This window comes from Albimonas sp., from assembly GCF_055129145.1.
The window spans coordinates 1-55,506 of record NZ_JBSRTQ010000002.1 but is presented as its reverse complement, the minus strand read 5'-3'; the positions used below and the strand labels follow the sequence as shown (position 1 = coordinate 55,506).

54 protein-coding genes and 3 tRNA genes (1 of these 57 only partly in view) are annotated in these 55,506 nt (G+C 70.5%); 30 read left to right on the top strand and 27 right to left on the bottom strand.

What is annotated here, in order from left to right; genetic code table 11:
* From ACTB72_RS00775 to ACTB72_RS00735, 9 genes are all read left to right on the top strand, one after another.
* Positions 1-300 carry the final stretch of a hypothetical protein gene (locus ACTB72_RS00775; RefSeq protein ID WP_463035063.1) on the top strand. 420 nt of this gene lie to the left of the window's left edge, so 300 of the gene's 720 nt are visible here — the last part of the coding sequence; the start codon falls outside the window, past its left edge; its stop codon occupies positions 298-300.
* Positions 297-899: a MotE family protein gene (locus tag ACTB72_RS00770; RefSeq protein ID WP_463035062.1), complete on the top strand. Its 603-nt coding sequence runs from the start codon at positions 297-299 to the stop codon at positions 897-899. Before ACTB72_RS00775 ends, ACTB72_RS00770 begins: the two co-directional genes overlap by 4 nt.
* A gap of 210 nt (positions 900-1,109) precedes the next feature.
* Positions 1,110-1,973 (top strand): flagellar motor stator protein MotA, encoded by an 864-nt coding sequence (motA, locus tag ACTB72_RS00765; protein WP_463035061.1) that lies wholly within the window; start codon positions 1,110-1,112, stop codon positions 1,971-1,973.
* Positions 1,970-4,540 carry a hypothetical protein gene (locus ACTB72_RS00760; RefSeq protein ID WP_463035060.1) on the top strand — a complete coding sequence of 857 codons (2,571 nt, stop codon included), beginning with the start codon at positions 1,970-1,972 and terminating at the stop codon, positions 4,538-4,540. Before motA ends, ACTB72_RS00760 begins: the two co-directional genes overlap by 4 nt.
* Positions 4,541-4,583: 43 nt before the next feature.
* On the top strand, positions 4,584-5,303 hold the full coding sequence (locus ACTB72_RS00755) for a flagellar hook-basal body complex protein (RefSeq protein WP_463035059.1): 720 nt from the start codon (positions 4,584-4,586) through the stop codon (positions 5,301-5,303).
* A gap of 103 nt (positions 5,304-5,406) precedes the next feature.
* Positions 5,407-6,192, top strand: coding sequence for a flagellar basal-body rod protein FlgG (flgG, locus tag ACTB72_RS00750; protein WP_463035058.1), 786 nt, complete (start codon positions 5,407-5,409; stop codon positions 6,190-6,192).
* A 4-nt stretch (positions 6,193-6,196) separates the two neighbouring features.
* Positions 6,197-6,769, top strand: coding sequence for a flagellar basal body P-ring formation chaperone FlgA (gene flgA, locus ACTB72_RS00745; RefSeq protein ID WP_463035057.1), 573 nt, complete (start codon positions 6,197-6,199; stop codon positions 6,767-6,769).
* Positions 6,766-7,512, top strand: coding sequence for a flagellar basal body L-ring protein FlgH (gene flgH, locus ACTB72_RS00740; protein WP_463035056.1), 747 nt, complete (start codon positions 6,766-6,768; stop codon positions 7,510-7,512). Before flgA ends, flgH begins: the two co-directional genes overlap by 4 nt.
* Before the next feature lie 19 nt (positions 7,513-7,531).
* On the top strand, positions 7,532-8,095 hold the full coding sequence (locus tag ACTB72_RS00735) for a flagellar basal body-associated FliL family protein (protein ID WP_463035055.1): 564 nt from the start codon (positions 7,532-7,534) through the stop codon (positions 8,093-8,095).
* Between the two features lie 130 nt (positions 8,096-8,225).
* Here the strand turns inward: ACTB72_RS00735 and ACTB72_RS00730 are convergent, their stop codons facing one another.
* From ACTB72_RS00730 to ACTB72_RS00700, 7 genes are all read right to left on the bottom strand, one after another.
* Positions 8,226-10,136, bottom strand: coding sequence for a TRAP transporter permease (locus ACTB72_RS00730; RefSeq protein ID WP_463035054.1), 1,911 nt, complete (start codon positions 10,134-10,136; stop codon positions 8,226-8,228).
* Positions 10,137-10,241: 105 nt separating this feature from the next.
* A complete protein-coding gene (locus tag ACTB72_RS00725; protein WP_463035053.1) occupies positions 10,242-11,186 on the bottom strand; it encodes a TAXI family TRAP transporter solute-binding subunit in 945 nt (314 codons plus the stop codon).
* Positions 11,187-11,274: 88 nt separating this feature from the next.
* Positions 11,275-12,456: an ABC transporter substrate-binding protein gene (locus tag ACTB72_RS00720; RefSeq protein ID WP_463035052.1), complete on the bottom strand. Its 1,182-nt coding sequence runs from the start codon at positions 12,454-12,456 to the stop codon at positions 11,275-11,277.
* A gap of 56 nt (positions 12,457-12,512) precedes the next feature.
* Complete coding sequence (locus ACTB72_RS00715; protein WP_463035051.1) at positions 12,513-13,223, bottom strand: ABC transporter ATP-binding protein; 711 nt, start codon at positions 13,221-13,223, stop codon at positions 12,513-12,515.
* Positions 13,213-13,992, bottom strand: a complete 780-nt coding sequence (locus ACTB72_RS00710) for an ABC transporter ATP-binding protein (RefSeq protein WP_463035050.1) — start codon at positions 13,990-13,992, stop codon at positions 13,213-13,215. The genes ACTB72_RS00715 and ACTB72_RS00710 overlap by 11 nt, the downstream gene beginning before the upstream one ends.
* A complete protein-coding gene (locus ACTB72_RS00705; protein ID WP_463035049.1) occupies positions 13,989-14,900 on the bottom strand; it encodes a branched-chain amino acid ABC transporter permease in 912 nt (303 codons plus the stop codon). Before ACTB72_RS00705 ends, ACTB72_RS00710 begins: the two co-directional genes overlap by 4 nt.
* Positions 14,900-15,817, bottom strand: coding sequence for a branched-chain amino acid ABC transporter permease (locus ACTB72_RS00700; protein ID WP_463035048.1), 918 nt, complete (start codon positions 15,815-15,817; stop codon positions 14,900-14,902). Before ACTB72_RS00700 ends, ACTB72_RS00705 begins: the two co-directional genes overlap by 1 nt.
* Before the next feature lie 411 nt (positions 15,818-16,228).
* On the opposite strand from ACTB72_RS00700, the gene ACTB72_RS00695 reads away from it, so the two are divergent.
* From ACTB72_RS00695 to ACTB72_RS00670, 6 genes are read left to right on the top strand one after another with little or no spacing between them, the layout of a single operon-like run.
* Positions 16,229-17,434 (top strand): FAD-dependent oxidoreductase, encoded by a 1,206-nt coding sequence (locus ACTB72_RS00695; protein ID WP_463035047.1) that lies wholly within the window; start codon positions 16,229-16,231, stop codon positions 17,432-17,434.
* A gap of 30 nt (positions 17,435-17,464) precedes the next feature.
* Positions 17,465-18,211, top strand: a complete 747-nt coding sequence (locus tag ACTB72_RS00690) for a maleate cis-trans isomerase family protein (protein WP_463035046.1) — start codon at positions 17,465-17,467, stop codon at positions 18,209-18,211.
* A 56-nt stretch (positions 18,212-18,267) separates the two neighbouring features.
* A complete protein-coding gene (locus tag ACTB72_RS00685; protein WP_463035045.1) occupies positions 18,268-19,185 on the top strand; it encodes a polysaccharide deacetylase family protein in 918 nt (305 codons plus the stop codon).
* Entirely contained in the window at positions 19,182-19,871 is a 690-nt protein-coding gene (locus tag ACTB72_RS00680) for a GntR family transcriptional regulator (protein WP_463035044.1), read from the top strand. Before ACTB72_RS00685 ends, ACTB72_RS00680 begins: the two co-directional genes overlap by 4 nt.
* Positions 19,868-20,692 (top strand): SDR family NAD(P)-dependent oxidoreductase, encoded by an 825-nt coding sequence (locus ACTB72_RS00675; RefSeq protein ID WP_463035043.1) that lies wholly within the window; start codon positions 19,868-19,870, stop codon positions 20,690-20,692. The genes ACTB72_RS00680 and ACTB72_RS00675 overlap by 4 nt, the downstream gene beginning before the upstream one ends.
* Positions 20,692-21,567 (top strand): MBL fold metallo-hydrolase, encoded by an 876-nt coding sequence (locus ACTB72_RS00670; RefSeq protein WP_463035042.1) that lies wholly within the window; start codon positions 20,692-20,694, stop codon positions 21,565-21,567. The genes ACTB72_RS00675 and ACTB72_RS00670 overlap by 1 nt, the downstream gene beginning before the upstream one ends.
* 5 nt (positions 21,568-21,572) lie before the next feature.
* On the opposite strand, the gene ACTB72_RS00665 is transcribed toward ACTB72_RS00670, so the two are convergent.
* Positions 21,573-22,376 carry a GntR family transcriptional regulator gene (locus ACTB72_RS00665; RefSeq protein WP_463035041.1) on the bottom strand — a complete coding sequence of 268 codons (804 nt, stop codon included), beginning with the start codon at positions 22,374-22,376 and terminating at the stop codon, positions 21,573-21,575.
* A gap of 206 nt (positions 22,377-22,582) precedes the next feature.
* On the opposite strand from ACTB72_RS00665, the gene ACTB72_RS00660 reads away from it, so the two are divergent.
* The 5 genes from ACTB72_RS00660 (at position 22,583) to ACTB72_RS00640 (ending at position 26,848) form a co-directional block, all read left to right on the top strand.
* Positions 22,583-23,329 (top strand): maleate cis-trans isomerase family protein, encoded by a 747-nt coding sequence (locus ACTB72_RS00660; RefSeq protein WP_463035040.1) that lies wholly within the window; start codon positions 22,583-22,585, stop codon positions 23,327-23,329.
* A gap of 27 nt (positions 23,330-23,356) precedes the next feature.
* The gene (locus tag ACTB72_RS00655; protein ID WP_463035039.1) at positions 23,357-24,220 is read left to right on the top strand and encodes an isocitrate lyase/PEP mutase family protein; all 864 of its coding nucleotides are present in this window, start codon (positions 23,357-23,359) and stop codon (positions 24,218-24,220) included.
* A gap of 12 nt (positions 24,221-24,232) precedes the next feature.
* The gene (locus tag ACTB72_RS00650; RefSeq protein ID WP_463035038.1) at positions 24,233-24,886 is read left to right on the top strand and encodes an isochorismatase family protein; all 654 of its coding nucleotides are present in this window, start codon (positions 24,233-24,235) and stop codon (positions 24,884-24,886) included.
* Complete coding sequence (locus ACTB72_RS00645; RefSeq protein WP_463035037.1) at positions 24,883-25,617, top strand: SDR family NAD(P)-dependent oxidoreductase; 735 nt, start codon at positions 24,883-24,885, stop codon at positions 25,615-25,617. The genes ACTB72_RS00650 and ACTB72_RS00645 overlap by 4 nt, the downstream gene beginning before the upstream one ends.
* Before the next feature lie 97 nt (positions 25,618-25,714).
* Positions 25,715-26,848, top strand: coding sequence for an AbrB family transcriptional regulator (locus tag ACTB72_RS00640; protein WP_463035036.1), 1,134 nt, complete (start codon positions 25,715-25,717; stop codon positions 26,846-26,848).
* 2 nt (positions 26,849-26,850) lie between these two features.
* Here the strand turns inward: ACTB72_RS00640 and ACTB72_RS00635 are convergent, their stop codons facing one another.
* From ACTB72_RS00635 to ACTB72_RS00585, 11 genes are read right to left on the bottom strand one after another with little or no spacing between them, the layout of a single operon-like run.
* Positions 26,851-28,251, bottom strand: a complete 1,401-nt coding sequence (locus tag ACTB72_RS00635; protein ID WP_463035035.1) for an FAD-dependent oxidoreductase — start codon at positions 28,249-28,251, stop codon at positions 26,851-26,853.
* Positions 28,248-28,856, bottom strand: coding sequence for a cysteine hydrolase family protein (locus ACTB72_RS00630; protein ID WP_463035034.1), 609 nt, complete (start codon positions 28,854-28,856; stop codon positions 28,248-28,250). Before ACTB72_RS00630 ends, ACTB72_RS00635 begins: the two co-directional genes overlap by 4 nt.
* Positions 28,853-30,913 (bottom strand): hydantoinase/oxoprolinase family protein, encoded by a 2,061-nt coding sequence (locus tag ACTB72_RS00625; protein ID WP_463035033.1) that lies wholly within the window; start codon positions 30,911-30,913, stop codon positions 28,853-28,855. The genes ACTB72_RS00630 and ACTB72_RS00625 overlap by 4 nt, the downstream gene beginning before the upstream one ends.
* Positions 30,910-32,670 (bottom strand): hydantoinase B/oxoprolinase family protein, encoded by a 1,761-nt coding sequence (locus tag ACTB72_RS00620; protein ID WP_463035032.1) that lies wholly within the window; start codon positions 32,668-32,670, stop codon positions 30,910-30,912. The genes ACTB72_RS00625 and ACTB72_RS00620 overlap by 4 nt, the downstream gene beginning before the upstream one ends.
* Entirely contained in the window at positions 32,667-33,560 is an 894-nt protein-coding gene (locus ACTB72_RS00615; RefSeq protein ID WP_463035031.1) for an isocitrate lyase/PEP mutase family protein, read from the bottom strand. Before ACTB72_RS00615 ends, ACTB72_RS00620 begins: the two co-directional genes overlap by 4 nt.
* Before the next feature lie 50 nt (positions 33,561-33,610).
* Positions 33,611-34,312: an ABC transporter ATP-binding protein gene (locus ACTB72_RS00610; protein ID WP_463035030.1), complete on the bottom strand. Its 702-nt coding sequence runs from the start codon at positions 34,310-34,312 to the stop codon at positions 33,611-33,613.
* Positions 34,305-35,060 carry an ABC transporter ATP-binding protein gene (locus tag ACTB72_RS00605; protein WP_463035029.1) on the bottom strand — a complete coding sequence of 252 codons (756 nt, stop codon included), beginning with the start codon at positions 35,058-35,060 and terminating at the stop codon, positions 34,305-34,307. Before ACTB72_RS00605 ends, ACTB72_RS00610 begins: the two co-directional genes overlap by 8 nt.
* Positions 35,060-36,019 (bottom strand): branched-chain amino acid ABC transporter permease, encoded by a 960-nt coding sequence (locus ACTB72_RS00600; protein ID WP_463035028.1) that lies wholly within the window; start codon positions 36,017-36,019, stop codon positions 35,060-35,062. Before ACTB72_RS00600 ends, ACTB72_RS00605 begins: the two co-directional genes overlap by 1 nt.
* Positions 36,016-36,888 carry a branched-chain amino acid ABC transporter permease gene (locus ACTB72_RS00595; RefSeq protein WP_463035027.1) on the bottom strand — a complete coding sequence of 291 codons (873 nt, stop codon included), beginning with the start codon at positions 36,886-36,888 and terminating at the stop codon, positions 36,016-36,018. Before ACTB72_RS00595 ends, ACTB72_RS00600 begins: the two co-directional genes overlap by 4 nt.
* Before the next feature lie 57 nt (positions 36,889-36,945).
* Positions 36,946-38,166, bottom strand: a complete 1,221-nt coding sequence (locus ACTB72_RS00590) for an ABC transporter substrate-binding protein (RefSeq protein WP_463035026.1) — start codon at positions 38,164-38,166, stop codon at positions 36,946-36,948.
* On the bottom strand, positions 38,163-39,017 hold the full coding sequence (locus tag ACTB72_RS00585) for a GntR family transcriptional regulator (protein ID WP_463035025.1): 855 nt from the start codon (positions 39,015-39,017) through the stop codon (positions 38,163-38,165). Before ACTB72_RS00585 ends, ACTB72_RS00590 begins: the two co-directional genes overlap by 4 nt.
* A 114-nt stretch (positions 39,018-39,131) precedes the next feature.
* On the opposite strand from ACTB72_RS00585, the gene ACTB72_RS00580 reads away from it, so the two are divergent.
* The 3 genes from ACTB72_RS00580 to ACTB72_RS00570 are packed head-to-tail and all read left to right on the top strand — an operon-like array spanning position 39,132 to position 42,420.
* Positions 39,132-41,132 carry an oxidoreductase gene (locus tag ACTB72_RS00580; RefSeq protein ID WP_463035024.1) on the top strand — a complete coding sequence of 667 codons (2,001 nt, stop codon included), beginning with the start codon at positions 39,132-39,134 and terminating at the stop codon, positions 41,130-41,132.
* Positions 41,129-42,130 (top strand): NAD-dependent epimerase/dehydratase family protein, encoded by a 1,002-nt coding sequence (locus tag ACTB72_RS00575; protein ID WP_463035023.1) that lies wholly within the window; start codon positions 41,129-41,131, stop codon positions 42,128-42,130. Before ACTB72_RS00580 ends, ACTB72_RS00575 begins: the two co-directional genes overlap by 4 nt.
* Positions 42,127-42,420, top strand: a complete 294-nt coding sequence (locus tag ACTB72_RS00570; RefSeq protein ID WP_463035022.1) for an Ohr family peroxiredoxin — start codon at positions 42,127-42,129, stop codon at positions 42,418-42,420. Before ACTB72_RS00575 ends, ACTB72_RS00570 begins: the two co-directional genes overlap by 4 nt.
* 8 nt (positions 42,421-42,428) lie before the next feature.
* Here ACTB72_RS00570 and ACTB72_RS00565 read toward each other — a convergent pair whose 3' ends face one another.
* Positions 42,429-43,166 carry an SDR family NAD(P)-dependent oxidoreductase gene (locus ACTB72_RS00565; RefSeq protein ID WP_463035021.1) on the bottom strand — a complete coding sequence of 246 codons (738 nt, stop codon included), beginning with the start codon at positions 43,164-43,166 and terminating at the stop codon, positions 42,429-42,431.
* A gap of 72 nt (positions 43,167-43,238) precedes the next feature.
* On the opposite strand from ACTB72_RS00565, the gene leuC reads away from it, so the two are divergent.
* The 4 genes from leuC to ACTB72_RS00545 all read left to right on the top strand — a co-directional run bounded on the left by leuC (position 43,239) and on the right by ACTB72_RS00545 (position 46,919).
* Entirely contained in the window at positions 43,239-44,648 is a 1,410-nt protein-coding gene (gene leuC / locus ACTB72_RS00560; protein WP_463035020.1) for a 3-isopropylmalate dehydratase large subunit, read from the top strand.
* A complete protein-coding gene (gene leuD, locus ACTB72_RS00555; RefSeq protein WP_463035019.1) occupies positions 44,648-45,268 on the top strand; it encodes a 3-isopropylmalate dehydratase small subunit in 621 nt (206 codons plus the stop codon). The genes leuC and leuD overlap by 1 nt, the downstream gene beginning before the upstream one ends.
* Positions 45,269-45,686: 418 nt before the next feature.
* Positions 45,687-45,760: transfer RNA gene (locus tag ACTB72_RS00550), tRNA-Gln, on the top strand.
* Between the two features lie 583 nt (positions 45,761-46,343).
* The gene (locus ACTB72_RS00545; protein ID WP_463035018.1) at positions 46,344-46,919 is read left to right on the top strand and encodes an NADPH-dependent FMN reductase; all 576 of its coding nucleotides are present in this window, start codon (positions 46,344-46,346) and stop codon (positions 46,917-46,919) included.
* Positions 46,920-47,054: 135 nt separating this feature from the next.
* On the opposite strand, the gene ACTB72_RS00540 is transcribed toward ACTB72_RS00545, so the two are convergent.
* Positions 47,055-47,129 (bottom strand) — tRNA-Gln (locus ACTB72_RS00540).
* A 192-nt stretch (positions 47,130-47,321) separates the two neighbouring features.
* Here ACTB72_RS00540 and ACTB72_RS00535 point away from each other — a divergent pair.
* Positions 47,322-47,398: transfer RNA gene (locus ACTB72_RS00535), tRNA-Pro, on the top strand.
* Between the two features lie 201 nt (positions 47,399-47,599).
* Here ACTB72_RS00535 and ACTB72_RS00530 read toward each other — a convergent pair.
* A complete protein-coding gene (locus ACTB72_RS00530; RefSeq protein ID WP_463035017.1) occupies positions 47,600-48,256 on the bottom strand; it encodes a glutathione S-transferase in 657 nt (218 codons plus the stop codon).
* A 125-nt stretch (positions 48,257-48,381) separates the two neighbouring features.
* On the opposite strand from ACTB72_RS00530, the gene ACTB72_RS00525 reads away from it, so the two are divergent.
* A complete protein-coding gene (locus tag ACTB72_RS00525) occupies positions 48,382-49,596 on the top strand; it encodes a polyhydroxyalkanoate depolymerase (RefSeq protein WP_463035016.1) in 1,215 nt (404 codons plus the stop codon).
* Between the two features lie 113 nt (positions 49,597-49,709).
* A complete protein-coding gene (locus ACTB72_RS00520; protein ID WP_463035015.1) occupies positions 49,710-50,228 on the top strand; it encodes a hypothetical protein in 519 nt (172 codons plus the stop codon).
* A 52-nt stretch (positions 50,229-50,280) separates the two neighbouring features.
* On the opposite strand, the gene ACTB72_RS00515 is transcribed toward ACTB72_RS00520, so the two are convergent.
* The 5 genes from ACTB72_RS00515 to truA form a co-directional block, all read right to left on the bottom strand.
* Positions 50,281-51,384 (bottom strand): alkene reductase, encoded by a 1,104-nt coding sequence (locus ACTB72_RS00515; protein WP_463035014.1) that lies wholly within the window; start codon positions 51,382-51,384, stop codon positions 50,281-50,283.
* A gap of 91 nt (positions 51,385-51,475) precedes the next feature.
* Positions 51,476-52,066, bottom strand: coding sequence for a TetR/AcrR family transcriptional regulator (locus ACTB72_RS00510; RefSeq protein ID WP_463035013.1), 591 nt, complete (start codon positions 52,064-52,066; stop codon positions 51,476-51,478).
* Between the two features lie 96 nt (positions 52,067-52,162).
* Positions 52,163-52,978 carry a ferredoxin--NADP reductase gene (locus tag ACTB72_RS00505; protein ID WP_463035012.1) on the bottom strand — a complete coding sequence of 272 codons (816 nt, stop codon included), beginning with the start codon at positions 52,976-52,978 and terminating at the stop codon, positions 52,163-52,165.
* Between the two features lie 255 nt (positions 52,979-53,233).
* Positions 53,234-54,118 (bottom strand): RNA polymerase factor sigma-32, encoded by an 885-nt coding sequence (locus tag ACTB72_RS00500; protein ID WP_463035011.1) that lies wholly within the window; start codon positions 54,116-54,118, stop codon positions 53,234-53,236.
* Between the two features lie 503 nt (positions 54,119-54,621).
* Positions 54,622-55,392: a tRNA pseudouridine(38-40) synthase TruA gene (truA, locus tag ACTB72_RS00495; RefSeq protein WP_463035010.1), complete on the bottom strand. Its 771-nt coding sequence runs from the start codon at positions 55,390-55,392 to the stop codon at positions 54,622-54,624.
* Positions 55,393-55,506 lie beyond the last annotated feature (114 nt).

The window sequence follows — 55,506 nt, the reverse complement described above, 5'->3', positions numbered from 1 at the left end:
GACCGCGACAGGAAAGAGGCGCTCGCCCCCCCGATCGAGGAGGACGACGACGCGCCCTCCGAGGTCGCGGAAGCCTCGATGCCCACCACCACGCGCCGGCTGTTCAAGATCGAAGCGATCCCGGCCGAAGAACGCGCGGCCGCTCAGGCGCCTGACGCGGGCCCCGACGCCGAGCCGGAACCGGAAGCCGCGCAATCGGCCCCCGCACCCTCGGCCAAGGTCGCGCCCCGCGACGGCTTCGACGCCGCCGCGGCGCTGCGCAAGGCGCTTGACGCCCTGGCGCGCGAGACCAGCGAATGACCGCCCCCAGGCCGAAGCCGCGGCGTTGGCGTCCGCCCGGCGCGCTGATCCTGATCGGCGGCTGTTTCGCCGCCTCCGCCCTGCTGCGCCTCACCGATCCTTCGGGATCGCTGGCTCTCGCCGCGTCCTCCGTGGCCGGAGGCGAAAATCCGTCGCAGACCGCCGCGGGCGATCCCCGCTGCGAGATGATCGACGATCCGACCGGCCTGCTGGCCACCCTGCGTGAGCGGGAGGGGCAGCTTGACGAACGGGCCGCCGACATCGCCGACCGGGAGCGGCTGCTCGACGTGGCCGAGGCGAAGTTCAAGGAACAGCTCGAAGCGCTGCGCACGGCGGAGGAGAAGCTCGCCGCCACCCTGGCCGTCGCCGACGAGGCGGCCGAGGCCGATATCGAGAAACTGGTGAGCGTCTATGAGAACATGAAGGCCAAGGACGCCTCCAAGATCTTCGAGAGCATGGACGTCACCTTCGCGGCCGGCTTCCTCGCGCGGATGCGCCAGGAGGCCGCGGCGCGCATTCTCGGCGGCATGTCGGCGGAGCGCGCCTACGCGGTGTCCGCGGTGATCGCCGGCCGCAACGCCAGCGTCCCGCGCGAGTGACCGCCAGGTCCGGGGCCGCGCCGGGCGCTCGCCCGGCGGGCCCCGTCGCTACTCGACCGTCGCGCCTCCGCCGCCACGCCCGGCCTGTCGAATGCCACGGATCTCGTTCCCCCGCCTCAGCCTTTTCTTAACCGGATCCGCCCAGGGTCTCGAGGCGTCCGGAGCGGCGCGACGGGGGCGCACGATCGGCGCGAGCAGCGGGGAGAAGACATGGTCGGGTTCGTGGGAATCGCCGTCACATTCGTCATGGTGTTCGGCGGATATGTTTTCGCCGGCGGCAAGATGGGCATCATCCTGCACTCCTTGCCATTCGAGATGATGATGATCTGCGGCGCCGCCTTGGGCGCCTTCCTGCTCTCGAACGACTTCGCGTCGGTCAAGCACACGATCGGCGACGTCGGCAAGGTGTTCAAGGGCGCGAAATGGAAGCCGCAGGACTACCGCGACCTGCTGTGCCTGCTGTTCGAACTGATCCGGGTCGGGCGCAACAACCCGATGGACCTGGAGCAGCATGTCGAAAGCCCGATGGAATCGACGATCTTCGCCCGCTACCCGCGGATCCAGTCGGACGGCGGCGCCGTCGACCTGATCTGCGACACGCTGAGGGCCGGGTCGATGAACTATGATGATCCTCACCAGGTCGAGGAGGTGCTGGAGAAGCAGCTCGAGACCCGCAAGCACCACGCCATGCACTCCTCGCACGCCCTGCAGAACATCGCCGACGCCCTGCCTGCGCTGGGCATCGTCGCGGCCGTGCTGGGCGTGATCAAGACCATGGCCTCCATCGATCAGCCGCCCGCGATTCTCGGCGGCATGATCGGCGGCGCGCTGGTCGGCACCTTCCTCGGCGTGTTCCTCGCCTACGGCTTCGTCGGCCCGATGGCGGCGCGCGTGAAAGGCGTGCTGGAGCAGGATCACCAGTTCTACCTGCTGATCCGCGAAGTGCTGGTCGCCGCGCTTCACAATCATTCGCCCGACATCTGCGTCGAAGTCGGGCGCCAGAACACGCCGCGCGGCCTGCGCCCGTCCTTCACCGATCTCAGCGAAGCCCTGCGGGAGGCGAAGGCGGCATGATCCCCACCGGATTGCGACAGGGCGATGGCGCGCTTCGACGCGCGGGCGGCGACGTCGCCGTCGCGCGGCGCGGCGGCGTGGGGTTCGCGGCCCTCGCATTCGCCGCGGTCGCGCTGGTCCCGTCCGCCGCCGACGCGCAGGAGCGGTCCCGGCTGCGGGCGGGCGAACATGCCGGCTTCAGCCGCATCGCGCTCGATGTCCAGCAGCTCGGCGAATGGGACGCGACCCGCAACGGCCGGATCCTGACCGTGCTGTTCAAGGATCGCGAGCTGCTGTTCGACACCAGCCAGATCTTCCCGGGCCGCCGCGTGTCCCGCGTCACCAGCGCGCGCAGCGAGCGCGCGCGCGACGGCACGCGGCTGATGCTGTCGCTGTCCTGCTCCTGCGACGCGGAGACCTACGAATTTCAGCCCGGGATGCTGGTCATCGACATCCGCCCCAGATCGGACGATCAGACCGCCGATCAGCTGGACGGCGCCGGCGCCGGCGACGACCAGGGCGGCGCCCCGCAGGACCAGAACGGCGGCGATGGCGGCGGCGGGGCCGACGGCGGGTCCGGCGGCTCATCCGCGTCCGGGCCGGGCCGCACTCGCCGCGCGACCTCGGAACTCGACATCCGCCGGGACGAGCTCGCCCCCGCGACGTCGTCGATTCTGATGGACGACGAGGTCAAGCCTTCGGTTGCGCCGACCGGTCCCGCCGGCGACGCTCCGCAAGCCGCGACGTCCGAGCCTGACGCCGTCAGCGTCTCCGACGCCCAGCGACGGCTGCTTCAGCAGCTGTCGCGGGCGGCCGACCAGGGCCTGGTCGCGTTCCGCAGCCCGGAAGCGCGCGACGACGCCGACACCCAGGTCCAGGCGCCCCCGGAACCCGACCCCGCGCCGTCGGAACCCGCCGCGCCCGCCATGGCCTCCGATGACGCCCGGCCCCAGGACCAGGAAGCGGCCCCGAAGACCGACATCCAGCTCGACGCGCGCACCGCCTTCGACGCCGCTGGCCGGAAGCCCGGCGCGCCGGCGCCGGCGCCCTGCGCCGCCGAGCCCTATCTCGCCCCCGCCCCCTGGTCGCCGGGCGATGCGCCCTATGCCGAAATGGCGGAGCTGCGCGGCAAGCTGACCGCGGAGTTCGACCGCGCCGATCCCCGCGTGGCGCTGAGCCTCGCCCGCCTGCAGATCGGTCTGGGTTTCGGCGTGGAGGCCCGGCAGCTGCTGGAGGAATTCGCGCCCCCGATCGCGGAGGCGGCGGTGCTCGAAGACCTCGCCCGCATGGCCGACGGCGACCCGATCGCGCCCGAGGGGCCGATCGCCACCTCGGCGGGCTGCGGCGGCCGGGCGGGCATGTGGCGGCTCGCCGCCGGCCTGGCGCCCGACCCCGCGCAGGTCGAAGACCCGGTCTGGACCCAATCCGTGCTGGACGCGTTCGCCGAACTGCCGCTGGTCATGCGCCGGCGCGCAGGACCGGGGGTGGTGGAGACGCTGATCCGCGCCGGCGCGCTGGACGTGGCCGACCAGGCCCGGCTGCAGCTTGATCGCGCGCCGGGCGACCATGGCGACGCGTGGCGCATGGCGCTGGGACGGCTGGCGCTGGCCAAGGGCGACGCCGACGCCGGGGACGCGCTGCTCGCCGCCGTCGTCGACAACGGCGGGCCGATGGCGCCCGAGGCCATGCTCGACCTCGCCGACAGCATCCTCGCGCGCCGCGACCGCCTGCCCGACCAACTGGTCGAGGACATCGCGCTGGCGGCCTTCGAGCATCAGGGCGATCTTCTCGGCCGGCGCCTGCTGGTCGCCGAAATCCTCGGCCGCGCCGGGCGCGACCAGCTCGGCGTCGCGCTCGACGTGATCGAGACCGAACTGCTGGCCGGCGGCGCCCGCGCCGGGGATCTGGAAGCCGCGATGCGCGCGATCCTGGAGCGGGCGCGGGCCGAGGATGTCGGAGCGCTCGACTACGCCTCGGCCATCCTCGCCCATCGCGAGCTGATCGGCGACGACCCCCTCTTCGATCCGGCGCGGGTCAAGGTGGCGCGCGAACTGACCGGCATCGGCCTGTCGAACGCGGCCCTGGAGCTGCTGGGCCCGGCGCTCGCCCGCCGCGGGCCCGAGGCCCGGATGGCCGCCGCCGCCGCCGACATCGCGGTCGGCGACGCTCAGAAGGCGCTCGAGCGGCTGCAGGGCCTGGACGGCGGCGACCCCGCCAAGCTGCGCGCCCGGGCGCTGGCGGCGCTGAACCGCAACGACGAAGCCTACGCCTCGGTGGTCGATCACCTGCCGGCGGAGGGCGAGGAACGGGCCGAACTCGCCTGGCGCGGGTCGGCCTGGGAGGATGCGGAAGCGCTGCCTGACGGCGACCCGCGCAACCTCTTCGCCCGCTGGATGGCCACCCGCGACCAGCCGCCGGACGCGACCCCGACGCAGGCCGACGCGGACGCCGGCGAGGAACGGGGCCGGGTCGGGGGCCGCCCCCGCCCCGACCTCGCCGCCCCGCCTTCCCTCGCCGGCGCGCGCGAGGCGATCGAACGCTCCGACCGCGTCCGCAGCATGCTGCGGCAGGCGCTGGGCGGCGGCTGACCAGAAGATGACGCGCCCGGATCATCCAGAAGGGATCTGACCGATGGACAACCCGATCTACCTCGCGCTCAGCCGCCAGAGCGGCCTGCTGAAAGAAATTCAGGCCGTCGCGAACAACATCGCCAACATGAACACCACCGGCTTCCGGCGGGAAGGCGTGGTGTTCGCCGAAATGATCGAGCCGCTGCCGCTGGAAGGCGGCTCGATCTCGATGACCGAGGCGCGGGTGCGCAGCACCGATTTCTCGCCGGGCAGCCTGCGCCAGACCGGCGGCGCGCTCGACTTCGCCATCCAGGGCGACGGGTTCTTCATGGTGCAGACCCCGAACGGCCAGCGCCTGACCCGCAACGGCGCCTTCTTCCTCGACGCGGCCGGCGCGCTGGTCACCAGCGACGGCTACCCCGCGCTCGACGCCGGGGGCGCGCCGGTCTTCGCCCCGCCTGGCGCCGGCGACCTGGTGGTCGCACGCGACGGCTCGATCTCGGCCGGCGGCCAGGCCGTCGGCGCGCTCGGCCTGGTGACCGTCGCCGATCCCCGGTTCCTGACCCGCGAGGCCGGGACCCTGTTCTCCACCGACCAGGCCCTGCAACCGGCGGATGGCGAGATCTTCCAGGGCTTCGTCGAAGACGCCAACGTCAACCCGGTGGAGGAGCTGACCCGGATGATCGAGGTGCAGCGCGCCTACGAGCTCGGCCAGAAGCTGCTCGACCGCGAGGATGAGCGCATCCGCGGCGCGGTCCGCCAGCTCGGCGGCGCCAGTTGAGCCGAACCGCCGCCGCCCGCCCCGCCATCCCGGCCGCCGGCCGGCCCAAGGTATCCAGCGCGCCGCCCCATCCTGGCGCGCACCGTTCAGAAGGAGACGGAAGATGCGAGCTCTGAAGATAGCCGCCACCGGCATGCAGGCGCAGCAGATGCGGGTCGAGGTGATCTCCAACAACCTCGCCAACATGAGCACCACTGCCTACAATCCCAGAAGGGCGGAGTTCTCGGACCTGCAATACGAGCAGATTCAACGCGCCGGCGCGGTCAACGCGACCGACGGCACGGTGCTGCCGGCGGGCGTGCAGCTCGGCCTCGGCGTGCGGCCGGCGGCGATATCCATGGACGTGTCCCAGGGCTCGCTGAGCCAGACCGGCGGCGACCTCGACCTCGCCATCGACGGCGGCGGCTACCTCGAGGTGATCCTGCCCTCCGGCGTGTCCGCCTATACCCGCGACGGCGGGCTCAAACGCAACGGCGACGGGCTGATCGTCACCTCCGACGGCTATCCCGTCGCGCCCGAGATCACCATTCCCGTCGACGCCCGCGCCATCTCGATCAACGCGCAGGGCGAGGTCTACGCCTATTTCGCCGATCAGGTGGCCCCGCAGCTCCTGGACCGGTTCGACCTGGTCAGCTTCGTCAACCAGAAGGGACTCGAGGCGATCGGCGGCAATCTCTACCTGGAGACGGAGGCCTCCGGCGCGGCCGACAGCGGCGAGGCCGGGGTCGATGGCCGCGGCACCTTCCGGCAGGGCTTCCTCGAGGACAGCGCCGTCGACCCGGTGAACGAGATCACCCAGCTGATCGAGGCGCAGCGCGGTTACGAGTTGAACGCCAAGGTGATCACCGCCGCGGACCAGATGATGTCCGCGACCGCGCAGATCCGGTGATCCCATGCGCCTGCTGCTCGTCCCACCGTTTCCCCTCGGATCGCGCCGCGACGCCCGGCGCTTCGCTGCGGCGCTGATCCTCGCGCTCGTCGCGCTCGCGGCGGCGCTGGCGCCCGGCGCGGCCACGGCCCAGTCGCCGCGCTCGGCCCAGGCCTGGACCCCGCCGGGCTGGTCGCCCGGCGGCCCGCAGCCCGGCCTCGCCACGACCGAGCCGGTGGTGGTCGCCGCCCGCGCCATCCCCAGCGGCGCCGTGCTGGAACCGGGCGATCTGCTCATGGCCAGCACCGCCTGGGGCCCGGGCCTGCCCTCCATCGACCAGGCGGTGGGCCTGGAAACCCGCGTCGCCCTCTACGCCGGCCGACCGGTGCGGTCCGAAGACATCGGCCCGCCCACGCTCGTGGAACGCAACGGCCTGGTCCTGCTGCGTTATCGCCGCGGGGCCCTGCTGATCACGGCGGAGGGACGGGCGCTCGACCGGGGGTCGGAGGGCGACTGGATCCGCGCCACAAATCTGGTCTCCCGCCAGACGGTCACCGGCCGCGTCTCGGCCGACGGCATCGTCGAGGTGGCGCCATGACCGCGCGCCTTCCGACGCTCGCCCTCGCGCTGGTCGCGCTCGCCTCCGGCTGCTCCGACCGCCTGGACAATATCGGCCGCGCGCCCGATTTCACCGCCCCGGGCGAGGCGCAGCACCCGGCCCCGCCGGTGACGGCGCGCCGGGTGGCGCTGGCCACCCCGCCGCCGGCCCCGACCCCGCAGCCCTACGCCGTGGCGTCGCTGTGGCGGTCGGGACCGGAATCCCTGTTCGGCGACCGCCGCGCCCGCCAACAGGGAGATATCCTGACCGTGGTGATCGAAATCGACGACCAGGCCCAGATCAGCAACGCCACCGACCGGAACCGCAGCAATACCGAGGACCTTTCGGTCAGCGCCCTGTTCGGCCTGCCCACGCTGATCGACAACGCCTTCGGCATCCCGCTGAACCCGGCGGCCGGAGTCGGGTCGACCTCGGCGTCCTCCGGCGACGGCTCCGTGCAGCGGTCCGAGAAGATCACGCTCCGCATCGCCGCGACCGTGGTCGACGTGCTGCCCAACGGCCACATGGTCGTCGCCGGCAACCAGGAGGTGCGGGTGAACTACGAACTGCGCGACCTGCAGATCGCCGGCATCGTCCGGCCCAACGACATCTCGCGCAAGAACGAGATCACCTACGACAAGATGGCCGAGGCCCGCATCGCCTATGGCGGGCGCGGCCAGATCACCGACGTGCAGCAACCGCGCTACGGCCAGCAGGTGCTGGACGTGCTGTTGCCGTTCTGACCCGGGAAAGGAGGCGATCTTGAAACTGCTGATCCCCCTGGTTCTGGCGCTGATCGGGCTCGGCGGCGGCCTCGCCGCCGGCCATTTCCTGCGCCCGGCGCCCCCGCCCGAGCCGATGGCGAGCGCGGACGCCGTCGGCGGCGAAACCGGCGCCGCGCCGGAGAACGGTCGTGGCGAAGACGCCAGGATCAAGCCCGCCCCCGCCGGCATCTCCGACGCCCATCCCGACGGCCCCCCGCCGGCCTATGACCCGGATCTGAAACGCGACTACGCCAAGCTCGACCGCCAGTTCGTGGTGCCCATCGTGGTGTCGGAGCAGGTGAACGCGCTGATCATCCTGACCCTGTCGCTGGAGGTCGATCCAGGCATGACGTCGGAGGCGATGGCCCGCGAGCCCAAGCTGCGCGACCGGTTTCTGCAGGTGCTGTTCCGCCACGCCCAGTCCGGCGGCTTCGACGGGGTGTTCACCGCCGGGCCGGTGATGCGCGATCTTCGCGGCGCGCTGCTGGAACAGGCGGTCAGCATTCTCGGCCCGATCGTGCATGACGTGCTGGTGACCGACATCGTGCGCCAGGACCTCTGATCCCGCCCCCGCGGGCGGGGTCCGAGACGGCGAAACCCGCGCGACGCCGACCCGCCGCGCGGGCGGACCGGCGACACGCGCGGATCGGTCGTCGCGCGGCTTCGCTCTCGGCGTCGCCCGCCCGCCGGGATCAGCCCCGCGCCACGCCTGACGCAACGACCCGCCGCGTCGCCAGCAGAGATGCGCCCAGCAACGCGATCCCGACCACTGACACCGCGTATTCCAGCGCCATCGGGCCGAATTCGTGCAACGGCGCGATCATCGCGAAGCCGAGCCCCGCCCAGACCGTCCGCATCGCCGGACCCAGGGGCCGCAGCGCATGGCCGACGATGCCGCCGGTGACCAGAACCAGCGCCGCGAGCGCGCTGACGAAGACATAGGCGATCTCCCAGATCGACCCGTCCAGCAGCAGCGCCGGCTTGTAGACGAAAAGGAACGGCAACAGATAGGCGACCCAGCCGAACCGGAAGCTCTGCAGCCCGGTCTTGAGCTGCGACGCCCCGGCGAGGCTCGCCGCCGCGAAAGCCGCCAGCGCGATCGGCGGGGTGATCATCGACAGCATGCCATAATAGAACACGAACATATGGGCCGCGAGCGGCGGCACCCCCAGCTGCACCAAAGCCGGCGCCGCCAGCGAGGCCAGCAGCAGATAGACCCCGGTCGTCGGCAGCCCGAGCCCCAGCACGATCCCCACCAGCCCGGTGATCACCAGGAGCCCGAACAGGCTCTGATCCCCGAAATCCAGCAGGTAATAGGACAGCGCGAACCCCAGACCGGTGATCGACAACAGCCCGATGATCATCCCCGCCGCCGCGGTGATCAGCAGCACGTCGCAGGTGGTCCGCCCGGTCTGCACCACCGCCCGCCCGGCCTCGCGCAGGGTCAGCCCCGCCCCGCCGAGCGCGCGGGACGCGACGCCCAGCGCCACCAGCTCGAACACCGTCCAGACCGCCGCCGCCTCGGCCCGCATCCGGGCCTCGAAGATCAGGATCAGCAGCGTCGCGAAGGCCGCCACCGGGATCCAGCCGCGCCGGAACACCACCGCCAGACGATGCCGGTCGAAGTCGGACAGGGAGGCGATGCGGTCGCGCCGCGCCAGAAAGTCGATCTGCACGAAGATCGAGATGTAGTAGAGCGCCGCCGGCAGCAGCGCCGCCAGCACGATATCGCGGTAAGGCATCTGCAGAAGCTCGGCCATCAGGAAGGCCGCGGCGCCCATGATCGGCGGCATCAGCTGACCGCCGGTGGAGGCGACGGCCTCGATCGCGCCGGCCTGCTCGGGCCGGAATCCCGCCCGCTTCATCAGCGGAATGGTCATCACCCCGGTCGACATCACGTTGGATACCGCCGAGCCCGACACCGAGCCCATCAGCGCCGAGGCCGCCACCGCCACTTTCGCGGTGTTGCCCGGCCCGTTCCCCGCCACCCGCAGGGCCAGCTGGGTGAAGAAGTCCCCGCCCCCGACCGCGATCAGCATGCCGCCGAACAGCACGAAGACCACGACCACGAAGGCCGCGATCTGCAGCGCCTGCCCCCAGGTGCCGGTGGAATCGACGCCCAGATAGCGCAGCACCTCGTTGAGCGGGATCGGCCGCCCGACCAGCGCGCCGGGCACGACATCGCCGAAGAGCGCATAGAGGAACAGGACCGCGAAGATGATCACCAGAGTCCAGCCGACCACGCGGCGCAGACCTTCCATCACCAGGCCGGTCACCGCCACGCCGAGGATCAGCGCCTCGGTCTCGTGCAGATGCGCGGCCTCGGTCAGGGTCGGAAAGCGGAAGAACATGTAGACGCCGAGCGCGACGGAGCCGAGCCCCAGCGCCGCGTCGAGGCCTGCTCGCGCGCCGCCCTTGTCGGAGATCCCGCGCAGATAGACCACGCCCATCGCGGCGCCCAGCATCGCGGCGGCCACCTGCTCGGGGTAGATCAGCAGGCCGATCCGCGGCGGGACCGACAGCACCCACAGGATCGCCAGCAGCGGCGTGATCACGCAAAGCGCGGCGGCGAAGGCGTCGAGCGCCCGGTTGACGGCGGACATCGGCAAGATCGGTCAGGTCCCGGATCGGAGGCGAGGGAGAAAGCGTGCGGGAAACATCCCGGCCGCGACGCGCGTGCGACGCGGCCGAAGGTCAGCGGACGGGGCTCACTCGCCCTGCCAGACGCCCTTGGACTTGTAGTAGGCCACGGCGGCGGGGTGGTAGGGCAGGGTCCCGACCTCGGCCAGGCCCGCGGGATCGAACTCCTCCCACAGCGGACCGTTGGCCTTCAGCTCGGCCTCGCCTTCGTAAAGCGCGCTCACCACCTTGGTCACCACGTCGTCGGCCACGTCCTTGTTCGCGAAAAGCGTGTAGGCGTAATAGAACACCACCGTGTCGTCATTCGCCCCCGGAACCGCCTTGCGGCCTTTCCAGTAGCGCAGGTGGGTGCCGGGCATCGCCGCGGCCAGCACCGCCTCGTCGCCCTCCTTGAAGTTGAGGAAGACGACCCCGCCGACCGAGGCCTCGATGTCGAAGGTGGGTTTGGAGCCGATGGCCGCGATGGTCACGTCCGTGGTCCCGTCCTTCACCCCCTGGAACATCGCGGGGAAGTTGGCGGTCGGCACGCTTTCGACGTCGTCATAGGTCAGCCCGGCGGTCGAGAGCGACGCCGCGATCACGTAGTCCCCCAGCGAGCCCGCCGGGAACCGCGGCACCCGCTTGCCCTTCAGCCCGGCGATGTCGTCGATCCCGAGGCTGGAGGGGACCAGCAGCCCCGCATTGAACGGAACCAGCGTGGCGACCATCACGATGTTGGGGTTGGGCTGGCCCTCGGACATGCCCGTGCCCGAAATCGCGAAGGCGGTCTGCGGATAGTTGGCGATGCCGAAATCGAGCCGGCCCGAGTCCACGAGCGGCAGATATTGCGAGGTGTTGGCCAGCGCCTGCGGCCGCACCATCAGGTCCGACCCGTTGGAGATGACCGAGGCCAGCGCGGTGGAGATCTGCGCCGTCGCCCCGCCATTGGTGGTGCCGAGGCCGATGGTCTGCGCCTGCGCCCCGCCCGCGAAGGCGGCGGCGATGACGGCGGCGAATGCCAGTGGTTTGATCATGGTCCCTGTCCTTTCGTTTTTCGCCCGCGCGTCCCGTCGGCGCAGGCTTGCGGCGCCGCCCCCGGGGCGGGGGCGGCGCGTCAGGCGATCATTCGCAGCTGTCGGCCGGGGCCTCGGCGAACTTGGTCCACTTGCCGTCCTTGATCTCGATCACGTAGCCCGGAAGCTCCGCGTCATGGCCGGCGAAGCAGATGTCGTCGCCGACCACGCCGGAGAAGCGCACGCCCTCCATCGCCGCGGCGATCGCGGCGCGCTCCTCTTCCAGCCTGGCGGGATCGCCGGTGACGCCGGCGGTCTCCATGATCTGCTTGAGCAGGTAGACGCCATCATAGGCCTGGGCGTCGGAATGGTGGGCGCCCTTCTTGTGGATGCCGCGTTTGTCGAGCTCTTCCAGCAGCTTGGAGTCGAAGGCGGCGGAGGCTTCGGTGCGGCCCTTCCAGAAGCCGGCCACCATCATCGCGCCCTCGCCCTCGGGCCCGAAGAGGTCGACCACCACCGGATCGGAGAAGATCTGGGAGCCGATGATCCGGCCCCCATAGCCCTGACGACGCAGCTCCTTGATGATCTTGGAGGCGCTGTCGGGCAGCGCCGCGACCGCCACCAGATCCGGGTTGGTCTGCAGGATCTGCGCGGCCTGGGCGGACATGTCGAAGGATTTGTACTGGACCGCGATCGGCTCCATCACCTCGATCCCCGCTTTCTCCATCAGCGGCGGGTAAAGCTTGGTGCCGGCGGTGTTGGCGACCACGTCGTCGGACACGTAGATCACCGCGGCGGTCTTCGCCGGCAGGCCCGCGTCCTTGATCGCCTTGAGCAGGCGGGAGAACTGCTTCGACTCGTCCTCGGTCAGCCGCCAGCCATAGGGGCTGTCGTCGACGAGCCCCGGGGCGGAGGCGGCGGTGGGGATCATCAGCACTTCGGCCCGGTCGGCCACGGTCAGCGCCACCCGGGTCTCTCCGGACGAGAACGGCCCGAGGATCGCCAGCACGCCGTCGTCCTGGATCAGCTTTCGCGCGCCGACGGCCGCCTGCTTGGGGTCGGAGCCGGTGTCGAAGCGGATCAGCTCGATAGGGTGGCCGTTGATGCCGCCGGCCGCGTTGATCTCCTCCACCGCGATGTCGAAGGCGGCGAGCGCAGGTTCGCCCGGGCCTTTCAGAAAGCCGGAGGTGACGCCGATATTGCCGATCTTGATGCTGTCGGCGGCGAGCACGGGGGCGGCGAACGCCGCGATCGCGGCGGCGGCTGCCAGCAGGGCGGGTCTCATTGTCATCGGGCGCTCCTCTTTCGTTTGGGCTGCGCGGGGGACGGGGCGGGGGGTGGGTCGGGTCATGCGGCCCCGCCGAGATAGGCCTCGGCCATCGAGGCGTCGGCGGCGAGGCGGTCGGCCGGGCCCTCGCGGGTCACCTGGCCGAGTTCGAGCACATAGCCGCGGGTCGCGGTTTCCAGCGCCATGTGGGTGTTCTGCTCGACCAGCAGGATCGAGAGACCGTCGCCGTTGATCTCCTTGATCAGGCTGAACAGCCGCTCGACGAAGAGCGGCGAGAGGCCGAGCGAGGGTTCGTCGAGCATGATCAGGCTGGGCCGCGCCACCAGCGCGCGCCCGACCGCCAGCATCTGCTGCTCGCCCCCCGACAGCACCGAGGCGCGCATGTCGCGCCGCGTGGCGAGATTGGGGAAGCGGTCGTAGATCGCCTCGACATCCGGGCCGAGCCGGTCGTCGCCGCGCAGATAACCGCCCATCAGCAGGTTCTCATGCACGGTCATCGACACGAAGATCTGCCGCCCTTCGGGCACCAGCGCCATGCCGGCCCGGACCCGGGCGGCCGGCCCCTGCGCGCTCAGGTCCTGACCGTTGTAAAGAATCCGCCCGGCGGCCGGCTTCACCGCGCCCTGCAGCGCGCGCAGGAGCGAGGTCTTGCCCGCCCCGTTGGCGCCGAGCACGGTGACGATCTCGCCGGGTTCCACCCGCAGATTGACGCCGCGCACCGCGCGGGTGCGGCCGTAGGCGACTTCGAGCCCGGTGATTTCAAGCGACATCGGCGGGCTCCCCCGAATGGCGGGCGCCGAGATAGGCCTCGAGCACCAGGGCGTCCTCGTGGACCTTCGCGGTCGGCCCGTCATAGATCTTGCGACCGAAATTCAGCACCACGGCCCGGTCGCAAAGGGACCGCACCAGGCTCATGTCATGCTCGACCACCAGCAGGGTGATCCCGGTCTCGGCGATGCGGGCGAGGAAATCGCGCAACGCCGCGGTTTCCGTTCCGTTCAGCCCGGCCGCGGGTTCGTCGAGCAGCAGCAGGCGGGGGCGGGCGGCCAGCGCCCGGACCAGCTCCAGTTGCTTGCGGATGCCGTAGGGGAGGGTGGAGACGGTCTCCCCCATCCATGCCTCGAGCCCCATGTCGGCGATCAGCGCCTCCGCCTCCCGCCACGCGGCGGAACGGCCGAAGAGGGTCAGGGGGGACAGCATCGCCCCCAACCCGGACTGGCGATGCTGCTGGCCCAGCATCACATTCTCGACCACCGACAGATGCGGCATCAGACGGATGTTCTGGAAGCTGCGCGCCATGCCCATGGCGATGCGCTTGCGCGAGGGCGCGCCGTCGATGACCTGGCCCCCGAGCGTCACCGTCCCCTCATCCTGCGGGAACACCCCGGTCAGCAGGTTGAAGAGCGTGGTCTTGCCGGCGCCGTTCGGCCCGATCAGGGCAAGCCGCGCGCCCTGCTCCGCCTCGAACCCGACATCGGTGATCACCTGCACGCCGCCGAAGCTTTTCGACAGGCCCTGAACCTGGAGCAGCGCGCTCATTCCCCGGCCTCCGGCGCCCGACGGCGGCGGGGGAGGGCGAAGGTGGTGCGGGTCACCAGCCCCTCGGGCCGGAACACCATCATCGCGATGACCGCGGCGCCCAGAACCACGAAGCGCCAGCTCTCGTCGGGGGGCGCGATGTCGCCGGTCACGCCGAAGGCCGACCACGCCGCCTCCTTCAGCGCGGGGAGGGCGGAGCGCATCGCCTCCGGCAGCAGCGTGAAGAACGCGGCCCCGACCAGCGGCCCCCAGGCGGTCTGCGCCCCGCCGAGCAGCACGTAGAGCAGCACATAGATCGACAGCGAGGCGTTGAAGCCCTGGATCTCCACATAGGAGAACGAATGCGCGTAGAGCCCGCCCGAAAGCCCGGCCAGCGCCGCCCCCAGCGCGAAGGCCACCACCCGCACGCCGCGCACGTTCACGCCCATCAGGTCGGCGACCACGTCGTCGTCGTGGACCGAGCGGACCGCCAGCCCGAAGCGCGTCGCCATCAGGTAGAACACCATGAGGGCCACGACCGCGGCGACGATCGCCGGGGTCCGCCAGTCCACATAGGCCGGCACCGGCAGGCCCATGGCGCCGCCCAGCATCTCGGAATTCAGGATCAGGCCGGCGACGACCTCGGCGAAGGCGAAAGTGCCCAGCACCAGGTAGACCCCCTTCAGCCGCAGGATCGGGATGGCGATGGCCATGCCGATGACCCCGGCGACGACCGTGCCCGCCGCGATGGTGGCGACCGGCGACCAGTCCTGTTCGAAACAGAGCCACGCCGCCGCATAGGCGCCCAGCGCCTGAAACCCCGCGCCGCCGAGGTTCAGCTGCCCCGTCGCGACCGCCAGATAGATCCCGTAGGCGAACACCACGTTGATCGCGAGAATGGTGACGATCCCGGTCCAGTAGCCGCTCATCAGAGCTTCCCCTTGCCGATGGCGTTATGCCCGAAAAGGCCCTGCGGGCGGATCAGCAGGGTCAGCAGCAGCGCGCCCCAGACCGTCGCCTGCACCGTGTCGGCGCCGAAGAAATGGATGGTCAGCATCTCGATCAGCCCGATCAGGATGCCCCCCGCCACCGCGCCCCAGAGCGAGCCGAGCCCGCCCAGCACCATGCCGGCGATGGCCTTGGAGCCGATGTCCTCGCCCATCTGGGGGGAGACCTCGCCGTAATTCACCGCGAAGAGCGCGCCGGCGAGCCCGCAGAGCATGCCGGTCAGCATGAACACCACCGGGACGACGCGCCTGGTGTCGACGCCGAGGATGCCGGCGGCATCCGGGTTCTCGGCAATGGCGCGCAGGCCGCGGCCGATGCGCGACGCCTTCATCATCCAGGCGAGGCCGAGCACGATGAGGGCGACGACGCCGAGCGACACCAGCTGCGGCAGCCGGAAGAACAGCCCGCCGACGGTCAGCGTCAGGTCCGCCGACGGCCCCGGAAACCGCTGCGCGTCCGAGCCGTAGCCGATGCGCACCAGGTTCTCGAGCACCAGCAGGAAGCCCAGCGAGGAAACGAGGGGGATGGCATGCTCGGTCGAATCCCCGAAGCGGGTGCGCAGGTAGCGGAAGGTGAACCGCTCGACCACCAGGGAGGCCGCGACGGCGACCGCGACGCCCAAGCCCAGCGCCAGCGGCCAGGCGAGCGGGGCGGAGAGGCCGAAGGGCAGGCCCCAGGCCGCGAAGCTCCACCCCATCATCGCGGCGAGCATGAAAAGCGTGGGGATGGTGAAGTTGAGGAAATTCAGGATGCCGATGGTCAGCGTGAAGGCGACCGCGACGGTCACGTAGACCGAGCCGAGCATCAGGCCGTTGACGATCTGCTGGATCAGAAGCACCGGGTCGCCTCCCGTGCAGCGGCCGACTTTGTGCACAAAACCGGGGTCGCGCCCGAAGCCTTGTCGACAAAACCGCCGCAGCGCACGCGGATGGCGCCCCGCGTCGTTCTGTCCGAAGCCCCACTCCAGGACGAGGCAAGACGCAACGTCATGCCCCAGAAAGCCATCTTTCGCGCCACCGGCTCACCCATCCGACGTCCCTTTTTTGCGCGCAAACGTCGCTGCGCCCGTCAATTAAGCTGGAGAACCCAACCGATTCACCTTGGCGCCCCATCCGGCCTACAGGGCCAACGAAGCTTCCGCATGACTTATCGCGAAAAATCCCGTTGATATGTCCGGACATGTTGTGCACATTGAGAGCGAGCCAAATCGCTGTCAAGCGAAACATCTTCGAACAAGGAAGGCCGGGGCATGAACCAGGATGAAGCACGGGTTCTGGTGGTGGGCGCGGGGCCCGTGGGACTGGTCGCGGCGATGAGCCTCGCGGCCGAGGGCATCCCGGTCACCGTTTTCGAATCGAGCCGGGAACTGCCGAAAGACCTGCGCGCGTCCACGTTTCACCCGCCGACGCTCGACATGCTGGACCGTTTCGGCGTGTCGGACCGGCTGGTCGAACAGGGGCTGGTCTGCCCGAAATGGCAGTTCCGCGACCGTCAGGAAGGCGTGGTCGCGACCTTCGACCTCGGCCTGCTGGCCGGCGCCACCCGCCACCCCTACCGCCTGCAATGCGAGCAGTGGAAACTGACCGAGATGCTCCGCGACCTGATCGCGGAGACGGGGATGGCCGAGCTGATCTACGAGGCCTCGGCCGCCGATGTCACTCAGGACGACGACGGCGTGACCCTGACCGTGACCCGCGGCGACGGGACCGCCGAAACCCACAAGGGCGCCTACCTGATCGCCTGCGACGGCGCCCATTCGGTGATCCGCAAGACGCTGGGCATCGCGTTCGAGGGCATGACCATCCCCGAGATCTTCCTGTCGATGTCGACCCATTTCGACTTCGCCGCCGCGATCCCCGACCTCGCCCCCATCGCCTATGTCACCGACCCCGAGGAATGGGCGGTGCTGCTGCGCACGCCGAGCCTCTGGCGCGTGCTGCTGCCCACCGACCCGGGCCAGACCGAGGCCGAGATCAAGGACCCCGACGCCATGCAGGCGCGGCTCCAGGCGCTCTGCCCCAACCCGGCCGGCTACGACATCGCCCATGCCACCGCCTACCGGGTGCATCAGCGGGTCGCGAAGCGCTATGTCGCGGGCCGGGTGTTCCTCGCCGGCGACAGCGCGCATCTCAACAACCCGCTGGGCGGGATGGGCATGAACGGCGGCGTGCATGACGCGGTGAATTGCGTGGAGAAGCTGGCCGCCATCTGGCGCGGCGAGGCCGACCTGTCGCTGATGGCCCGCTACGAGCGCCAGCGCCGCCAGGTCTGCATCGACACCGTGCAGGCCCAGACCATCCGCAACCGCAAGATGCTGGCGGAAACCGACCCCGCCGCCCGCGCCGCCTTCCACGCCGACATGCGCGCCACGGTGGAGGACCCCGCCCGGCACCGCGATTTCGTCATGCGGTCTTCCATGATCCAGTCGCTGCTCGACCTCGACGCGGTGGCGTAAGCCCTTTCCCAAGAAGCAGGACCCTGAAAAATGACCGACTCCCTCGGCTACCGGATGAAATTCGGCGTGATCGCGCCCAGCACCAACACCTCCGTCCAGCCGGAATTCGACTCCATGCGCCCGGTGGGCGTGACCAACCACTTCTCGCGCATCCTCGTCGAGAACCTGCCGGTGAACTCCGACGCGGATTTCGACGATCTGGTGATGCGCATCCGCGCCGCCACCATGGACGCCATCGACGCGGTCAAGACCTGCGAGCCCGACGCGATGATCATGGGCATGTCGGCCGAGACCTTCTGGGACGGCAAGGACCGCGCCGACAAGCTGCAGGCCGAGATCGTCGAGCGCGCCGGCATGAAGGTCGCCATGGGCTCGGACGCCTGCATGAACGCGCTGAAATGCTTCGGAGATATCAAGCGGATCGCGGTCATCACCCCCTACATGCCGGTCGGCGACCGCCAGGTGGAGCGTTACTTCACCGAATGCGGTTTCGAGGTGGTGCAGGTGAAGGGGCTGAAAAGCGGCTCCCCGGTGCTGATCGCGCATGAGACCGAGAAGACGCTGCGCGACGCGATCAACGAGGTCAACGACCCCTCGGTCGAGGCGATCGTCCAGGCCGGCACCAACCTCGCCATGGCCCGGGTCGGGGGGATGGCCGAGTTCTGGCTCGACAAGCCGGTGATCGCGATCAACACCGCCACCTACTGGCACGCGCTGCGCATGAACGGGATCGAGGACAAGATCCAGGGTTTCGGAACGCTGCTGTCCCACCACTGACGCCTTCGCGCCGCCCCTCCCCGGGGGCGGCGCGCCCCGCTGCAGGAGCCGCCCCCGTGCACTACGATTTCGTTCCCATGCCCCACCGCAAACCGCTCCGCTGGCCGGACGGCAAGCGCCTCGCGATCATCCTGACCACCAATTTCGAATACTGGGACCGGGCGCGCGAGGACCCCAAACCGTTCTACCCGGGCGGTCCGGGGATCGTGGGGGGGGAGCTGGCGGGCAATGTCTACGACAACCCCAACTGGACCTGGCGCGAATACGGCCAGCGGGTCGGCGTGTGGCGGATGTTCGACGTGTTCGACGCGGAAGGCGTGCCCTCGTCCTGCACCATGAACGCGAAGATGGCGCTGGAGCGGAAGGCCGTGGTCGACGCCGCGGTCGAGAAGGGGTGGGAGCTCGTCCCCCACAACTACGTGCAGACCGACCTGCTGACCGATTTCGCCCATGACCCGGCGGCGGAGCGGGAAGTGATCCGCAAGACGCTGGCCATCTACAAGGACACGGTGGGCAAGCCCGCCAGGGGGTGGCTCTCATCCTCGTTGCGCGCCACCCTGAACACGGTGGACATCCTCGCCGACGAGGGCCTGATCTTCACCACCGACCTGCTGAACGACGATCAGCCCTATCTGGTGCGCACCAAGTCCGGCAAACCCATGGTCTCGGTGCCCTATACGTCCGAGGTCAACGATTTCACCATCTTCATGCGCCAGGGCCAGACCGCCGACGGCGGCTTCGCGGTGTTCAAGGAGCAGTTCGACTGGCTCTACGCCGAATCCGAATTTTCGGGCCGCCACATGAATCTCGGCCTGCATCCGCATGTGATCGGCCAGCCGTTCCGCATCCGGGCGCTGCGCGATTTCATCCGCTACGCCAAGCAGTTCGAAGGGGTCTGGTTCGCGACGCGCGAGGAGATCGCCGAATGGTATCTGGAAAACCACGAAAGCCACATCCCCACGGCGGCCGCATGACCCTGCAGAGCCCGCCTCCCGAGCTCGCCGGACCGAAACCGGCGGAGCGCGCCTATGAGACCATCCGCGACGCCATCCTGTCGGGCGCCCTGCCCGCGGGCGAGCATCTGCGCGAAGAGCATCTGGCCCAGCTCACCGGCACCTCGCGCACGCCGGTCCGCGAGGCGTTGCAGCGCCTGACGGCGGAGGGGCTGGCGCTCGCCGAGAACCGCCACCGCTTCGTCGCCGATTTCTCGTTCCACGAGGTCGAGGTGATCTTCGACCTACGCGCGAGGATGGAGAGCTACGCCGCCCGCCTCGCCGCCGCGCGGATCACCGAAGCCGAGCTGAACCGTCTGCGCGCCCTGGTCGACGAGATCGACGCGCTGGGCGATGGCGAGACGCCCGAGGCGGTGGACCGCTTCTTCACCCTCAACTCGGCGTTCCACGACGGCATCGTCACCGCGACCCGCTCGACCCAGCTGCGGTCCCTGACCGCGCGGGCCTTCGCGGCGCCGCTGGTGACCATCAAGCGCTTCGTGTGCGATCAGCGGATCAACGTGCGGCGTTCGAATTCCCAGCACCGCGACATCCTCTCGGCCCTGGGTCGGCGCGATGCGGAATGGGCGGAGGCCGCGATGAAGGGGCATATCATTTCCACCAAGCCCGAACCGCCGACGCGGCGCATGCCGGAGGCCCTCGCATGACCGGCGCGCTGACGGGCCGTTGCGTCCTGGTCACCGGCGCCTCGCGCGGGCTGGGACGGGAGATGGCGCTGGAGCTGGCGGCGCAGGGCGCGCGGCTGGTGGCGACCGGCGCCGGCCCCTCGGCCGCGCTGGACGAGACCGCCGCGATGATCGAGGCCGCGGGGGGCGAGGTCCTGGCCCTCGCCGCCGACGTCGCCGACTATGCTTCATGCGAGGCGGCGGTCGCCGCGGCCGCGGCGCGGTTCGGGCAGGTGGATGCGCTGATCAACAACGCCGGCATCGGGATGCGGCGGATTTCGGAGACGTTCAACACCGCGCCGACGAAATTCTGGGAGACGGATCCGGCCGACTGGGCCGCGATCATGGCCGCCAACCTCAACGGCGCCTTCAACATGGCGCGGGCCGCGGTTCCCGCCATGGTGGCGCGGGGGTCCGGCAAAGTGATCAACATTTCCACGTCGGATCAGACCATGGTGCGGCGGGGCTATGCGCCCTACGGGCCGTCGAAGGCGGGGCTGGAGGCGGCGAGCCGGGTCTGGGCGCAGGACCTCGCCGGCACGGGCGTCACGGTGAACGTGTTCCTGCCCGGCGGGGCGGCCGACACCGACCTGCTGCCGCCGTCCGCCAACAAGAAGGGCGCCGATGGCGGCCTGCTGCCCGCGTCGGTGATGCGTCGGGGGATCGGCTGGCTCTGCGGGCCGGGGTCGGATGCGACCACCGGCGCGCGCTTCATCGCCCGGCTCTGGGACCCCACGCTGCCCGACGCGGAGGCCGCCGCCGCCGCCCGCTCCCCCCATATCGAAAAACCGGCGATCATGTGATGCTGAAACTGGCCCGCGCCACCGTGGAGCGGGTCGTGGAGCTCGACCCCTTCGCCCTGCCGCTGGGGTTCCTGTTTCCGGGCAGGGAGATCGAGGCGATCCGCGACGCGGAAAGCTGGCTCGCGCCCCACCATGTCGACTTCGCGGCCGGCAACGTCCTGCTCGGCGTCCAAAGCCATCTGCTGCGGGTCGGCGGGCTGACCCTCCTGATCGACGCCTGCGTGGGCGAGCATAAGCACCGCCCCCGCCGCGCCGACTGGCATGACCGGGCCGCCACCGGCTACCTCGCCCGGCTGGCCGCGGCCGGGGTGCGGGCGGAGGATGTGGACATCGTGCTCTGCACCCACCTCCACGCCGACCATATCGGCTGGAACACGCGGGCGGAAAACGGGAAATGGGTTCCGACCTTCCCGAAGGCCCGCTATCTCGCCAGCCGCGGCGAGCTGGACCACTGGGCCGCCGCCGAGGCCGCCGAGCCGGGCGTCCACAACCATGGCGCCTGGGCCGACAGCATCGCCCCGATCCTCGACGCAGGGCGGATGGAGGCGATGGACGACGGCGCCGCCCTCGGCCCCGGCCTCGCGCTGATCCCGCTGCCGGGGCATTCGCCGGGGCAGGTCGGGCTGACGCTGACCCACAAGGGCGGCCGGGCGATCTTCTGCGGGGATGCGCTGCATTCGCCGGTGCAGCTGCGCCGGCCGGACTGGTGCTCGGCCTTCTGCGCCGACCCCGCGCAGGCCGTCGCCACGCGGCTCGCGCTGCTGGAGGACGCCCAGGCCGACGGCGCGCTGATCCTGCCCGCCCATCTGCGCGGGCCGCTCGCCTTCCGGGCCGAACCCGCGGGCGACGCCGGCTGGCTGCCCGCATGGATCTGACCGGCTTACCCTTGCGCGTCAGGCATCAGCTTGCTGCGGTGGATATGCATCACATAGGTCATCTGCCCGGCCGGATGCCAGTTGAACGACGCGATCAGCGCCCCGGCCGAGGTCATGTAGCGGCGCAGCAGCTGCAACGACCACGCGCCGGGCTGCAGGCCCAGCATCCGCTGGAACGGCTCGGGCATCGGCTCGGCCCGGATCTCCTGCACGCATTCCTCGATCTGCTCTTCGGAATGGCTTTCCAGCAGCGCGAAAAGCGGCCCCTGATGTCCGGAGAATTGCGGGACGAGGGCGCGGAACCGCTCGGGCACATAGCTCTGGATATAGCACAGCGGCTTGCCGCCGGGCTCGGTCCAGCGCATGCCGTCGATGCGGATCCAGACCTCTCCGGGCAGGCCGCCGACCTGCTCGGCGAGATAGGCGTCGAGGGTCACGTCCTCCACGCCCAGCACCACGAAATAGGTCTCGACCGCGACCTGGAACAGCTCCGACAGGCTGTCGAAACTCTGCTGGAACCGGACCTGAGGGCGGGCGGCGATGACGCGGGTGCCGACCCCCTGCCGACGCTCGACATAGCCGTTTTCGGTCAGGTGACGCAGGGCTTCGCGCACCGTGAACCGCGAGGTGTCGAATTCGGAGGCGAGCTCGATCTCGGTCGGCATCAGGGAGCCCACCGGGTAGACCCCGTCGCGCACCCGGTTCTCCAGCACCTTCTGGATGCGGGCGTAGCGCGGCCCGGCGCCGGTTCCGGCCTCTGCGGATCGGGCGGCATCCCCGGCAGGGGCGGCGGCATCGGTCTGCGACATCGCTTCGAGGTCTCCTTCTGGCGGCGCGAGGCGGTGGTGGCGGGCGCTAGCCGCCCCTCCCCTCGCGCAAAGCGGTCCGACGCGCAAGCGCGGGCGTGCCGAACAGGGGCGAACCGACGCGGATAGGCAAATAGGTATGGACAAATGTGGATACATTATGCGATCCGGGCTGGACATCACCGGAACATAGACGCTTCGGACCCCGCATGACGCCCCTGACCCAACCGGATTACGCCGTTCGCGCCCGCCTGGGCCTGATCGTGCCGCCGACCAACACGGTGAACGAGATCGAGTGGCGGGCCATGGTCCCGGCCGGGGTGAGCTTTCATACCCACCGGATGCGGCTGCATGCCGACGTCGCGTCCGCGGCCGGGCTCGCCGGCCTGCACGCGGATCTGGACGCGGCCTTCGCCATGCTTACGCCCGCGGGCTGCGCGGCGGTGGCCTATGCCTGCACGGCGGGGTCGATGATCTCGCCCCCCGCCGCCCTGCCCGAAGCGCTGGCGGCGCGCAACGGGGTGCCAGCCGTCACCACTTCCGCCGCCATCGTGGCGGGGCTGCACGCGCTGGGGGCGCGCCGGATCTCCGTCGCCACGCCCTATGCCGACGTGCTGAACGCCCATGAGGTGCATTTCCTCGAGGGGGAGGGCTTCGAGGTCGCGCGCCTCATCGGCCTCGGCATCGGCGCCGCCGGACCGCATGAGTATATCCGCATCGCCAAGACCTCGCTCGACGCGGTCGCGGCCCATGCCCGCGCCGCTTTCGTCCCCGGCTCCGACGCGTTGCTGATCACCTGCACCGATTTCCCAACCCTGCCGCTGGTCGAGAGACTGGAGGCCGAGCTCGGCGTGCCCGTCGTCACCTCCAACCAGGCGACGCTCTGGGCGAGCCTGCGGGCGGCGGGGGTGGCGGACCGGCTGGCAGGCTGCGGGCGCCTGCTCGCCGACCACTGAATTTCAACGATAAAAGGAGGAACGACCATGGCCGACCCCAAACTCCGCGCCGCGCTGAAATCCGGCGACTTCATTCTTGCGCCGGGCGTGTTCGACGCGATCTCCGCCCTGCTGGCCGACAAGGCGGGGTTCCCCGCGCTCTACGTCACCGGCTACGGCACCGTGGCCTCCTATCTGGGCCTGCCCGACGCGGGGCTCGCCAGCTACCGCGACATGCTGGAGCGGATCGCGACCATGGTCGCGCGCACCGCCACCCCGGTGATCGCCGACGCCGACACCGGCTATGGCGGGCTGCTCAACGTCCGTCACACCGTGCAGGGCTACGAGGCCGCCGGGGTCACCGCGATGCAGATGGAGGACCAGGAGTTCCCCAAGCGCTGCGGCCACACGCTGGGCCGCCGGGTGATCCCGATGGCCGACATGGTGCGCAAGATCGAAGTCGCCGCCGACAGCCGCAAGTCCGACGACTTTTTGATTGTGGCACGCACCGACAGCCGGACTTCGCTGGGACTGGACGAGGCCATCGCGCGCGGAAAGGCCTACGCCGCCGCGGGGGCTGACGTCGTGTTCGTGGAATCGCCGGAGACCGAGGACGAGATGAAGCGGGTCTGCGACGAGATCGACGCGCCGCTTTTCGCCAACATGGTCAATGGCGGCCGCACGCCCTTGCTCTCCGCAGACCGGCTGAAGGCGCTGGGCTATTCCATCGCCATTCACCCCGCGGTGGGTTTTCTGGCGATGGGCGCGGCCCTGCGCGACGCCTATGCCGACCTGAAGACCCATGGCGAGACCACCCCGGCCGTCGACCTCTACGATTTCTCCAGGTTCAACGAGCTGGTCGGGTTCCAGGACGTCTGGGATTTCGAAAAGCGCTTCCCAGAGACCGCCTGACCGGAGCCCGAGATGACCCAGGACCTCTCCGCCAACTACGCGCTCTATGACAACAAGGTCGGCTACGGCAAACGGCCGGCCCTGGTGCTGGTCGATTTCGCAAAGGCTTACTACGAGCCGGACTGCGACCTCTACGCCGGGGTCGACGACGCGCTCGCCTCCGCGCTCAGGGTGCGGGCGGCGGCGAAGGCGGCCGGCGTGCCGGTGGTGCTGACCCAGGTGGTCTATCATGAGAGCGGCGTGAACGGCGGGCGGTTCTGGCAGAAGGCCAAGCCCCTGCGGGCGTTCGTCGAGGGGGTCAGGACCGGCGAATTCGCCGACGGGCTGGTCCCGGAGGCCGATGAGCTGATCATCTCCAAGCAGTACCCTTCCGCGTTCTTCGGGACCTCGCTGGCGTCGACCCTGACCGCCGCGGGGATCGACTCGGTGATCCTGACCGGGCTGACCACGTCGGGCTGCGTGCGCGCGACCTGCGTGGACTGCATGTCCCACGGCTTCGCCACGCTGGTGGTGGCCGAGGCCTGCGGCGACCGTCACCCCGGCCCGCATGAGGCCAACCTCTTCGACATGAACGCCAAATACGCCGATGTGGTGAGCGAGGCGGACATCCTCGCCTATCTCGCCACCGTGTCTGCCGGGGTCGTCTCCGACGGCGTCGCCCCATGACCCGCAACATCGCGGTTCTGGGCGGGGCGGGCGGCATCGGCCGGGCCTTGGTCGCGGCCCTGCTGGCCGAGGGCGACCGGGTCGCGGTGCTCGACCTGCCCGCCTCCCTCGCCCGTCACCCCCAGGACTGCGCGCAGATCGAGGTGGACGCCACGTCCGAGGCGTCCGTCGCCGCGGCGATGGACGCGGTGGCGGCCCTCTGGCCCGAGGGGATGCACGGCTTCGTCAACCTCGCCGGCTGGAATTCCGAGATCCGGCCCCTCGCCGACACCCAAGCCGCCTATTTCGACGAGGTGATCGAGGGGAACCTGCGGTCGTGCTTCCTCGCCGCCAAGGCCGCGGCGCCGCTGATGGCCGAAGGGGGCGCGATGGTGCTGACCACGTCGGGCCTCGGCGCGTTCATCCGCCCGGGCTTCGGCCCCTACGCCATGGCCAAGGCCGGCGTGATCGCGCTGACCAAGACCCTGGCGCTGGAGCTCGCGCCGCATATCAGGGTCAACGCGGTGGGGCCGGCGGTGGTCGACACCGCCTTCATCCGCGGCGGCACGGGGCGGTCGGACGAGACCGCGGCCGACGCCGTCGACCTTTCGCGTCACCGCGCCATGACGCCGCTTGGACGGGTGGCCACCCCGCGCGATATCGTCGGACCGATGAGATTTCTGATGTCCGAGGACAGCGCCTTCATGACCGGGCAGGTTCTCTGGATCAACGGTGGCGCCTACATGCCGTGATCCGGCCCCGGCCTCGCCGGGTTCGCCGTCCATGATCCCCGACCGCGCCGCCCCCGAACCGGGGGCCCAGGCGCGCCAGTCCGCGAGCGTAGCCTTCTTGCCCGATCTTCCCCAGCTTCCCCCCGTCGCGGCGCCCGAACCGGCCGAGCGTCGCGACCCCGGTCGCCTCGCCCGCTGGCCGGTGACCGCGCAATGGGCGGCGCTGGCCGCGCTGTCGGCGCTGGTGGCGGGGGGTCTCGAATGGGCGCATCTGCCCGCGGCCCTGCTGCTTGGCCCCATGGCGGCGGCGATCGTGATCGCGGTCAACGGTGGCCGCGCCCAGATGCATGACGCGGGCTTCATGCTGGCCCAGGGCGTGATCGGCTGCATGGTCGGGGCCAACATCCCCGCCGGGACGCTGGCCGAGATCGGGACCGACTGGCCGATCTTCGTGCTCGGCGTCACTTCGGTGATCGCGGCGAGCGCGGGGCTCGGCTACATCCTCGCCCGCGCCCAGGTGCTGCCGGGGACCACCGCGGTATGGGGCGCGTCTCCGGGCGCGGCGTCGGCCATGGTGCTGATGTCCCAAAGCTATGGCGCCGACATGCGGCTGGTGGCGGTGATGCAGTATCTGCGGGTGGGGATGGTCGCGGCCTCGGCGGCGCTGGTCACCCGGCTGTGGCTGGGCGCGCCCGAGGGCGGACGGCCCGCGACCGAGTGGTTTCCGGCCGCCGACCTCCCCGCGCTGGCGGTCACCGCGGGCGTGGTCGCGGTCAGCCTTCTGGCGACGCGCCTGCTGCGGATTCCGTCGGGCGCCTTCCTGCTGCCGCTGCTGATCACCGCGACGCTGGAGAATTCGGGCACGGCGGAGGTGTCGACCCCGCCCTGGCTGCTCGCCGCCGCCTTCGCGACGACGGGCTGGGCCATCGGGCTGCGCTTCAACCGGCGGATCCTGAACCATGCCGCCCGCGCCCTGCCCCGGCTGACCTTGGCGGTGGCCGGGCTGCTGGCGCTGTGCGGGGGGTTCGCGATGGCGCTGGCGGAGTTCGCGGGGATCGACCCGCTGACCGCCTTCCTCGCCACCTCGCCGGGCGGGGCGGATTCGGTGGCGATCATCGCCGCGGGCTCGGACGTGGACGTGCCCTTCGTGATGGCGATGCAGACCGCGCGCTTTCTTGCGGTGCTGGCGGCGGGGCCGTTCATCGCCCGCTTCATCGCCGCCCGCCTGCGGGTCCCGGCGGCGGGCGGGTAGCTTCAGAGTTTCGCGGCGGCGCGCCCCGCGACCCGGCCCAGCGCCACCGCCGACAGCAGGCCGTTGCCCGAGAGATACCCCTCCGCCCCCCGGCCCGAGACCCCGCAAGCCGCCCCGCCCGCGGCGAAGAGATTTGCGATCGCAGTCCCGTCGGCGCGGACCACGCGAGCCTGATCGTCCACCGCAAGTCCACCCTGGGTGTGGAACAGCGCGCCCGTCACCCGCACCGCGCGATAGGGCGCTTCCAGCGGCGGCACGCCTTCGAAGGCGCGGCCGAACGGGTCCGGAGCCGCGCCGCGCTTCGCCGCCTCGACGGTTTCGAAGGTGGCGGCGAGGGTCGCCTCGGGAACCCGGATGACGGCGGCGAGGGCGGGCAGGTCCTCGGCTTCGCGGATCGCACCCATCGCCTCGGCCCGGCGAAAATCCTCGAACTGGCGGGCGATGCCGGCGATCCGCGCGTCGAAGATCGTCCAGGCGATGCCGTCCGGCTGCTGGAGCACGCGTGCGGCCTGCTCGGAATAGCCGGTGGATTCATCCGAGAATCGGGCGCCTGAAACGTCCACCTGAAACCCGCCCTCCATCACCGTGGCCCAGGTGATGAGGATGCCCTCGGGATGCGCGACGGAGCCGTGGCCCTGGTGGCCGCCGAGGTCGCGGGTGGCGGCGCCGAGCGCCTCGCCCCAATCCAGAGCCTCGCCCTGATTGCCGGGATGGCCGAAATAGAGCGCGTCGCGAAGGCTGGGGATATGCGCCGCGACCTTGGCCTTGTTCCCGCCATAGCCGTTGCAGGCGAGGATCAGGGCGTCGCAGCCCACCTCCTCCCGCCCGCCGTCGGGACGCACGAACCCGACGCCGCGGACGGTGCCGTTCAGCGAGACGATCAGCCGGTCGACCTGGGCGCCGGTCAGCACCTCCACCCCCGCCGCCTCGGCCGCGCGGGCGAGACGGTCGATCAACGCCTCGCCGGAGCGGGTGGGGAGGCCGTGCATGCGCAGGGCCGAATGGCCGGGATATGAGAAATTCTCGACCAGCGAGAACGGAAGCCCATGCGCGTCGGCGAGCCATTCGAGCGTCGGGCCGACGGTCTCGGCCATCAGCGCGGCGAGGGCCGGGTCCGGTTCGTCATGGGCTTTTTTCAGGATGTCGGCGACGAAACGGGCGGGGGCGTCCTCCACCCCCGCCGCCGCCTGCCAGCGGGTGCCGGGGGCCGGGATCAGGCCCGCCGACAGGGCGGTGGAGCCGCGGGGGATGGCGTCGCGCTCCAGCACCAGCACCTCGCGCCCTTCGCCCCGCAGGGTCAGCGCCGCGACCAGCCCGGCCGCCCCCGCGCCGACGATCACCGCCGGGACGGTCAGCTCGAAGGGCCGGTCCGAGGTCTCGACGGAAGCGGCGGGACCGGTCATTGCGCGTCGAGCTCCGCCATCATCTCGGCGATGGTGGCGACCCGGCCGACGGGGCGCAGCGCCTGCACCGCCTCGTCATGGGTCTTCCGGGAGAAGGCGGCGCAGCCGTCTTCCAGCAGGATCGCGTCGAATTCGCGGACATGGGCGTCGCGGAAGGTGGTGGCGACGCCGCCATTGGTGACGATGCCCGCGACCAGCAGACGCTCGATCCCCGCTTTTCGGAGCGCCCATTCCATGCGGGTCTGGTAGAAGGCGGAGTAGGCGATTTTTTCCACAACCATATCCGCGGGTTGCAGCTCATCCACCAAGGCGTTGCCCCAGCTGCCGGGGGCGAAATCGCCCTTGGTCAGGAACGGGCGCAGGGCCTTCAGATGCGGCGCGATCAGCGGCTCGCCCTTGGCGGGGACCAGAGTGAACTGGGTCGAGACATACCAGCCGCCCCTGGCCCGCAGCAGATCGACCAGGGGCCGAAGCCGGACCGGCAGCGCCGCGATCTCCGCCGCCCCCTGCCCGGCGCGGCCATAGGCGCCTTCGGGATGGATGAAGTCGTTCTGCAGGTCGACGGTCAGCAGCGCCGTGCGCTCGATGGGGACGGGATGGGTCATTTGCGCTCCACGATCACATTGCCGAAACGGTCGATGCGGGCGGTGAGGTCGGGGTCGACCACCACCGTCGCGTCGGGTTGCTCGAGGATCGCCGGGCCGGGGACCACCGCTCCGACCGGCAGGTCGAGCCGCGCCCAGACCGACGCCTCATGCCATTCGCCGCCGAACCAGACCAGGCGGGAGGGCCGGGAAGCCTTCTCCTCCGACGCCTCCTCGCCCGGGGCGAGGGCCGCGAGGTCGAAGCTCGGCCGGATCCCGATGGCCGAGGTCCGCAGGTTCACGATCCGCATCCCCGCGCCCGGCAGCAGGCGGGAGAAGCTCGCCTGATAAGCCTTTTCGAACGCTGCCCGGATCATGTCGACGGAGATCTCGACCTTCCCCCCTCCAAGGCTCGCGGGCAGGGACACCGCCAGCGTATGGGTCTGGCCGATATAGTGCATGTCGAGCTCGAACCGGGTCTCGATCCGGTCCACCGACAGGCGGGCGGCCTTGACCACGGCGACGGCGGCCTCGGCCTCCTCCGCCATGCGGGCGCCAAGGGCTTCGGCGTCGAGATCGGCGAGGAACAGGTTCACCGTCTGAACCTGGTCGTGGCGGATGTCGGCGATCACGCAGCCCAGCGCCGAGGTGACGCCCGGATAGCGCGGCACCAGCGCCGCCTTCAGCCCCACGTCCTTGATCAGCGCGCCGACATGCAGCGCGCCGCCGCCGCCGAAGGGGACGGCGGCGAAGCGGGACGGGTCATGCCCCCGTTCGATCGACATCAGGCGGATGGCGCCGGCCATCTTGCCGTCGGCGACGCGCACGATGGCCTCCGCCGCCTGCATCACCCCGAGGCCGAGGGGCTTGGCCACATGTTCGTCGATGGCGGCCTTGGCGCTCTCGACGTCGAGCCGGGCGAGCTTGCCGCCGATGGGACGTTCGGCGTTGATCCGGCCGAGCACGACATTGGCATCGGTCAGCGTCGGGCGCGTCCCTCCCTGCCCGTAGCAGACCGGGCCGGGGCGGGACCCGGCGCTTTCCGGACCGACCTGCAGCATGCCCCCGACGTCCACATGGGCGATGGAGCCGCCGCCGGCCCCGATGGTGGTGATCTCGATCATCGGGGTGCGGATCACCAGGCCGAAATCGACGGTGGTCTGGGGCGCGAGCGCGGTCTCCCCGCCCACGATCAGCGAGACGTCGAAGGAGGTGCCGCCGAGATCGCCGGTGATCACATCCGGGAAGCCCGCCGCCTCGGCGATGGCCGCCGCCGCGATCACGCCCGCCGCCGGACCCGAAAGCGCGGTGCGGGCGGGAAGCCGGCGCGCGACTTCGGTCGACATCACGCCGCCATTCGACTGCACGATATGGAATTTTCCGGCGAAATCCTCGGAGGCGAGCGCGCCCTCGAGCTTCGCCAGATAGGACCCCACCACCGGCTGCAGATAGGCGTTCAGCGCGGTGGTCGAGGCGCGCTCGAACTCGCGGATTTCCGGAAGGATGGCGGAGGAACGCTCCAGATGCTCGTTCGGCCAGACTTCGCGCGCCGCCTCGATCGCGGCGATCTCGTTGGCCGGGTTGGCGTAGGAGTTGACGAAGACGATGGCGAGGGACTCGGCCCCCATCGCCACCAGCTTGCGGGCGGCTTCGCGCACCTGCCCGGGGTCGAGGGCGACGCGGATTTCGCCGCTGGCCAGCGTGCGTTCGTCGACTTCCATGCGGAAATCACGCTCGATGACCGGCGTGAAATCCCCGGTCAGGCCCCAGGTGGACCGGCGATCGCGGCGGCGCATCTCCAGCACGTCGCGGAACCCGGTGGTGGTGATCAGGCCGACCTTGGCGCCCTTGCGCTCCAGCAGCGCATTGGTGCCGACGGTGGTGCCATGGACGATGGAGGCGAGGTCCGCCACCGCGCCGAAGCCCTTGAGGCCGTCGAGGAAGCCGACCGCCTCGTCGCCGCGGTTGGACGGCACCTTGCCGGTGCGGAATACGCCGGTGGCCTCGTCGAAATGGAACAGGTCGGTGAAGGTGCCGCCGACATCGACGCCGACGATGGAGCCTTTCGCGTCGCTCATGCCCGGTCCCCCCGCAGGGCGGCGGTGGCCGCCGCATCAACCTGACCGACCGCATCGAGCGCCACGCCGTAGTCGGACGCCGCCCGCGCGGGGCTGACGAATCCCGATCGCACGTCGCGCGCGACCGCCTCCGGGGTCCGGGTCATCGGGTCTCCCCATCCGCCCCCGCCGGGGGTTTCGAGCCGCAGGCGGCGGCCGGCGGAAAGGTGCAGGTCGGTGATCTTCGATACCATGGGGGGGGAGGCCTCGCCGTCCTCGGTCTGCCAGTGGAATTCATTCATCGCGGCGGGCCCGCCGCCGGCGACGCCGAAGGGCGGGGCCTTGCCGCGCTCGCCCAGCAGGGCCACGTCGGCGTCGACCAGCGGCTCGATCTCATAGACCGCGCCGACGCCGCCGCGATGCGCGCCGGGGCCGGCGCTGTCGGGACGCAGCGCCCATTGGGTGAACATCACCGGATAGGCGGCCTCGAGGATCTCCACCGGCGGGATGGTGGCGGTGGAGATCGGGTTGTTGGCGTGGTTGAGCCCGTCGCTCTCGGGATTGCCCCCCAGCCCGCCGCCGAAGAACGAGAACATGACCCAGCGCGAGCCATCTCCCCGGCGCCCCGACAGCGACAGCGCGTTGATGGTGCCGAAGGGGGCGCCCAGCGCGCGGGCGGGGTCGGCCTGGGCGATGGCGCCGAAGACCACGCCGATCAGGCGCAGGATGGTTTCCGTGTAGCCCGCCACGGGGCGGGGCGCGTCGGCGCCCAGCAGCGAGCCGTCGACGATGCCGAAATCGATGGGGCGCAGGCAGCCGGCATTGGCGGGCACCTCCGGGAAGATGTGCTTCAGCGCCACGTAGCAGGCGGCGATGGTGGTCGACCGCGAGATGTTGATGGGGCCGAGGCAGGCGCCCGAGGACCGCGAGAAATCGAGCATCAGGCGGTCGCCGGTCACCGTCGCGTCCAGCGCCACGGTCAGCGGCTCGTCGACGATGCCGTCATTGTCGAGCACGTCCTCGAACGAATACCGCCCGTCGGGAATGGCGGTGATCGCCGCGCGCATCATCGCCTCGGCCCGGTCCGAAAACGCCACGAAGGCCTGCGCGATCACCGCGTCGCCATAATCGTCGAGCAGGGCGTGCAAACGGCTCTCGCCCAGGTCGAGCGCGTTGAGCTGGGCGTTGAGATCGCCCCAGTTGGACATCGGCAGCCGCGAATTGGCGTCGAGGATCGCGGTGATGTCCTTGTTCAGCACGCCGGCGGTGTAGAGCTTCACCGGGGGCAGACGCATGCCCTCCTGGAAGGACTCGGTGGCCTTGGGATTGTAGCCGCCGGGCACGTTGCCGCCGATGTCGAGCCAGTGGCCGACCGACGCCATCCAGGCGAAGAGTTTTCCCTCCCGGAAGATCGGGCGCACCAACCGGAAATCGTTGAGGTGGGTGCCACCTTCGTAGGGGTCGTTGAACAGGTAGACGTCGCCGGGGGCGAGGCCGCCGTTCTCCTCCACCCGCCGGATCACGGCGCGCACGGCGAAGGCCATCGCGCCCACGAAGATCGGCAGACCGCCGGCGCCCTGGACCAGGGTGTCGCCGGTGACCGGATCGTAGATGCCGTGGCAGGCGTCCTTCGCCTCGGCGATGGTCGGGTTGAAGGCGGAGCGATAGAGCGTCGCGTCCATCTCGTCCACGATCTGCTCCAGCCGGCCCTTGAGGACGGCGAGCGTGACCGGATCGAGCGCGGCGGCGGCGGCGGCGGGGGGAATTTTGGCGCTCACTTGCGCGTCTCCTCGTCGGGGGTCTGGTGTTCGGGGGCCTCGTAGCGGGCGCCGCGGGCCAGCAGATCCGGGGTTCCGATCAGGTCGTTGAGGCCGTTGAAATCGAACATGCGGTCGGCGAAGGGCTTGTTGGAGCCCGCCTGCGCGAGCGAGGCGTAGTAGTCGGTCATGGTCCGGGCCACGGCGCGCACGACGCCGCCGGGGAAGATGGCGATGCGGAAGCCGAGCGCGGCCAGATCCGCGGCCCCCTGAAGCGGGGTGTCCCCGCCCTCCACCATGTTGGCGATCAGGGGGACCGTGCCGGAAAGCTCCCGCGCCACGCGGGCGAGCTGCTCGGCGGACTGGGGGGCCTCGACGAAAAGCACGTCGGCTCCGGCCGCGGCATAGGCGCGGGCGCGGTCGATGGCGCGGTCGGGGCCCTCGGTCGCCAGCGCGTCGGTGCGCGCGACGATCAGGGTTTCGTCCGAAACCCGCGCGTCCACGGCCGCCTTGATCTTTCCAACCATCTCGCCGGCCGGGATCACCGTCTTGTCCTTCAGGTGCCCGCAGCGCTTGGGGTTGGTCTGATCCTCGAGCTGGATGGCCGTCGCGCCCGCCCGCTCGAACAGGCGCACCGTGCGTTCCACGTTCAGCGCGTTGCCGTAGCCGGTATCGGCGTCCACGATCATCGGGGTCGGCACCCGGTCGCGGACCATGGCGATCACATCCGCCACCTCGGCCATCGACACCAGCCCGATATCGGACCGTCCGAGCCGGGTGTAGGCGATGCCGGCGCCCGAGAGATACAGCGCCTCGAAGCCCGCGGCGGCGGCGACCGAGGCCGACAGCGCGTCGTAGACCCCGGGCGCGACCAGCACGCGGTCCTCGGTCAGGCGGGATTTCAGGCTCATGGGTTGATCCCCTTGTCTTTGTCCGCCGGCGTTTTGGCGCGCGGCGATGGTCACAGGCCCAGATAGGCGCGCTTCAGCTCGGGGTCGGCGGCGAGCTTGGCCGCCTCCCCTTCCAGCGCCACCAGGCCGTTCTCAAGGATGTAGGCGCGCGAAGCGAGGTCGAGCGACTGCACCACGTTCTGCTCCACCAGCATGATCGGCAGGCCGCCTTGGGCCAGACCGGCGATCAGGCCGAACATCTCCTCGACCAGCAGGGGCGAGAGGCCCAGCGAGGGTTCGTCGAGGATCAGGAGCCTGGGCTCGCTCATCAGCCCGCGGCCGATGGCGAGCATCTGCTGTTCGCCGCCCGAAAGCGTGCCGGCGAGCTGGCCGGCGCGTTCCTTCAGGCGGGGGAAGGTGTCGAAGGCCCGGGCGAGGTTGGCTGCACGGCCGGACCGCGCCACCAGATAGCCGCCGAGCTCAAGATTCTCCCGCACCGAGAGGTTCGGAAAGATCTTGCGCCCCTCGGGCACATGCACCAGCCCGGCGGCGACGATGGCGGGGGGCTTGGCCCCGCCGATCTCCGCCCCGTTGAAGCGGATGGCGCCGGACCAGGGTTTTATAACGCCCGACAGCGCCATGTTCAGCGTGGTCTTGCCGACCCCGTTGGCGCCGAGCACGGCGACGATTTCCCCGGCGTTGACGGTCAGCGACAGGCCGCGCAGCACCTCGGCCCCGCCATAGCCGGTGCGCAGATCGGTGACCTCAAGCATGGGCGGCCCCTCCCGCGGCGTCGGCTTTCATGCGGGCGGCGGCGCCCTTGCCCAGATAGGCCTCGATCACGCCCGGGTCCTCGCAGACCTGAGCCGGCGGACCTTCGGCGATCATCTTGCCTTGCGACAGCACGTAGACCGTCTCGCAGAGGTTCATCACCGCCTGCATGATGTGTTCGATCATCAGGATGGTGACCCCCTCGTCGCGGATGGCGCGGATCACGGGAAGGATGTCGCGGATTTCGGAGGGGTTGAGGCCGGCGAGCACTTCGTCGAGCAGCAGGAGCTTCGGCTCGGTCGCGAGCGCCCGGGCCAGTTCCAGCCGTTTTCGCCCGGCGACGGTCAGGCCCGACGCGGCGCGGTCGAGATCGGGGCCGAGGCCGAGCCGGGTTCCCACCGCCTCGGCCCGGGCCAGGGCCTCGGTCCGCGAGGGCGTGCGCAGGAAAGCGCCGACGGCGATGTTTTCGCGCACGGTGAGGCCCGCGAAGGGCTGCACGATCTGGAAGGTGCGGGCCATGCCGGCCTCCGCCCGCAGATGCGGCGGCATCGCGGTGACGTCCTGCCCCGCGAAGCTGACGCGCCCCGCGTCAGGCTTCAGAAACCCCGAGGCCATGGCGAAGAGCGTGGTCTTGCCCGCCCCGTTCGGCCCGATCAGGCCGGTGATCGCGCCCTCGCGCGCCTCCACCGTGGCGTTGTCCACCGCGGTGAGGCCCGAAAAGCGCTTGGTCAGTCCTTCGGCAAGCAGCATCACGCGCGCCCTCCGCGAAAGCCCAGCCGGGCGGCGAGGCCGGTCAGCCCGCCCGGCGCGAAGGCGACAGTCAGGATCAGGATGATCCCGAACACCACCAGATCGACCCCCGGAACCCCGCCCGCATAGGCCTTGGTCACCTCGCCCAGCCCCAGCAGCACCACCGCCCCGATCAGCGGCCCGAAAAGCGTGCCGAGCCCGCCGACGATGGCCGCGAACAGCGCCTCGATGGAGATCCAGGAGCCGTAGGCCACCTGCGCATCCAGAAAGAGGAAGTTCTGCGCATAAAGGCAGCCGGCGAGCGCCGTGACCCCGGCCGACAGGCTGATCGCGCCCATCTTCACCCGGAACACGTCGACGCCGAGCGCCTTGGCCGCCTCCTCGTTCTCGCGCACCGCGATCAGGCGGGCGCCGAAGCGGGCGCGCTCGATCCATCGGACCAGCACCAGCGCAGCCCCGACGCAGAGCACGGCCAGCACCGCGAACCAGCGCCGGTCCTCGAACTGGAGGTTCCAGAACCCGTAGTCGAGCCGGACGAGGATGCCCGCGGCGCCGCCGGTGAACTCGGTGGCGTTGGAGGCGATGCGCAGCACCTCGGCGAAAGCGAGCGTGATCAGCGCGAAATACGACCCGCGCAGGCCGGACCGGAAGCTGAGAAAGCCGATGAAGGCCCCCACCGCCGCGCCCAGCGCCACGCCGCACAGCAGCGCCGGCCAGGCGCCGAGCCCGACCTTGGTCTGCAGGATCGCGGTGGCGTAGGCCCCGGTCCCGAAGAAGGCGGCGTGCCCGAAGGACGCGAGCCCTCCGAAGCCGCCGAGGATGTTCCAACCCTGCGCCGCCAGCGCGATGATCATCATGAAGATCAGAAGGTTGAGCATTGTGCCGTCGAGCCCGAGGAACGGCACGACGCAGAGGCCGGCGGTGACCGCGAGCGGGGCGGCGAGATCGCGGGGGGTCATGGGCGCGCTCCGAACAGGCCGGTGGGCCGGACCAGCAGCACCGCGATGAAAATCAGGAAGATGCCGATCTGGCCGAGGCTGTCGCCGAACCACAGCGACGACGCGCTCTCCACCACCCCGATCAGCAGCCCGCCGACCAGCGCGCCGGTGACCGAGCCCATGCCGCCCAGCACCACGATGGTGAAGGCGACCAGCACGAAGGCGGCGCCGGTGTTGGGCGCCACGTAGAACACCGGCATCAGCAGCGCGGCCGCGACGCCGAGGCAGGCGGCGCCGATGGCGAAGGTCACCGCGTAGACATGGGCCACGTCGATGCCCACCAGGCTCGCGCCCAGCTTCTCCTTGGCCACGGCGCGGATGGCGCGGCCGATATCGGTGCGGTTGAGGATCACCCAGAGCGCCGCCGCCGTCGCCAGCGCCGCGCCCAGGCCCACCACGCGGGGGAAGGACAGCAGCAGGGGCCCGAGCTCGACGACCTGAAAGGCGTAATCGGTGTCGATGGTGCGGGTGTCGGAGCGGAAGATGGCGAGCAGCCCGTTCTCGATGATGATCGAAAGGCCCAGCGTCACCAGCAGGATCGAGTTGTCGGCCCCCCGGCTCGCCGGCCCGATCACCCAGCGCTGGGCGGCGTAGCCGAGCGCGGCCATGGCGGGGACCAGCAGGGTCATCGACAGATACGGGTCCAGCCCAAGCCGGCTCCACGCCAGCCAGACGCCGAACATGGCGACCGTCAGGAACGCGCCATGGGCGAAATTCACGATGTGCAGGACGCCGTAGACCAGCGTCAGGCCCAGCGCCACCAGCGCGTAGACGGCGCCGAGCATCAGGCCGTTCAGCAGCGCCTCGGCCACGATCAGGGGGGAATGCATGCGGGCTCGCAGATTCGGGTGGGACCGGGGGCGCCGCTGCGCCCCCGGATGTCAGGATCAGACGGGGAATTTCGGCGCGGCCTGCGCGTAGTCCTCGGGGTAGATCACCTTGATCTCGCCGCCCTGGACCTGGGTGTTGAGCGGCAGGGCCGACCCGTTCTGCCCGGAGGCGTCGAACCGGGTCATCCCGTAGGGCATCACGCCCGAGTCGAACTCGGAGGAGGCCAGCGCCTCGATCACCGCGCCCCGGTCGGCCTTGCCGGCCTTCTCGACCGCCTCGGCCAGCACCTTGACCAGCGAGTAGTTGATCGGGGTGTTGTAGGCGAAGAACTTGCCCTGATCCTCGACCATCTTCTTCAGCGCGGCGTCGGTCGGGTTGGTCGGGTCGCCCCAGTGGTTGCAGTCGAACACGCCCTCGGCCGCCTCGGGATATTCCTTGACGAACTGGTAGGACGACGCGGCGCCGCCGAAGATCGCGTAGATCCCCTTCGGCTTCACCCGCTGCTGCTGCAGGGTGCGGGCGAGCAGCACGAACTCGTTGTAGTAATGCGACGGGATGATCAGGTCCGGTTTCAGCGACCGCAGCTGCAGCGCGATGTTGGACATGTCGCGGGCAGGCGTCGGATGCGACAGCACCGCCACGATCTCGAAGCCCAGACCCGGCAGCTTGTCCTGCATGATCTTGGCGAGACCCGAACCGAACAGCCCGTCCTCATGCACCAGCGCCACGGTCTTCGCGGCCTTGCCCGAGGCGTCGTTCAGCTTGACGAGGTTCGCCAGCGCGATCTCGGTCGCCATCGAGAAATTCGGGCCGAAGCGGAAGGTGTTCTTCAGATCGCGCTCGGTGATCGAATCCGCCACGGCGCTGTCGACCAGGAACGGCAGGTCGTAGCGCGCCGCGGCCTGGGTCGCGGTCAGCGAGATGCCCGAGGCGAAGCCGCCGCCGATGGCGACGACGCCGGCCGAGTTCAGCTCTTCCGTCGCCTGGGCGCCGGCTTCGGCGTTCGACCGGCTGTCGCCCACGATCAGCTCGACCGGCGCGCCGCCGAGCGACTGGATGCCGCCGGCGTCGTTGATCTCCTTCACCGCGTATTCGGCGCCGATCCTGGCCAGATCGCCGGCCTGGGCGAGGAAGCCCGACAGCGGCTGCAGCAGGCCGATCTTCACCGACGCGGGCTGCGCGCGAAGAATCCGCGGGGCGGCGAGGATGCCGACGGCCGCCGCGGCGCCGCCCTTGAGCACGGCCCGGCGCGAGGTGGTTTTCAGAATTCCGGTCATGGGTCACCTTCCTGTTCGAGATGGTTTTTCGGGTTCGGTCTGTTGGCGTTGACCCGCGTTGCGCGCGGCGTTTTTCCAGCGAAGACCGGACTTATCGGGCTCCAGCGTCGCTTTCCGGCCCCGCCTTCTCGCACCAGATCCATGCGCAGGCTGTAGCGGTCGGGTCGGTAAAGCGCCTGGAGATGCTCCAGCCCCTCGTCGTCGGGGCCGAACACGGTGCGGGTAAGCGACACCAGCGCCGAGCCGACCTCGACCTCCAGCGCATCCGCCACTTCGGGGCCGGCGAGCACAGCGGACACCTCCTGCCCGGCACGGGCGGGACTGCGCCCGGCCGCCTCGATCAGGCCCAGCAGCGGCTCGCGCGCCAGCTGGTCGCGGGTCCAGGCGCGGCCGATCCGCTCCGGCACATGCGCGGTGAGGTGCGAGAACGGGGCCCCGTCCACGGTGCGCACCCGGACGGAGCGCTGGACGCGCTCGTCCGCCTCCATGCCGAGCGCGGCGCGGATGCTTTCGGGCGGGGTCATGTAGTCGAAGGACAGCAGCCGGGCGTCGGTGGTCCGCCCCATCTCGATCAGGTGGGCGAAGACGTTGGACATGTCGGCGATGGCGGCGCGCACCATCGGGGCCGCCGGGCGCACGAAGGTGCCGGAGCCGGCGCGCTTCTCGATCAGCCCCTCGTCGTCCAGCCGCGCCAGCGCCCGGCGGATGGTGACCCGCGACACGCCATGTTCGACCGCGAGCGTCGGTTCCGACGGCAGGCGCGCGCCCGAACCGAGATCGCCGGCGACGATCAGGTCCCGCAGCAGCAGGTAGATCCGCTGGGCCTTGAGAGGCTCGGTCGCCTGTCGCACCTGTCGCTCCAAACCTGTATTTTTCCTGACACGAAACTTGTATGAAACACGTGACAGCTTCGGTCAATCACAATATTGTCCGGACAACGCGATCGAAACCGGAGGTTCCCGCCCGTGACGCCCGTCCCCGCGACGCCAGCCCGCGACGCCCGCCATCCGCTGACGCTCAGCCCGTTGCAGGTGGGCCCGCTGCGCTTGCGCAACCGGATCTTCGTGCCGGCCCACACCACCAATTACGGCGCCGACCACCTGCCGACCCAGCGTCATCTCGACTACCACCTCGCCCGCGCGAGGGGCGGAGTCGGTGCGATCGTCTTCGAGTCGATCCGGGTGCATCTGAACTCGGTCGGGCGGCCGCAGGCGGTGCAGGGGTTCGACGAGAGCTGCATCGCGCCTTTCGCGCGGATCACCTCCGCGGTGAAGGCCGAGGGCGCGCGGATCCTCGGCCAGATCATCCATCTCGGCCGGCAGGTGGAGGGGGAGTTCGAGCGCACGGTGTCCTGGGGCGCCTCCCCCGTCGCCTGGTCGTCCACCGGCCTGCCGCCACGGGAGATGGACGAGGACGACATGGCCGAGGTGATCGACGGCCATGTCCGCGCCGCCCGTAACCTGGTCGAGGCCGGGTTCGAGGGGATCGAGCTGCAGATGGCGCATGGCCACCTGCTGCAGCAATTCATCTCGCCGCTGTCGAACCACCGGGGGGACGGTTATGGCGGGTCGCTCGCGAACCGGCTGCGGTTCCCCATCGCGGTGCTGCAGGCGGTGCGCGCGGCGGTCGGAGAGGGGTTCTGCCTCGGGATCCGGCTGGGGGCGGAGGAATACGTGCCCGGCGGGCTGACCATCGACGAGGCGGAGCGGGTCGCGGTGCGGCTCGCCGCGGCCTCGCGGCTCGACTTCGTGAACGTGTCTCATTCCGCCTATCACGCGTCCTATTCGCTGGCGACGCAGATGGCCGACATGGCGATGGACCCCGCACCCTTCCGCGCGCTGCCGGCCCGGATCCGCACTGCGTTGCGGGCGGCGGGCGACCCCGCGCCGGTCTTCGCGGTGTGCCGCTTCACCACGCTCGACCAGGCCGAGGCGGCGCTCGAAGCCGGCATCGCCGACGCGGTCGGCATGGCGCGGGCGCATATCGCGGAACCGGCCATCGTCAACAAGACCAGGGCGGGGCGCGAAGCCGAAATCCGCGCCTGCATCGCCTGCAACCAGGGCTGCGCGGGGATGCTGGAACGCAACCTGCCGATCCGCTGCCTGGTCAACCCGATGGCAGGGATGGAGGGCGCCTGGCCCGAACCCGCCACGGTCCCCGCCGCCACCCCCCGCCGCGTGCTGGTCATCGGCGGCGGCCCCGCGGGGATGGAGGCGGCGACCACCGCCGCCGCCCTCGGCCACCGGGTGGCGTTGTGGGAGGCGGGGGCGGCGCTGGGCGGCCAATTGATCTGGACCAGGACGATGCCGAAGCGCGCCGGCCTCGCCGACATGCTCGCGCGCCAGGCCGAGGCGCTGGCCCGCGCCGGCGTCGAGGTCACGCTCAACCGCCGCGCCGACGCGGCCGCCATCGCGGCCCACGGGGCCGACGTCATCCTGCTCGCCACCGGCTCCGCCCCCGCGGCGCCCTCCCTGCCCGGCGGCGGGCGGGTGCTGACCCCGACCGAGGCGCTGGCGGACCCCGAAACCCTCGGCCCCCGCATCGCCTTCGCGGATTTCACCGGCGACTGGGCGGCGCTGTCGGTGATCGAGCGACTCGCCGATCTCGGCCATGACGTCACCGTGCTGACCCCGCCCGCCGCCTTCGCCTGGCGCACCTCGATCTATTCCACCCTCGCCACCTCCGCCCGCCTGCGCGCCCGCGCCGTGCGGGTCCGCCCGCTCCGCCGCCCCCTCGCCTGGGACGGCGAGACCCTGACCATCGAGGAGCTGTCCAGCGGCGAGGCCGAGTTGCTCCCCGGCCTCTCCGCCGTCATCGTCGCCGACCACGACCGCGCCGCCCCCGGCCTCTGGCCCGCGCTGCGCGCCCTTTCCCTGCCGGTGCGCCGCATCGGCGACGCCCTCGCCCCGCGCACCGCGCTCGAGGCCATCTATTCCGGCCATCAGGCCGCACGGGAGATCGCATGACCTATCTGGTGACCGGGGCCGGCGGCTTCGTCGGCCTCGCCCTGCTCGACCATCTGCTGTCGGAGGGCGCGAGCGTCCGCGCGTTCAACGACCGGCCGCCGACCCAAGCCGCGCTGGATTATTTCGCCACGCTGCCCGGATCGCTGGAGGTGATCCAGGGCGACGTGCGCGACCGCGCCGCCGTGGCCGAGGCGCTGGCGGGGACCGCTGCGGCGGTGCATCTCGCCGCGATCACGCTGGGCGCGCGGGCCGACATCGTGCCGGCGCGACGGGCGGCGGAGGTCAACACGCTCTCCACCGCCATCCTCCTGGAGGAGGCGCGCCGCGCCGGCCTGACCCGCGTGGTCTACCCGTCGTCGGGCGCGGTCTACGGCGCGCTGCCCTTCGGGCCGGAGCCGGTGACGGAGGAGACGGAGCCCGCGCCCTCGGGCCTCTACGGCTTCACCAAGCTCGCCTCCGAGACGCTGGCCGCGGAAGCCGCCCGTGACGGGCTGACCACCGTGCGCGCCCGGATCACCGCGGTGTTCGGGCCGTGGGAACACGACACCGGCGTACGCGAGACCCTGAGCGTGCCCCACCAGATCGCGACGCGCGGGCTGGCCGGGAAAGCCACCCGGATCGGGGCCGGCGGGGCGCGGGACTGGACGTCTTCGCGCGACATCGCCCGGGCGCTGGCCCTGCTGCTCAAGACCCGGGACCTGCCCCATGACCTCTACAACCTGTCGTCCGGCGCGATCTGGCGGCCCGATCTGCTGGCCGAGGCCATGCAGGGCGCGACCCCGTTCGAATGGTCCCTGACCGGGACCGGGACCGAGGAGGGCGACCTCGCCTATAACGACGACCTCTCGCGCGCCCGCACCCCCATCGACGGGTCGCGGTTCCGCAAGGACTTCGGCTTCACCTATCTCACCCCCGAGCAGGCCGCCGCCGATTACGCCGCCTGGATCGCCACGCCGGCCGCCGCGGCCCTGCTCGGCCCGCACGGAGATGCGACATGAAAATCCTCTACACCGCCGAAGCCGAAGCCCGGGGCGGGCGCGAAGGAACCGCCGCCACCCCGGACGGGGCGCTGGACCTGAAACTGGTCAAACCCGCGGCGATGGGCGGGACCGGCGCGGGCGGGACCAATCCCGAGCAGCTTTTCGCCGCCGGCTATGCGGCCTGCTTCGTCTCCACCCTCGATTTCCTGGCGCGGGCGAAGAAGCTGGCCATCGGCACGCCCTCGGCGGTCGCGAAGGTCTCCATCGGCCCGCGCGGCAATATCGAGGTGACGCTCGCCCTCGCCTGAGCCCCGCCCTAGCGGGCCGTATACCCCCCGTCCGCCAGCAGGTCGGCGCCGATGACGAAGCCGGCGGCGTCGGAGACGAGGAAGAGCGCGGCGGCCGCCATCTCCTCGACCCGCCCCACCCTGCCGACGGGGTGGAGGGGGGCGAGCGCGGCCTCCGCCGCGGCCTCGCCGCCCGCCTGGGTGATGATCCGCCCGGTCATCACCGCCCCGGGGGAGAGCGAGACCGACCGGATGTTCTCCCCCGCATGGTCCAGCGCCATGGATCGGGTGAGCGACAGAAGCCCGGCCTTCGAGGCCGAATAGGCCGCCCGGCCCGGCGTGGAGACATGGCCGAGCTGGGAGGCGATGTTGAGGATCACCCCGCGCCCCGTCGCGCGGAAATGCGGGATGCAGGCGCGCGCCATGAGATACGCCCCGGTCAGGTTCACCCCCAGCGTATGGGCCCAGTCGGCGGGCGAGATCTGGGTGACGTCGCCCAGCGGCGTCGGCGCGGCGGCGTTGTTGACCAGGATCTCCAATCCGCCGAGGCGGGCGGCGGCGGCCGCCACGCAGGCCGCCGCCGCATCGGGGTCCGACACGTCGCAGGCGAGCGCGATCTCGCCCACGCCCTCGGGCGCGACGAGATCCACCGCCGCCACCCGCGCCCCCGCCCGCGAGAACCGGGCCGCGATGGCCCGCCCGATATCGCCGCGCGCGCCGGTCACCAGCGCTGCGCGCCCCGTCAGATCGAACGAAAGGTCCGCCATGTCCTGCTCTCCTGATTTCGGCGCCACTCTGCCCCTGCAAGCGCGATTTGTCCGGACCTGGGAGGGCGCCCAATGACCGCACCCCGCACGCTCTTCGACAAGCTCTGGGACATGCACGCGGTGGCGGAGCGGGAGGACGGCCAGACCCTGCTGTGGATCGACCGCCATTTCGTGCACGAGGGCTCGCACCACGCCTTCGCCAAGCTGCGCGAGAAGGAGGCCGGGGTCGCCCGCCCCGACCTGACCTTCGGGGTCGCCGACCACTACGCGCCGACCCGGACCCGCGACCTCGCCGCCATCGCCCCCGGCATCGCCGACATGGTGCGGCGGCTGGAGGCGAATTGCGCGGCGCAAGGCGTTCGCCTGTTCGGACTGAACGACCCGCGCCAGGGGATCGTGCATGTGCTGGGGCCGGAGCAGGGGCTGACCCTGCCCGGCCTCACCATGGTCTGCGGCGACAGCCACACCTCCACCCACGGCGCATTCGGGGCGCTGGCCTTCGGGATCGGGGCCTCGGAAGTCGCCCATGTGCTGATGACCCAGACGCTGTGGCAGAGCCGGCCGAAGCGGATGCGGGTGCGCGTCGACGGGCGGCTCGCGCCCGGGATCACCGCCAAGGACCTGGCGCTGAGCTTCATCGCCCGCATCGGGGCGGATGGGGCGCGGGGCCATGCGGTGGAATACGCTGGCGAGGCGGTGCGGGCGCTGTCGATGGAAGGGCGCCTGACGCTCTGCAACCTCACCATCGAAAGCGGCGCGCGCTGCGGGCAGGTGGCCCCGGACGAGACCACCTACGCCTTTTTGAAGGGCCGCCCCCGGGCGCCCAAGGGCGTGGCGTTCGACCGGGCCTGCGAGGCCTGGACGGCGTTGACGACGGACCCGGACGCCGAGTTCGACCGGGAGCTGATCCTCGACGCCGCCGAGATCGCCCCGACCGTCACCTGGGGCGTCAGCCCGGAGGAGGCCGCCCCGATCTCCGCCTCCGTCCCCGATCCGGACGCCATCGCCGATCCCGCCCGCGCCGCCGCGATCCGCGCGGCGCTGGACTATATGGGCCTGACCGCCGGCCAGAAGCTGACCGAGATCGCGGTGGATAGGGTCTTCATCGGCTCCTGCACCAACGCCCGGATCGAGGATCTGCGCGCCGCGGCCGAAGTCCTGCGCGGGCGTCGCGCGCGGTTGCCCGGGATGGTCTCCCCCGGCTCGTCGCTGGTCAAGGCGCAGGCGGAGGCGGAGGGGCTCGACGCGGTCTTCCGCGACGCCGGCCTCGAATGGGTCGCCTCGGGCTGCTCCATGTGCGTCGGCATGAACGGCGATCTGGCGGCGCCGGGGGAACGCGTGGCCTCGACCACCAACCGCAACTTCAAGGGCCGGCAGGGGCCGGGCGCGCGCACCCACCTGATGTCGCCCGCCATGGCCGCCGCGGCGGCGGTGACCGGGCGGCTCTGCGACCACCGCGACCTGATCCGGGAGAACGTCTGATGGAGCCCTTCAAGAAACTCGACGCCGTCGCCTGCCCGCTGCCCTTGTCGGGCGTGGACACCGATCAGCTGATTCCCGCCCGCTTCATGTCGCGGCCGCGATCCGAGGGCTACGGCCCCGTCCTCCTCCACGACCTGCGCCACGGGCCGGACGGCGCCCCGGTCCCCGGCTTCCCGCTGGACGCGCCGGAACGGGCGGACGCCCGGATCCTCGTCGCCCGGCGCAATTTCGGCGGCGGCTCGTCGCGCGAGGCCGCGGTCTACGCCCTGGTCGACCACGGTTTTCGCGCGGTCATCGCACCGAGTTTCGGGGACATCTTTTCGGGCAACGCGGTGAACAACGGCCTGTTGCCGGCCCGGGTGACCGAGGCGGAAGCGGAGCGGCTGCTGGGGGCGCTGGAAGCCGGGCTGATCCGGCTGGAGGTCGACCTGGAGGCGCAGGAGATCTGCGGCGCGGAGGAGACGGTGCGATTCGACATCGCGCCGGTCTGGCGCACCAAGCTGCTCAACGGCTGGGACGACCTCGATCTGACCCGCAGCCGGGCCGCCGACATCGAAGCGTTTGCGGTTCGCGACGCGGCGCTGCGCCCCTGGGCCACGCCCGCGCCGGAAATGGGCTGACCCGTCGCCCCGGCCCTCCCCCGCCAAGGGGGGAGGGCCGGGCGATGATCGGGCATGAATAGGCAGAAGGGGAAAAGGCGGCGGGCCCGTTGCGACCGTGAGAGCCTCTAATCCTCGCAGCCTGGGTTACCAGGTGGGCGCCAGGTGCTTCAGGCCACGACCCGAGACAGAGCCAGCTCCCGTGCGAAGAGTTAGGCCACCAGGATGTAGGGCGCTTGCACGAGAAGAATAGCACCCGCCTGGTCCCGAGATAGGCCCGCCGGGGGCGAATGGGAAGAGGCCATCGCGAAACGATCACGCCGCCGCGACCTGGAGGCGGCCGCCCCTCCGCCCAGGCGAATGCGCCGCCAGGCCCGAATCCTCCGCCCGCCCCCTTGACCTCGTCCCGGGCCTTCGCTAGTTCAGCCCCCGTCGCTGTTGGGGAATAGTTCAACGGTAGAACTGCGGACTCTGAATCCGTCAATCCTGGTTCGAATCCAGGTTCCCCAGCCAACGACGCCTTCCCCCACCAAGTTTCGCGCCCCGCAAGTTTCGCGCCCGACGGCGGCTGGAACGGCGTCCTCGCCGGTTTTGCGACGTCCCGGTCATGTCCTCGCCTGAGGAGTCCATGACCCAGGATCCCAAGGCCCGCAAAGCGGCCGTCCCGGCGTGCAGGTCCGGTTCGGCCCCTTGCTCGCCCCGGGCTCCGGCGGTCAGGCGGACGCCGGCCTCGGCAAGCCCGCCGCGCGGGGCCGGTTCACGCTGATCCCCCCAAGCGGGAGATCGCCGAACCGCTGGAGATCCACAGCGGCGGCGGCGGGGGGATCGGCCCCGATCAGCGCGGTCTCAGCCGGTATGACAGACGCCCGGCCAACCGGACCCGCTGCCGCCGCGCGCCTCGGGGGCTGCGGCACGGGGCCGTGAAACGCCCCCCGCGCCCGATCCTCAGCCCCGACCTGCCGGAGGCGGCGGCGCCGAAGACCTGAGCCGAGCCCGAGACGATCCGTCTCCGATCCCGCCCCGCATTTCCGCCCGGCCGCCATTGCGCCGGGCGGCGCGCTTCGCACATCTGGTTCCGGCCCCTTTCACTCAGGAGATGCGATCCGTGACCCTGCGCCTGCACACCATCGTCGCCTCGACCCGCCCCGGCCGCGTCGGCCCCGCCGTCGCCCGCTGGTTCCAGGGCGTGGCCGAGGCCCATCCCGATTTCGACGCGCATCTCGTCGACATCGCCGATTTCGCGCTGCCGGTGTTCGACGAGCCGAACCATCCCCGCTCGGGCGACTACGTGCACGACCACACCAGGGCGTGGTCGCAGAGCGTGGGCGCCGCGGACGCCTTCGTCTTCGTCACGCCGGAATACAATTTCGGGCCCACGCCGGCGCTGGTCAACGCGCTGACCTATCTCTCGAAGGAATGGGCCTACAAGCCGGCCGGCTTCGTCAGCTACGGCGGCGCCTCCGGCGGCGTGCGGGCGGTGGAGGCCACCAAGCCGCTGCTGAGCGTGCTGCGCATGGTGCCGCTGCTCGATCAGGTCATGGTCCCGATGGTCGCCGGCAAGATCGAGGACGCGGTCTTCAAGGCCGAGGAGATCCACGCGACCTCCGCCCAGGCCATGCTGGCCGAGCTCTCGAAGCTCGGCGGCGCGCTGAAGCCGCTGCGCGCGGGCTGATCAGGCGCCTCCGGTTCGCCCCCGCCCGTCGCGGCGTCGGCGCCGCGACGGGCGCCGAGACCCGAACGCCTGCGCGCCGCCTTCCCCGCGCGCAGATGTCGCCCCGGTCCGGGAGATCTCGGGAAAAAGATGCGATGGCTGGGGCGGCAGGATTCGAACCTGCGATACACGGTACCAAAAACCGATGCCTTACCACTTGGCCACGCCCCATCGCGGGCGGGAACCTAGCCGCGTCCTCCGCATCCGGCAAGCCGCTGCGATCATCTCCCGGCCTGCGGCGACGCCCCGACCGACGTTTCGGGCCGCCCTCCGCAAGGGCGCCCGCGCAATCGGCCTTGCGCCGGTTCCGGGGGGCTGCTAACGAGCGCTGCGCAGCGGGGGACGCCCCCGCGGCGCGCGGTCCGGAGTGTAGCTCAGCCTGGTAGAGCACTGTCTTCGGGAGGCAGGGGCCGGAGGTTCGAATCCTCTCACTCCGACCATTGCGCGGCCCTTCGGGAACCCGCGCAGGACCGCCGGGGCCGACAGGCCGGCCCCACCGCTCATCTCGATGCTACAGATGACCGAACGGCTTCGGCCGAAGCGTCCCGCATGCCAAAGCCGCCGCGCCGACGCATGAAAACGCCCGCCCGGAGCATACCCGGGCGGGCGTTTTCAATCTCGGCGGCGGAAAGGGGCCGGGATCAGAACTCGACTTCGAGCTCCAGGATCTCGTCGGGCTCGGCCAGCGCGCCCTCGGTCCATTCCTTCATCAGGTCCCACTCGAACACCGTGTCGCAATAGGCCTGCAGCAACGGCGGCAGCGGCACGGCATAGGTCCGGAACCGGGTGCAGACCGGCGCCCACATCGCGTCGGCCATGGTCGGACGACCGAACAGGAACGGGCCGCCATACTGCTCCAGACACTCGGTCCACAGCTCCTTCACCCGCTCCACATCGGGGCGCGCGCCGGAGAACATCTTGAACTTCGTATGCCGCGCCTTGAGGTTCATCGGCAGCGCCGAGCGCATGTTGTAGAAGCCCGAATGCATCTCGCCCGAGACCGAGCGGCAATGCGCGCGCTTGGCCTTGGTGGCGTCGGGCAGCAGCCGCGCCTCGGGGAATTCCTCGTTCAGGTAGTTGGCGATGGCCAGCGTGTCCCAGACCGAGACGTCGCCATGCTGAAGCCGCGGCACCAGCACCGAAGGCGACAGCAGCAGCAATTCCTGACGGCTGTCGGGATCGTCGAGATCGACCGGCACCTCGTCGAACTCGAGCCCGGCCATCTTGCACAGCAGCCAGCCCCGCAAGGACCACGACGAATAGTTCTTGGAGGAGATGGTCAGGGTCGACTTGGCCATTCCGGGCCCCCCTTCTGATCGCACGTTATCCGCGCGTTGAGACAGCGCGATTAAACTCTCTCGCACCGCAACAAGAATTGCACTAGCGTTTTCGTGACCTGCCCTGCGGTTTGGAGTCCCGCCTCATGCTCTACCAGACCTACCAGTTCCAGAACGACCTTCTGGCCCCCGTTCGCTTCGCCGCGAAGTGGGGCATGGCCCTGGGGGATGCGTTCGGGATCGGTCTTTCCGCCGACATGCGTCGCAAGGGGCTCGCCGCCATGGAGATGGTGTCGCGCTTCGAGCTCAGCCACGCCCGCCCGTCCTTCGACATCGCCACCGTCCGGGTCGGCAACCGCGAGGTCGAGGTGACCGAGGAAGTGGCGCTCAGCCTGCCCTTCGGCGACCTGCTGCACTTCAGGAAGGACGTCGACACCAAGCAGCCCAAGGTGCTGATCGTGGCGCCGCTGTCGGGCCATTTCGCCACCCTGCTGGCCGGCACCGTGCGCACCATGCTGCAGGATCACGACGTCTACATCACCGACTGGACCAACGCGCGCGACGTCCCCGTCTCCGCCGGCAAGTTCGGGGTGGAGGACTACGTCTCCTACCTGATTCGGTTCATGGAGGAGATCGGGGAGGGCGGGCACATGCTCGCCGTCTGCCAGCCCTGCGTGCAGACCCTGGTCGCCGTCGCGGTGATGTCGGAGCGCAAGCATCCCTGCACCCCCCGCACCATGACCCTGATGGCCGGGCCCATCGACGTGCGCGAAAGCCCGACCTCGGTCAACGACCTTGCCAACGAGAAATCGCTCAGCTGGTTCAAGCAGCGCATGATCCAGACCGTGCCGCTGCGCTATCGCGGCGGGGGACGGCGGGTCTATCCGGGGTTCGTGCAGCTGATCAGCTTCATGGCGATGAACATGGACCGGCACAAGGCCGCGCATAAGGGGCTTTATGAGAACCTGGCCGCCGGCGAACTGGAGAAGGCGGAGAAGGTGAAGACCTTCTACGACGAGTATTTCGCCGTGCTCGACCTGACGGAGGAATTCTACATCGAGACCATCGACCGTATCTTTCAGCGCTGCGAGCTCGCCACCGGCGATTTCAAGTATCAGGGCAAGAAGGTCGATCCCTCCAAGATCACCCGCACCGCGCTGCTGACGGTGGAGGGCGGGCGCGACGACATCTGCGCGCTGGGCCAGACCGCGGCGGCGCACGACCTCTGCTCGTCCCTGCGCCCGCACCTCAAGCGCCACCACCTGCAGGCCAATGTCGGCCATTACGGCGTGTTCAACGGCAAGCGCTGGGACCACGAGATCTACCCGGTGGTCCGCAACATGATCCTCGCGATGGAATGACGGGGGACTGAGAGGGACGGCGTTGGTTGAACGCCGCAACCTTTGATCCGCGTCAAGGCGCGGCCCCCGCCTCCGCCCCATCCTGTCGCTTGGGCGTTTGGACGGAGGCCGTGATGCTGCGTGCGTTTCTGAAGGCGAGCGACGCGATGGCGGCGGCGGAGGCGCGGACGGGTCATGGCCCGGGCGAGCAGCCCGCGGATCCGTCGGCGCCCCCCCGACCCGACACCATCCGGTCCGAGGACGGTGGCGCGCCGGGACCGATGGACCGCCTCGACGCCCCGGATCCGGTCCGCCAAAATCCGGTCCGCCAAAGCCGGGACGGCGGCTGGCGCAGGGGGGTCCTGAGCATCCGCGGCCGGCATGAGGGCGTCGCCTTCGCCGCCGGCGTGGATGCGCAGGGCGAGGCCTGGCTCTCGGTCGATGGCGTGACGCTGAGCCCGATCTCGGTGACCTTCGCCCCCTGGGGTTTCCGGATGACCGTGGGCGACCTGGTCGAGGGCGTCAGCTACGCCGCCGGCCTGCGCCCGCCCGAGGGCCCGCCCCGCCTGTCGATCCTGCCCTACGGGCCCGGACTGCTGCAGTTCGGCGCACGGATCCGGGTGCCGTGCGAGCGCTTCGACCCCCAGGCCTGACCTGTCGCGGCAGGCGGCGGCGCCGAAACGCCGCCGCCCTGGTCCGGCCGGTTCAGGCCGCCTTGGTTTCGGCCAGCGCCGGGTAGTCGGTGTAGCCCTTCTCGGTCCCGCCGTAGAACGTCGCCTGGTCCCATGCGTTCAGCGGCGCGCCCTCGCGCAGGCGGGTCACCAGGTCGGGATTGGAGATGAAGAGCTTGCCGAACGCCACCGCGTCGGCCTCGCCCTTGTCCACCGCCTCGATGGCCATGGCCCGGTCGTAGCCGTTGTTGACCATCCAGGCCCCGTCGAACTTGGCGCGCAGGGCCTCGAGATCGGCGCCGGCGGGCAGGTCGCGGGACCCTCCGGTCTGGCCCTCGACCACGTGCAGATAGGCGAGGCCCTTGCCGGAGATCCGCTCGATGGCGCGGCCGAACGTCTCCTGCGGGGTCGAATCCAGCGCGTCATTGGCGCCGGAGAACGGGCTGAGGCGCACGCCGACGCGCCCCGCGGGCATCACCGCGATCACCGCGTCAACCACCTCCTCCAGCAGACGGGTGCGGTTCTCGATGGAGCCGCCATAGCCGTCGGTGCGCGAGTTGACGCCGTCCTTGAGGAACTGGTCGATCAGATAGCCGTTGGCGGCGTGGATCTCGACGCCGTCGAAACCGGCCTCCATCGCGTTCTTCGCGGCCTGGGCGTAGCTGGCGATCAGGGCGGGGATTTCGTCCGTCTCCAGCGCGCGGGGGGTGGAGGTCTCGGCGAAACCGCCCGACTCGAGGAAGGTCTTCACCTTGGCCGCGAGCGGCGAGGACGACACCGGGGCCTGGCCGTTCGGCTGCAGGTCGGTGTGGGAGATGCGGCCGACATGCCAGAGCTGGATCACGATCTTGCCGCCCTTGGCGTGGACCGCGTCCGTCACCGTCTTCCAGCCGGCGATCTGCTCGGGCGAATAGATGCCCGGCGTCCAGGCGTAGCCCTTGCCCTCGGGGCTGATCTGCGAGGCCTCGGTGATCAGCAGGCCGGCGCCGGCGCGCTGGCTGTAATATTCGGCGTGGATCTCGAAGGGCGCGTCGGTGCCGTCCTTGGCCCGGTTGCGGGTCAGCGGGGCCATGACGACGCGGTTGGCGATGTCGATGTCGCCGAGCTTGCCGGCGGTGAAGAGCTTGGGTTCGGTCATGTCAGGATCTCCTTGGAGAGTCGTTCGATTGGATATGGACCGTATGGTCCATAATGACCCGCGCCGATGCCCGGCGCAGGCGTCTCGGGGTTCAGTCGGCGCCGAGCAGGCGGCAGGCCTCGGTCATCAGCGCGTCGACATCGGTGACGGGGGCGCCGGCTTTGCGCATCGAGGCGGCGCCGAGATAGAGCGCCAGCGCGGCGCGGGCCCGCCCCTCGGCCTTGGCCTCGCCCAGCAGGGGCGCGGCGAGACCGGCGAGAAACCGGGCCTTGCGGGCGATGGAGTCGTTGATCATCCCCGCCGCTTCCACGTCGCGGGCCCCGAGCTCGGCCGACATGTCGACCACGAAGCAGCCCGAGCGGGCCACATCGGCATCGAACATCGCGGCGACCACCGCCCGGATCCGCGCCTCGGGCGAGGTCTCCGGCGCCGCGGCGGCCTCCAGCATCGTCTCGCCCGCTTCCAGGTAATGCCCCAGCGCGACGATCAAAGCCCCGCGCTTGGACCCGAAGGCCGCGTAAAAGGAGGAGCGGGAGAGGTCGGCGGCAGCGGTCAGATCCTCCACCGACGCGGCCTCGTAGCCCTTGGCCTTGAATACGCACAGGATCGCGGCGCGCGCCCGCTCGGGGTCGTATTGCCTCGGGCGGCCGGGGGCGCGGGATATGGCGTCGTGCTTGCTCATGCTCGCGATATCGGAATGAGCGTTCCTGAAAGCAAGCCCCCGGAACGCGGAACGGGGCGCGATGCGCCCCGTCTCACGGTATCGTGCGCGGCGAGATCAGCCGACGAAGGCGCGCTCCACCACGAACTCGGCGGGGCGGGAGTTGGAGCCTTCGACCAGCCCGAACTCCTCCAGCATCGCCTTGGTGTCCTTCAGCATGTCCATCGACCCGCAGATCATGGCGCGGTCGGTCTCCGGCGTGATCTTCGGAACCCCCAGCATCTCGAACAGCTTGCCGGAGCGGCCGAGATCGGTGGTCCGGCCCATCACCTCGGTCTGCTCGCGGGTGGTGGAGGCGAAGTGGATCAGCTTGGTCGCCGCCGCCTCCCCCACCAGCTCGTCGCCCTTGGTCGCGGCGACCAGCTCGCGCCCATAGGTCAGCTCGGCGGCGTCGCGGCAGGTGTGGCAGAGGATGACCTGCTCGAATTTCTCATAGGTCTCCGGGTCGCGGATCACCGAGGCGAAGGGCGCGATGCCGGTGCCGGTGGAGAACAGCCACAGCCGGCGCCCCGGGATCAGCGCATCCAGCACCAGGGTCCCGGTCGGCTTCTTGCGGAACCACACCGCGTCGCCGACCTGGATCTTCTGCAATTCGGAGGTCAGCGGGCCGTCCGGCACCTTGATCGAGTAGAATTCCAGCTCCTCGTCCCAGCTGGGAGACGCGATGGAATAGGCCCGCCACACCGGCTTTTCGCCCGGCAGACCGATCATCACGAATTCCCCGGAGCGGAAGCGGAAGCTCGCCGGACGGGTCAGACGGAACTTGAACAGGCGGTCGGTGTAGTGGCTGACCGACAGCACCTTCTCGGCGAAGGCGCTGGACGGCGGCTCGATCGCGGCCGGGGTCTTCGTGGCGTCATCCAGGTCACGCATGCGAGGGGCACCTCCGTCACTTGCCGGGCGTTCCATATCCCGCGCGCCCCGGGAGAGGGGCCGGCGCAGGGCGTTCCCCTGCACATGGCCCATCGGCGGGCGGATGAAAAGAGGATTTCACATCACGTTTGGAGGCCTGATTTATTTCACGCGTTTATTAAGTGATGAATGGCGCGCCCCGTTCCCGAACGGAAAAGGGCGCCCGCGACGGGGCGCCCTTTCGATGATCCGGGTCGAGCGCCGGCAGCGCGCCGATCAGAATGCCGCGGCCAACATCGCGGGCTCTCCGCCCGCCGTCTCCTCCAGGCGGCGACGCATCTTGCGCAACGCCTGGGATTCGAGCTGGCGCACCCGCTCCTTGGAAAGGCTCAGCTTGGCGCCGAGGCTCTCCAGCGTCTCCGGCTCATCGCCCAGCTTGCGGGCGCGGATGATCATCCGCTCACGCTCCGACAGGGCGTCCATCGCGGTCTCGATCCAGTTCCGCGCGGCCTTCATGTCGTGGGACTTGGTGACGCGCGCCTCGGAATTCGGGCTGTCATCCTCCAGCGTCTCGATCCACTCGCGACCCTCTTCGCCCGACTGCTGGGCGTTGAGCGAGAAGTCGGAACCGGCCAGACGGCCCTCCATCATCTCCACGTCGCGGAGCGGCGCGCCGAGCTCGACGGCGATCCGGACCCGGATCTCCTCGCCCGACAGCTTGACGCCGTCGCGCTCCATCTCGCGTTCGATCTGGGCGCGGATGCGGCGCATGTTGAAGAACAGCGACTTCTGCGACGAGGTCGAGCCGGTGCGCACCATCGACCAGTTGCGCATCACGTAGTCCTGGATCGAAGCCTTGATCCACCAGACCGCGTAGGTGGAGAAGCGCACGCCGCGCTCGGGGTCGAACTTCTCGGCGGCCTTCATGAGGCCGACGCCGGCTTCCTGAATGAGGTCGTTCATCGGCGCGCCGTAGCGTCGGTACTTGGAGGCCATGGACACGGCCAGGCGCATATAGGCGGTCACCAGGCGATGCAGAGCCTGCTCATCGCCATCGTCGCGCCAGCGGCGCGCCAGATCGAGCTCGGTCTCGGCGTCGAGCAGCTCGGCGGCCATGGCGGTGCGGGTCAGGGATCCGATCTGAGGGGCGTCGAGGGCCATCATCCTACTCCTGTTCCGAGCCGGTTCGCCCGGGGGGCGGGCGTCGCCGGCTGATCTTCGTTGTTATGTGAAAGGATACGCTCGCCTTATGATCTTGGATCACCGCCGCAGGTGCGGAAACGTAATGTTTCTCAAAATGATACAAAAACCCGAAAAACCGCCCTCCAAAGCATGAATAGGGCCACAATGTGTCTCTGAATCGAGACTTCGCCACATTGCAGACTGCGGTTCACCCAGACCTCGCCATCTCGGGACGCGCGCCGTGGACCCTGGCATCGCCGAATGTCGATATTCTTCGCGGTCCTTGAGCGGCCCTCTGCCGGCGGAACTCACGGGGGCGCCGTTGGAGACCCGGCGGATCCCGCCGGCCGGCCCGGATTTCGAGGCGCCCGGGTCGAGCCCGCCCCGGCGCGTGATCGCGCTTCCGCAATCCGTTCCGCGCCGACATGTCGGTGGCGCGTGCGGAAACCTGGCCGAAGCCGGTCGCCTCCTGCCCTGACCGCTCAGCCCCCGGGCGCCGGGTCCGGGTAGATCACGTCGGTCAGATAAAGCCCGTCCGGCGGGGCCACCGGCCCGCAGGCCGCCCGATTGCGGGCGGCGAGCGCCTCGGCCACCCGCCCCGGCGCCCAGCGCCCCGACCCCACCTTCTCCAGCGTGCCGACCAGGCTGCGCACCTGGTTGTGCAGGAAGGACCGGGCCTGCAGGCGGAATTCGAAGCGGGCGCCGGCGATGGTCGGCCGCTCGACGATGTCGAGCGCGTCGAGCGTCTTCATCGGCGATTTCGCCTGGCACATGGTCGAGCGGAAGGTGGTGAAGTCGTGAAAGCCCAGCAGGTGGGCGGCGGCCTCGCGCATCAGATCGATGTCGAGCGGACCGTGGACCCGCCAGGCGAGGCCGCGGTCGGTGGTCAGCGGGGCGCGGCGGGCGATGACCACATAGAGGTAGCGCCGCTCGATCGCCTCGAAACGGGCATGGAAGGCGTCGGGCACGCGCTCGGCCCGGAGAATGGAGACCGGATCGGGCCTGAGATGGGCGTTGATCGCGCCGGCGAGGCGGAACGGATCCCAGTCGCGTTCGGTGTCGCAATGGGCGACCTGGCCGGTGGCATGGACGCCGGCGTCGGTGCGCCCGGCCCCGTAGATGCCGTCGGACGCGGGCTCGATCACGCGCAGCGCGCGTTCGATGACAGCCTGGACGGAGGGATAGTCCACCTGGCGCTGCCAGCCCGCGAAGGGGCGGCCGTCATATTCCACGATGAGCTTGTAGCGGGGCATGGCCGCCTCATGCCGCGGTCGGACGGGGGGCGCAAGTCCGCTCTGACCCCGCGGGCGGGAGCGCCGCGCAGGCCCGGGCGCGGGTTGGCCCGGGGCGCCCGCGGCGCGCGGGAC

Coding starts and splice junctions, on each gene's coding strand:
- ACTB72_RS00770 (WP_463035062.1), top strand. CDS start 297: ATGACCGCCCCCAGGCCGAAGCCGCGGCGTTGGCGTCCGCCCGGCGCG.
- motA (WP_463035061.1), top strand. CDS start 1,110: ATGGTCGGGTTCGTGGGAATCGCCGTCACATTCGTCATGGTGTTCGGC.
- ACTB72_RS00760 (WP_463035060.1), top strand. CDS start 1,970: ATGATCCCCACCGGATTGCGACAGGGCGATGGCGCGCTTCGACGCGCG.
- ACTB72_RS00755 (WP_463035059.1), top strand. CDS start 4,584: ATGGACAACCCGATCTACCTCGCGCTCAGCCGCCAGAGCGGCCTGCTG.
- flgG (WP_463035058.1), top strand. CDS start 5,407: ATGCGAGCTCTGAAGATAGCCGCCACCGGCATGCAGGCGCAGCAGATG.
- flgA (WP_463035057.1), top strand. CDS start 6,197: ATGCGCCTGCTGCTCGTCCCACCGTTTCCCCTCGGATCGCGCCGCGAC.
- flgH (WP_463035056.1), top strand. CDS start 6,766: ATGACCGCGCGCCTTCCGACGCTCGCCCTCGCGCTGGTCGCGCTCGCC.
- ACTB72_RS00730 (WP_463035054.1), bottom strand. CDS start 10,136: ATGTCCGCCGTCAACCGGGCGCTCGACGCCTTCGCCGCCGCGCTTTGC.
- ACTB72_RS00725 (WP_463035053.1), bottom strand. CDS start 11,186: ATGATCAAACCACTGGCATTCGCCGCCGTCATCGCCGCCGCCTTCGCG.
- ACTB72_RS00720 (WP_463035052.1), bottom strand. CDS start 12,456: ATGACAATGAGACCCGCCCTGCTGGCAGCCGCCGCCGCGATCGCGGCG.
- ACTB72_RS00715 (WP_463035051.1), bottom strand. CDS start 13,223: ATGTCGCTTGAAATCACCGGGCTCGAAGTCGCCTACGGCCGCACCCGC.
- ACTB72_RS00710 (WP_463035050.1), bottom strand. CDS start 13,992: ATGAGCGCGCTGCTCCAGGTTCAGGGCCTGTCGAAAAGCTTCGGCGGC.
- ACTB72_RS00705 (WP_463035049.1), bottom strand. CDS start 14,900: ATGAGCGGCTACTGGACCGGGATCGTCACCATTCTCGCGATCAACGTG.
- ACTB72_RS00695 (WP_463035047.1), top strand. CDS start 16,229: ATGAACCAGGATGAAGCACGGGTTCTGGTGGTGGGCGCGGGGCCCGTG.
- ACTB72_RS00690 (WP_463035046.1), top strand. CDS start 17,465: ATGACCGACTCCCTCGGCTACCGGATGAAATTCGGCGTGATCGCGCCC.
- ACTB72_RS00680 (WP_463035044.1), top strand. CDS start 19,182: ATGACCCTGCAGAGCCCGCCTCCCGAGCTCGCCGGACCGAAACCGGCG.
- ACTB72_RS00675 (WP_463035043.1), top strand. CDS start 19,868: ATGACCGGCGCGCTGACGGGCCGTTGCGTCCTGGTCACCGGCGCCTCG.
- ACTB72_RS00670 (WP_463035042.1), top strand. CDS start 20,692: ATGCTGAAACTGGCCCGCGCCACCGTGGAGCGGGTCGTGGAGCTCGAC.
- ACTB72_RS00665 (WP_463035041.1), bottom strand. CDS start 22,376: ATGTCGCAGACCGATGCCGCCGCCCCTGCCGGGGATGCCGCCCGATCC.
- ACTB72_RS00660 (WP_463035040.1), top strand. CDS start 22,583: ATGACGCCCCTGACCCAACCGGATTACGCCGTTCGCGCCCGCCTGGGC.
- ACTB72_RS00655 (WP_463035039.1), top strand. CDS start 23,357: ATGGCCGACCCCAAACTCCGCGCCGCGCTGAAATCCGGCGACTTCATT.
- ACTB72_RS00650 (WP_463035038.1), top strand. CDS start 24,233: ATGACCCAGGACCTCTCCGCCAACTACGCGCTCTATGACAACAAGGTC.
- ACTB72_RS00645 (WP_463035037.1), top strand. CDS start 24,883: ATGACCCGCAACATCGCGGTTCTGGGCGGGGCGGGCGGCATCGGCCGG.
- ACTB72_RS00635 (WP_463035035.1), bottom strand. CDS start 28,251: ATGACCGGTCCCGCCGCTTCCGTCGAGACCTCGGACCGGCCCTTCGAG.
- ACTB72_RS00630 (WP_463035034.1), bottom strand. CDS start 28,856: ATGACCCATCCCGTCCCCATCGAGCGCACGGCGCTGCTGACCGTCGAC.
- ACTB72_RS00625 (WP_463035033.1), bottom strand. CDS start 30,913: ATGAGCGACGCGAAAGGCTCCATCGTCGGCGTCGATGTCGGCGGCACC.
- ACTB72_RS00615 (WP_463035031.1), bottom strand. CDS start 33,560: ATGAGCCTGAAATCCCGCCTGACCGAGGACCGCGTGCTGGTCGCGCCC.
- ACTB72_RS00610 (WP_463035030.1), bottom strand. CDS start 34,312: ATGCTTGAGGTCACCGATCTGCGCACCGGCTATGGCGGGGCCGAGGTG.
- ACTB72_RS00605 (WP_463035029.1), bottom strand. CDS start 35,060: ATGCTGCTTGCCGAAGGACTGACCAAGCGCTTTTCGGGCCTCACCGCG.
- ACTB72_RS00600 (WP_463035028.1), bottom strand. CDS start 36,019: ATGACCCCCCGCGATCTCGCCGCCCCGCTCGCGGTCACCGCCGGCCTC.
- ACTB72_RS00595 (WP_463035027.1), bottom strand. CDS start 36,888: ATGCATTCCCCCCTGATCGTGGCCGAGGCGCTGCTGAACGGCCTGATG.
- ACTB72_RS00590 (WP_463035026.1), bottom strand. CDS start 38,166: ATGACCGGAATTCTGAAAACCACCTCGCGCCGGGCCGTGCTCAAGGGC.
- ACTB72_RS00575 (WP_463035023.1), top strand. CDS start 41,129: ATGACCTATCTGGTGACCGGGGCCGGCGGCTTCGTCGGCCTCGCCCTG.
- ACTB72_RS00570 (WP_463035022.1), top strand. CDS start 42,127: ATGAAAATCCTCTACACCGCCGAAGCCGAAGCCCGGGGCGGGCGCGAA.
- ACTB72_RS00565 (WP_463035021.1), bottom strand. CDS start 43,166: ATGGCGGACCTTTCGTTCGATCTGACGGGGCGCGCAGCGCTGGTGACC.
- leuC (WP_463035020.1), top strand. CDS start 43,239: ATGACCGCACCCCGCACGCTCTTCGACAAGCTCTGGGACATGCACGCG.
- leuD (WP_463035019.1), top strand. CDS start 44,648: ATGGAGCCCTTCAAGAAACTCGACGCCGTCGCCTGCCCGCTGCCCTTG.
- ACTB72_RS00545 (WP_463035018.1), top strand. CDS start 46,344: ATGCGATCCGTGACCCTGCGCCTGCACACCATCGTCGCCTCGACCCGC.
- ACTB72_RS00530 (WP_463035017.1), bottom strand. CDS start 48,256: ATGGCCAAGTCGACCCTGACCATCTCCTCCAAGAACTATTCGTCGTGG.
- ACTB72_RS00525 (WP_463035016.1), top strand. CDS start 48,382: ATGCTCTACCAGACCTACCAGTTCCAGAACGACCTTCTGGCCCCCGTT.
- ACTB72_RS00520 (WP_463035015.1), top strand. CDS start 49,710: ATGCTGCGTGCGTTTCTGAAGGCGAGCGACGCGATGGCGGCGGCGGAG.
- ACTB72_RS00515 (WP_463035014.1), bottom strand. CDS start 51,384: ATGACCGAACCCAAGCTCTTCACCGCCGGCAAGCTCGGCGACATCGAC.
- ACTB72_RS00510 (WP_463035013.1), bottom strand. CDS start 52,066: ATGAGCAAGCACGACGCCATATCCCGCGCCCCCGGCCGCCCGAGGCAA.
- ACTB72_RS00505 (WP_463035012.1), bottom strand. CDS start 52,978: ATGCGTGACCTGGATGACGCCACGAAGACCCCGGCCGCGATCGAGCCG.
- ACTB72_RS00500 (WP_463035011.1), bottom strand. CDS start 54,118: ATGGCCCTCGACGCCCCTCAGATCGGATCCCTGACCCGCACCGCCATG.
- truA (WP_463035010.1), bottom strand. CDS start 55,392: ATGCCCCGCTACAAGCTCATCGTGGAATATGACGGCCGCCCCTTCGCG.